Source organism: Agromyces kandeliae (genome assembly GCF_009674665.1).
Lineage (GTDB): Bacteria > Actinomycetota > Actinomycetes > Actinomycetales > Microbacteriaceae > Agromyces > Agromyces kandeliae.
In genome coordinates this window covers 281380-338140 of record NZ_WKJD01000016.1, presented here as the reverse complement: position 1 = coordinate 338140, position 56761 = coordinate 281380, and the positions used below count along the sequence as shown (strand labels likewise).

Genomic DNA, 56761 nt, shown 5'->3' with positions numbered 1-56761 from the left:
TGGCGGCCGACGCCCACGACCTCGTCAGAGTCGTGACGAGACCACTGGGTGGCACGGGTGGCGACCCCCCACGCGGTCAGCGTCCCGCCGTGGATGCGAGCGGAGTACCCCGACTCGAATCGGTACTCGCCGGGATCGGCGGCGCCCAGGAGGTCGTGGAGGATCGAACGGGCGGCGTGCGCCCCCTGCGCCGCCGCGTCGTCCCAGTGGTCGACTCGCACGGCCGTGCCGTGGGACAGGATCGACGCGACGCCGCCCGCGGCGTAGACCCCGCGGAGTCCGGTCCTCAGCCGGGCATCGACGGTGAGGTCGCCGGTCCGCGCCCCGACCGACGGTCGACGGGCGAGCGTTCCGTGCGCGACGATCGCCACGTCGGCCTCGACGGTCTCGCCGTCGGCGAGCTCGACGACGACGATGTCGGATCGCGTCGTGGCGCGGGCGACGTCTCGGCCGGTCCGGATCCGGATTCGATCGCGATGCCGGCGGAGCAGGTCCGATGCGACCGTCGGGCCGAGCTGGTCGCGCAGGGGGAGGGGTGACCGGGCGAGCAGGGTCACGTCGACTCCGGAGTCGGCGAGCAGCGACGCGGTCTCGGATCCGATCAGGCCGGCGCCGAGCACGGCGACGCGACCGCCGCTCGAGGGCAGCAGGCTGCGGATCCGCTCCGCATCCTCGATCGAGTGCAGTGGCAGGATCCGCTCCGCCCCGGCGTCCCCGTCCGGGCTGAACGAGTGTCGCCGCGGCGCGCTGCCGGTCGCGATCACGACCGCGGTGGGTGCGACGCGATCGCCCGAACGGAGGTGAACCATGCCGTCGGCCTGCACGGCCGCCACCTCGTCCTCCAGGAGCTCGGTGCCGGCCGGGATCGGTCGCCCGAGCTGCTCGGGGCCGAGCAGGCCGATCAGCACGCCCTTGTTGACCAGCGTCCGGTTGGTCGGGCCGGTCGGGTCGACGATCGTCACCGGCCCCGGCCAGCCCGATCGCACGAGCGTGTCTGCTGCGGACCAGCCGGCGGCGCCGGCTCCGACGATCAGCGCGTGTTCTGACGACATGACGACCTCCCGGTGCGGAATACCCCAGTGGGGTATATGGTTGTCGATCATACCGCATACCCCACCCCCCTATTGAAAGGATGAGGCGATGACCATATTCGAGTACCAGGTGACCGGGATGACCTGCGGACACTGCGAACTCTCCATCCGCGAGGAGGTCTCCGAGATCGCAGGCGTGACGAGCGTCGACGTGTCCGCCGTGACCGGCCGTCTCGTCGTGGGCTCCGACGCAGACCTCGACGACCAGGCCGTGCTCGACGCCGTGCAGGAGGCCGGCTATGTCGCGCAGCGGCGGTGAGCTGAGCCCCGCGCTCCGGCTCGGGCTCTTCGGAGCCGGTCTCGCCGGCGTCTTCGGCCTCGCCGTCGCCGTCGGTCCGGTCGTCGTGCCCTCGGGCACCGTCAGCGCATGGGCGCAGCGGGCCGAGCATGACGGACCCCACGGGTCGGCCGAAGACGAGGCGTCCGAGTCGGACTCGCACCCGGGTCCCGACGAGGTGCCCGGGCTCTCCCTCGACGCCGACGGCTACCGCCTCGACGGCCTGCATGCACCGGGCGAGACGGGCGACCCCGGCGAACTCGGCTTCCGGATCCTCGATGTCCACGACGACCCGGTGACGGACTTCGACCTCACCCATGAGCGGCCCCTGCACCTGATCGTGGTGCGCTCCGACGGCGCGCAGTTCCGTCACGTGCATCCCGAACTGGGCGCGGACGGCGTCTGGAGCATCCCGTGGGACTGGGACGCCGCGGGAGGGTATCGACTCTTCGCCGACTTCCGGCCCGCCGGGCACGACCGCACGCTCACCCTCACCACGACTACGACCGTCAACGGGCCCCTGACGGCCACGGATGCGCCGGCGGCCGGCGAGCGGGTCGTGCAGGCCGGGCCCTACACCGTCGAGCTCTCGAGGGATCCCGTTGCGGGCACCGAGGCCGAACTCGAGTTCACGGTCCGACAGGACGGCAGACCCGTCACTGCGATCGAGCCGTACCTCGGCGCAGCGGGGCACCTCGTCATGCTCCGCGTCGGCGACCTCGGGTACCTCCACGCGCACCCCCTCGACGAGGCCGACACCGTCGGCACGACCGACCTCGGACCGGTCATCCGGTTCGCAGCCACCCCGCCGACGGCGGGTGACTACCTGGTCTACGTCGACTTCCGGGTCGCCGGGCAGGTGCACACCGCAGCATTCACCGTGGTCGCGACACCCGGCGAGGCGGAGGCGGAACCCCACGCCGAGAGCGGCGACCACGCCGAGAGCGGTGACCACGCCGAGAGCGGCGACCACGCCGCAGGCCATTGAGCAGGACCGAGGAGGAAGGAACTCCGATGAACGAGAGCGCCCTGAAGACACCGCCGCCGACCGAGGTCGTCGAACTGGACATCGGCGGGATGACCTGCGCGTCATGTGCGATGCGGATCGAGCGGAAGCTGAACAAGCTCGACGGCGTGACGGCCACCGTCAACTACGCCACCGAGAAGGCCCGCGTCGAGGTTCCGCACGGGCTCACCACCGACGCCGTGATCGCGGAGATCCGGAAGACCGGCTACACCGCCGAGGCCCCGGCCCCGCCGACGGCGGAGGCCTCGGGCGAGCTGGGCGCGGGTGATGCCGGGGACGGCGAGCTGCGGACGCTCCGGCATCGGCTGATCGGCTCGGTCGTACTGTCCGTTCCGGTCATCCTCATGGCGATGATCCCGGTGCTCCAGTTCCCGTTCTGGCAGTGGCTCTCGCTCGCGCTCGCCGCGCCGGTCATCGTCTGGGCCGCGTGGCCGTTCCATCGGGCCGCGCTGGTGAACCTGCGCCACGGCGCCGCGACGATGGACACGCTCGTGTCGGTCGGGACATCCGCCGCGTTGCTCTGGTCGGTCTACGCGCTGTTCCTCGGCACCGCGGGCACGCCCGGCATGACCCATCCGTTCGAACTGACCGTGGCTCCCACCGACGGCGCCGCGAACATCTACCTCGAGGTGGCCGCGGGCGTGACCATGTTCGTCCTGGCCGGTCGCTACTTCGAGAAGCGATCGAAGCGCACAGCCGGCGCCGCGCTGCGCGCCCTGCTCCAGCTCGGCGCGAAGGATGTCGCCGTGCCGAGGGACCGCCGCGAGGAGCGCATCCCGATCGAGCAGCTCAGCGTCGGCGACGAGTTCGTCGTGCGCCCGGGCGAGAAGATCGCGACCGACGGCGTGGTCGTCGAGGGCCGCAGTGCGATCGACCAGTCGATGCTCACCGGAGAGTCGGTTCCGGTCGAGGTGACCGTCGGCGACCCGGTCGTCGGCGCGACCGTCAACGCCGGGGGCAGGCTCGTCGTGCGTGCGACGCGCGTCGGCGCCGACACCCAGCTCGCGCAGATGGCGAAGCTCGTCGAGGACGCCCAGTCCGGGAAGGCGCAGGTCCAGCGCTTGGCCGACCGGATCTCCGGGGTCTTCGTCCCGATCGTGCTCGCCCTCACCGCCGGCACGCTCGGCGTCTGGCTGGGAGCGGGGTTCCCCGTCGCCGCCGCATTCACCGCGGCCGTCGCCGTGCTGATCATCGCCTGCCCCTGCGCGCTGGGCCTCGCCACCCCGACGGCGCTGCTCGTCGGCACGGGCCGCGGTGCGCAGCTCGGCATCCTGATCAAGGGACCCGAGGTCCTCGAGTCGACGCGGAAGGTCGACACCGTGGTGCTCGACAAGACCGGAACCGTGACGACCGGTCGGATGACGCTGCTCGCCGTGCACGCGGCGGCAGGGGAGACCGAGGCCGAGGTGCTCCGCATCGCCGGGGCCCTCGAGGATGCGTCGGAGCACCCGATCGCGCAGGCGATCGCCGCAGGTGCCACCGCCCGGATCGGGGAGCTCGGCAGCGTGGAGTCGTTCGAGAACCACGAGGGTCGGGGCGTCCACGGCATCGTCGACGGCCACCTGGCCGTCGTCGGCAGGGAATCGCTGCTCGACGAGTGGGCGATCGAGGTCCCCGAGGACCTGCGTGCGGCGAAGCTGGATGCCGAGTCCGCCGGGCAGACGGCCGTGCTGGCCGGGTGGGACGGCGCCGCGCGCGGCGTGCTCGTCGTCGCCGACCGCGTGAAGGACACCAGCCGAGAGGCGATCGCGGCCCTTCGCCGCCTGGGCCTCACGCCGGTGCTGCTCACCGGCGACAACGCCACGGTCGCACGGCACGTCGCCGACGAGGTCGGCATCGACGAGGTCATCGCCGATGTCCTCCCGGCCGAGAAGGTCGGCGTCGTCCGAGACCTGCAGGCGTCGGGAAAGGTCGTCGCGATGGTCGGGGACGGCGTGAACGATGCCGCGGCGCTCGCGCGGGCCGACCTCGGCCTGGCGATGGGCACCGGCACCGACGCGGCCATCGAGGCCGCCGACATCACGCTCGTCCGCGGCGACCTCCGAGCGGTGGGCGACGCCATCCGGTTGTCGCGCCGGACCCTCGGGACGATCAAGACGAACCTCTTCTGGGCGTTCGCCTACAACGTGGCCGCGATCCCGCTGGCCTCGCTCGGCCTGCTGAACCCGATGCTCGCCGGCGCCGCGATGGCGTTCTCCAGCGTCTTCGTCGTCAGCAACAGCCTCCGCCTGCGGACCTTCCGCTCGCGGACCACCGGCGCCTCGCGCGCCACCACCACCGCGACCGCACCGGCGCGGGAAATCGAGACCGCGTGATCCACGCGACCTGAAAGGACACCATCCATGAGCGCACACTGCTGCAGCACCGGCAACGCCACCGGCCACGCCTCGAAGCCCGACGAGGCGACCGACCTGCTGCGAGGCCCCGACGACCTGGCCGAGTGCCCGGTCATGCCCGGGAGCATGGTCGTGAAGGCCGACGCGGAGCGGGCCGGCCTCTTCCGCGACCACGACGGACAGCGGTACTGGTTCTGCTGCGCCGCCTGCGGGCCGCTCTTCGACGCGGACCCGGAGCGGTACGCGATGGCCTGAACCGAGGCCCGACGGAGCCGGCCGCGCGCCGGCTCCGTCGGGCGTTCGGCGAGCGTCGACCCCGTCGCGGCGAGCGGGCGGCGGATGCTCCGCTCGCGCGCCGCACTCGCCTTGGGCGCGTGCCGAAGGTCCCGAGTCGACGCGCGATGCACGGACGAGGTTCTGGGCCATCGAGGGGTTCGGGACGGTGATCCTGTCGCATCTCGACGGTCGGGCACGCGCCGGGACGGAGACGTAGCGGAGCCCGCCGACCGCCTGCCGCGGTCTCGGACATCGACTCCCGCTGGAGTGGGCAGGTCACCGGGGGACACGGCCACCGTAGCGGACGGTGGAGTCCGGTACCAGTAGGGTGTGGCGCAAACGCACGTGACGAGCACTCGGGGGAACGCATGGACGTGGATATCTCTTCAGGACCCGCCTTCGCGATGGGCACGGTGACGCTGCCACCGGGCGGGTCGGTGCGGGTCGAGGCGGGGGCCATGGCGATGACCCGCGGAGACATCACGATCGAGACGTCGACACGGGGCGGCTTCATGAAGGGGCTGCGGCGGAGCCTCGGCGGTGAGAGCTTCTTCGTCAACGACTTCCACTCCGGCAGCGGCGGTCAGGTCGGCGTGGCCGCCACCCTGCCCGGCGACATGACGAAGGTCGCGTTGGACGGCGGGACCGCGCTGCTCGTCCAGTCGGGTTCCTGGAGCGCCTCGGATCCCTCGATCGACGTGGACTCGAAGTGGGGCGGCGGCAAGTCGTTCTTCAGCGGCGAGGGGTTGATCCTGCTCCGCTGCACGGGGACGGGTGACCTGCTGCTCTCGACGTACGGGGCGATCGTCCCTGCGGAACTCGCCGCAGGCGAGACGATGACGCTCGACACCGGACATGTGGTCGCGTTCGACGAGACGGTCCAGTACGCGGTGCGCAAGGCGGGCAGCTGGAAGTCGACGATCCTCGGCGGCGAGGGCCTCGTCACCGACTTCACCGGCCCGGGCCGGGTATGGCTGCAGACGCGCTCGAGCTTCGACCTGATCGAGTGGATCAAGCGGGTCAACCCGCAGCGCTCCTCCGGTTCGTAGGAACCGGGCACACCTGCTCCGGCTCGGGCAGGGGAGCCGACAGCTCTCCTACCCGCCGTGGGCGCGTGCCGAAGGTCCCGAGCCGCCTCCGGATGTGCGGACTATCTTCTGAGCCATCTGAGGGTTCGGGACGGTGAACATGTCGTATCTCGTGCGGCCGCCGGTCGCGGAACTCCACCTCCACCTCGAGGGAACGCTGGAGCCCGCATTCATCATCGAGACGGCCTCGAAGCACGGCATCGAGTTGCCGTGGCGGTCGCTCGAGCACCTCGAGGCGCAGTACGACTTCACCGACCTCCAGTCGTTCCTCGACCTCCTCTACGTGAACCTCGAGGTCCTGCGCGACGAGGACGACTTCGCAGAGGTCACCCGTCGCTACCTCGTTCGAGCAGCGGCAGCAGGGGTGCGGCACGCGGAGATCTTCTTCGACGTCCAAGCGCACACCCGACGCGGGATCCCGGCCGAGACCGTCGTCCGCGGCATCCGGAGCGCACTGGACCGCAGCGTTGCCGACCACGGGATGACGACGAAGCTCATCATGTCGTTCTGGCGCGACCTTCCGGCGGAGGACGCGATGGGCGCGCTCACCCATGTACTCGGTGCCGGCCTGCCGATCGATGGCATCGGCTTGGACTCCGCGGAGGTCGGCTACCCGCCGTCACTGTTCGTCGAGGTCTACCGGATGGCTCGCGACGCGGGGTTGCATGTTGTGGCGCACGCTGGTGAGGAGGGCCCGGCCGAGTACGTCTGGGAGGCCCTCGACCTGCTGCACGTCGAACGCGTCGACCACGGCATCCGGAGTCTCGAGGATCCCGAGCTCGTCGAGCGACTGGTGCGCGAGCGCGTTCCACTCACCGTCTGCCCGCTGTCGAACGTCCGACTGCGCACGGTCGAGACGATGGCGGAGCATCCGCTGCCTCGGATGCTCGAACTCGGCCTGCTCGTGAGCCTGAACTCCGACGACCCGGCCTACTTCGGCGGCTACCTCGATGCGAACTTCGACGCTGTCGTCGCGGAGTTCGGCCTGGACGCCCGAGCGGTCGAGCAGCTGGCGAGGAACTCGATCGACTCCGCGTTTCTGGAGCCGGACGAGCGCGCTCGGCTCCATGGCGAGATCGATACGTGGAAGCGCGATCGATCCGATTGAGACGTGGCAGGCGCCCGGGTGGCGGCGGATCGTCTGACTCGCCCGGATACGCGAAGACCCCCGGGTGAACCGGGGGTCTTCGCGGGCGGCTCCGACCGGCATCGATCCGGTTTCGCCGCCGCCCCGTCGACACGGCGCCGTGGCGCGCCCCGAGCCGGCGACGCGACGCTGGCTCATCTCCCGGGGTCGGGCGTGTCAGGGCTCCACCGTCAGCACATGTCGAGCCAGTTCGGGCAGCGGGTTCCCTCCGCCGGCAGCGTTGGGACCCGGCGTGGTGTTCCAGTTCTCGGCGCTCTGGCTGGCGATGACGTGCGGTCCCACTTCGCCGTCCCACCAGCCGAAGAACGGCCCGCCGGACTGGCCGGGGATCACGTCGTTCTCATGCATGATGCGGAAAGAGTCGCGACCCCCGGTCGACTCGGTGACGGTGCTGTCCATCACGCCGGGTCCGTGGTAGATCGGCCGGTCGCCGCCCGAATCACGCGGATAGCCGACATGGGCCCAGTACGCGCCGCCGTCCCAGTCGGTGGAGTAGCCGCGAGTCCCCATCCACCCGGTGAGGTCACCGAGCGGCTGATCGAGCACGCAGACCACGTAGTCGAAGGCCGCCTCCTGGGACTGGATCCGGTCGGACGCATCCGCCTGCAGCCACCAGTAGATCCGCGTCGCATAGGCGAAGCCGAAGGGTTCGCTCGTGTCGAAGACCATGGGGCTGAACTTCACCCAGCCTGCAGTGTTGTTCGGACCCCAATCGATGACGTGGCTGGCTGTCATCATGTGACGGCGCCCGATCATCACGCCGGACCCGCTCCCGCCGGGCGTGTCGACCCGTCCGCAGCAGCTCCAGGGATAGGAGGTGTCGGAGAACTCGAAGCGGGTGTCGGGCTGGAACACGGTGGTGGGATCGCCGCTGTCATCCTCCTCGCCGATCGGCCGCCGCGCCCAGCGTCGTCGGTACAGGTCTTCGGGAAGCTCGTCGGGCCGCGGGTGTACTGCCAGGTGGGGTGGCCGGAATGCGGGCAGATCCACTTCGCCTTCCGGGCGTTCGAGCACTTCGCCCGCGTCGATCTCCTCGATCCTGGGAGGGAAGGCATGCCGGCCCACCTGACCGACCTCGGCGATCACATCGACCGAACGATCCCGACTCTCCAGCCGGTACTCCACGGCGTCGACCAGGTCGAAGCTCGCGATGCGAAGGCTGGCGCGCTCAGCCAGCGGCTCGGCCTCCCGTCGCTCGACGCGGTCCCGCCACGAGTCGAATTCAAGTGGAGCGTCCATGGCTCAGCCTCTCGTCAGCGATGACGCGCTCTCCATTCCGAACCACCGGGCTCATCTCAGCGTCCGCTGTCGTGACGTCCGGCTCGACGAGAGACGCCCTTCCTGTGTACTCGCACCCTGCGGAACCGAGTAGTCCTCACTTATGTGGACGTCCAACGCCGAGCGGTTCGGCGTCGGAGATGTGCGCCGCCGCGGTCGGCCCCACCCCGCCCCGCGTGCCCCCGGAGTCGTCGTCGGCCTCGAGGTCGGCCTGCGTGGGGCTTCGGCCTCGGGCGCGTGCTGCAGGTTCACGGGCACCGATCTCGGGCAGGGGACGTTGGATCCGGGGGCGCGCGGGTGCGGCGACACGTCGCCGATCAGCTCGCCGTTGCGCATGTCCGCGAGCGAGTTCGCGATGGCGGGCAGGGGGCGAAGCCTGGGCACGGATCGCGTCCTCCGCCCCCTACCCGGAAACGCGAAGACCCCGGCTTCCCGGGGGTTTTCTGCTGTGGCTCCGACCGGCATCGATCCGGTGACCTTTCGATTTTCAGTCCGCCCCGCAGGCCCGGGATCACGCAGATCCTGTATTCGCGGCCAATCGATACGCGGCAGAGACGGCCAACGTGATCAGAGTGATGTCATCGCTGAGTCGCCCGATTGTGGGCAGGATGTGGGCACGTGTCCGGCGTCGGCGGAGTTCCGCATTTCTGCGGATGCCGCGAGCGCGACGACCACCTAGCGTGACGAGCGTTCCGTGCACCGAGATGGAGTCCGCAGCACCGATGAGCCCTTGGCACGCCCACATGATCTCCGCCGCCGACCACCTCACCGACGCCCCGCTCTTCCGGCGCGAGTTCGTGCTCGATCCCGGGCACGGCGATGTCGTGAGCGCGATGCTGCGTGCGACGGCGCTCGGAGTCGTGGAGGCGTGGGTGAACGGCCTGCCGGCGTCGGAGGACGTGCTGACCCCGGGATGGACCAGCTACGAGTGGCGCCTCCGCTATGCGGAGTGGGACGTCACCGCCCTGATCGAGCCGACCACCGTGATTGGGCTCGCGGTCGGGAACGGCTGGTACCGAGGCAAGCTCGGCTGGACCGGCGGATCGCGCTACTACGGCCACGAGCTGGGTGCGTTCGCCGAGCTCCGGATCCGCTTCGCGGACGGCCACGTGCAGACGGTCGGCACAGACGAGTCCTGGAGCGCCGGTCCGTCGGCGACGACGGCCGACGACCTGTACGACGGCCAGGAGATCGACGCCCGTCGCCGGTCGGACGCGTGGCTTCGTCCGGGGTTCTCCGGCCCGGCGTGGGGCGCCGTGCATCGCACCGACTTCGATCACTCTGTGCTCGAACCGTACATCGGCCCGCCCGTGCGGCGGCAGCAGTCGGTCGCCCCGGTCGAGGTCTGGGAGTCGGCCCGCGGATCCGTCATGGTGGACTTCGGCCAGAACCTCGTGGGCTGGGTCCGCGTCGACGTCCACGGCGAGGCCGGCGACGTGGTGACCCTGCGGCACGCGGAAGTGCTCGAGGACGGCGAGCTGGGGACGCGCCCGCTGCGGACCGCGCGCGCGACCGACCGGTACGTACTCTCCGGCGGACCGGACGTCTTCGAACCCACGTTCACCTTCCACGGCTTCCGGTTCGTCGAGGTTGACGGATGGCCGGGCGGGGCCGCGTCGCTGCGCGACCGCGGCGGGCTGGAGGCCATCGTCGTGAGCTCCGAGCTGCGCCGGATCGGGCGGTTCGGCTGTTCCGACCCGGTGCTCGAGCGCCTGCACGAGAACGCGGTCTGGGGCATGCGGGGCAACTTCCTCGACGTCCCCACCGACTGTCCGCAGCGCGACGAGCGCATGGGCTGGACCGGAGACATCGCGGTCTTCGCGCCGAGCGCGGTCTATCTCGCCGACGCGGGCGACTTCCTCCGGGACTGGCTCAGGGACCTCGCGCTCGAGCAGGCCGGGCACGATGGTCGTGTTCCGTTCGTCGTCCCGGACGTCATCAAGTACCTGAACCACGGCTCGTCGCTGTTGAAGGACGAGACGACCGCGATCTGGAGCGACGCCGCGGTGTGGGTGCCATGGGCGGTGTGGACCGCCTATGCGGATCTGGCGGTGCTCGAGGAGCAGTGGCCCTCGATCGCGTCGCACATTCGGACGGTTCGGGATCTGCTCTCGCCGAACGGCCTCTGGGACACCGGCTTCCAGTTCGGCGACTGGCTCGACCCCGACGCGCCGCCCACGGCCCCCTGGCAGGCGAAGGCGGACCCCGCCGTGGTGGCCACGGCCTGCGCGTTCCGCACGGCGACGCTCGCTGCCCGGATCGCCGAGGTGCTCGGCCGCGACGTCGAGGCCGCGGAGTTCGCCGCGATGGCGGGCTCGCTGCGAGCGGCGTTCTCCGAGCACTACGTCGACGGCGACCGCATCCGCAGCGACTGTCCCACCGTCTACGCGCTCGCCATCGCCTTCGATCTTCTCGACGACGAGCAGCGCGACGCCGCCGGGCGGCGGCTGGCCGAACTCGTCCGTGAGGGCGGGTACCGGATCTCCACGGGGTTCGCCGGCACGCCGTACGTCCTCGACGCCCTCACGCGGACCGGTCACCTCGCCGACGCCTACCGGCTGCTGATGCAGCGCGAGTGCCCGTCGTGGCTGTACCCCGTCACGATGGGGGCCACGACGATCTGGGAGCGCTGGGACTCGATGCTTCCGGACGGCCGGATCAACCCGGGCGAGATGACGAGCTTCAACCACTACGCGCTCGGCGCGGTCGTGGATTGGATGCACCGGACGATCGGCGGCCTGGCACCCCTCGAGCCCGGATACCGTCGTGCACTGGTGGCGCCGCAGCCGGGTGGCGGGCTCAGTTGGGCGCAGACGAGCCTCGACACGCCGTCCGGAACGATCGCGGTGGGCTGGCGCATCGAGGCGGGGCAGCTGGCCGTCGACGTCGACGTGCCCGATTCGGTCGAGGCCGTGCTCCGGCTCCCGGGACGCGACGACGAGGTGCTGGCGTCGGGCCGGCACCGACGGTCGGTTCCCGCCTCGGCGGCGACAGCAGGGTGATCCTCCCCCACGTCGTGACGCGGGGGAGGATCGTGGGGTCAGCGGACGGGGATCGCCAGTCCGGCTGCCCCGGGGGCGGAGAACTCGATGGCGGCACCCGAGCGGCGCACCTCGTCGAGGCCGAGGCGGGCACGGCGGACCCGGCTGCGGGCGAGTGCCACGGTCGTCGCCTCGAGGTGACTGCCCGACGGGTAGACGTCGGGGGAGTTGCGCAGCCCGAACTTGACGTACATCGGCGCCGCGGCCATCACGAGGTCGGCGATCTCGTGGTGGCGCACGAATCCGCCGATGTTGTCGGGCGCCTCGACGTACACGTCGAGCGGGAGCGAGGTGGCCTGTCGCAGGCGGGCGATCTGGTTGAGGGTCAGATCGGTCGGGACGTTGATCGTCGAGGCGCCGAGGCGCTCGGCGACGAGCGCGGCGGCCGGGTTCGCGATCGGCAGCATCACCGAGGTCTTCGCCTGCATGTCGGCCGGAAGCAGCCCCTGCACCTTCAGTTCGTGGAAGACCGCGAGCACGCCGAGGTCGGCGACGAGCACGCTTCGGACGCCGAGCTCCGCCGCACGGCGGATCTGACCCACGGCGGCAGCGAGCTGCTCGGGCCCGCGAGCCGCGGGGGAGACCGCTCCGCCGGCCGAAGCCAGGGCCATCGCGGAGGCGTCCCAGCCGGCGCCCGGACGGGCGAAGAGCGAGACCTCGACGCCGACGGCGGCCGCCGTCTCGACCATTCGGCGGATCTCGCGGTCGGTGAGCATCCCGACGCCCGATCCCTGCGAGACACGGGTCACCGGGACGTCGAGTCGCTCCGCCTCCTCGAGGACGGCATCGAGGCACTCGGGACCCTCGACGCTCGGAATCTCGACTCGGGCCGGGGCTCCGTCGGGGAAGGCGAGTGCGGACCGCTGGGGCGCGGACCACGGGTCGTGCTCGATCGTCGCGAGCAGCGCCGACGGCGGCGACTGGGTCGTGGGGGTCATGCTGGATCCTCTCTGGTGGTGCGACGGCGTTCCCCGGTCGCGTAGGAGTCGGCGTCGGCGCCGACCGATGCGACGATCTCCGCGGCGACGGCGGCGTCCTCGAGCGTCGAGGCCGGTTCGGCCTCGCCGCGGAGCACGTCTCGGAATGCGCGCGCCTGATGCGTGTAGGTCTCCTCGTAGAGCGGGATCCCGAACGTGAACGGGCCGCCGCGGTCGACGGTAGTCGTGCTGCGCCAGGAGTACGAGGCGGTGCCCTCGGTGCCGAGCGCCTTCACGGCGAAGGTCCCGGGCTCCGGTCCGAGGTCGTCGACCGCGAACGTGCCGTAGAGCATCGCGAGCGCGCCGTCGTCGTACTCCCACACCATCCACGCCTGGTCGTCGGTCTCGAGTCGCGCCCAGTGCGCTGCCGAGACGCCGCCGTGGACGCGATCGGGGCGGCCGAGTGCCGCGAGCGTGAGGTAGGCGTGGTGCACCATGACCTCGTGCAGCACTCCGTCGTAGTGGCTCGCGAGCTCCTCCTCGTGCCGGATCGCGTAGGAGATGTGGAGCGACCTGACGCGTCCGAGGGTGCCGTCCCTGGCCTGGCGGACGAGGCGGGAGCACTCGGGCTGGTGCAGGTAGTTGTGGCCGGGCACGATCACGACCCCGGCGCCGGCGGCGGCCCGGGCCAGCGCGCGGATCTCGTCGGGGCTTTCGGCGACTGGCTTCTCCACGAAAACGTGCAGGCCGGCGGCGATCGCCCGGTGGGCCAGCGGGAGGTGGCTCGCCGTCGGCGAGGCGATGAAGACGGCGTCGACGTCGTTCGCGCCGAAGAGCTCGTCGACGGTGCGGACGGTCGCCCCGTGCGCGCGCGCCAAGTCGTCCGAACGTCCGGATCGCGATTCGGCGACCGCGGTCAGGCTGAGCCCGGGAACAGCAGCGATGGCATCGGCGTGGAGTCGGCCCGCCGCGCCGGCGCCGATCAGGCCGATCCGGATGGAGGTCGGCGCGCTCAGCACAGCAGCACCGGCCGTACCCACGAGCCCGTCGCGCCGTTGATCTTCAGTGGGAGGCAGACGAGCATGCCCTCGGTGACGCCGTCGCGCGCCGCCTCGTCGAGGGCGAGGTTCTCGATCAGGTGCACGCCCCGGTCCACGAGCATCGCGCGGTGGGTGGTGCGGCGTTCGTCCGGGAACGGCAGGGGCTCGGTCCCGGTCGTGTCCGTGCCGAGCACGGCCATGCCCTGCTCGTGGAGCCAGATCGCGGCATCCGGACCGACACCCGGCTGGCCCGCCTGATACGCGACGGGGTCGGCGAGGTACTCGCGCGACTTGCCGGTCCGGACGCAGACGACATCGCCCGAGCGGATGGTCAGTCCTCCGGCGTCGAGGGTGCGCCGCAGGTCGTCGACGGTCACCTCGTAGCCGTCGGGCAGGGCGTCCATGCCGAGGACTCCGGCGACATCGAGTAGGAGACCGCGACCGATGATCGGGGGCACCGTCTCCATTCCGTGGCTCGAGAAACCACGGTCGCGACGCACCTCGGACACCGAGGCGCCGCCGAAGATCCGGCCCTCCGCCGACACGTGCGCCAGGCCGTCGATGTGGGTGCTCACGTGCAACGCGCCGGTGATGGTCTCCGCGGCGAACTCGTGCGCGTGCCCATCGCGGGCGCACTCCTCGGGCGTGGTCCGCCAGGTGAATGAGAACGGAGTGAACGCGCCCGGCGCACCCTGCGGCACACGTTCGCTGAGTTCCTGACCGAGGTCGTAGACCCGGCCACGGTGCACGAGACGGGCCGCCCCGAGGACGTGATCCGGGGTCAGGCGGGACAGTGCGCCGAGGTTCGTCGTCGAATCGCCGGGCAACGGGATCTCCTTTCGATGTGCCGCAGACGCCGGTTCGGCGCCCGCGTCGGCCCTCACTCCGCTGCGGAGTCCCGAAGGCTGGGAAGCAGGTGCGAGAGGCGTTGCTCGGCACGGCGGATGTGCTTGTCGCAGAGGAAGACGAACAGCTCGCCGTCCCGCTCGCGCAGCGCATCGACGAGTGCGTGGTGCTCGGCCTGCGCCTCGTCGAAGTCGATCACGCCGACGCCCGTGTAGAGGCGGCTGACGTGCATGTGGAAGTGCAGGCTCTGCCATGCCGTGAGCAGGAACTCGTTGCCGGAGAGCCGCATGAACTCGCGGTGCAGGAGCCCGTCGAGTCGGCTGTACTCGGAGTACTGCTGGTACGAGCTGTCGTGCTCGATGGTGCCCATGCGGTCTACGAGTTCGCCCAGCCGATCGACGTCGGCCCGGTCGAGGTCGCGCACCCACCGGTTCGGCTGGTCGTCGGTTCCTCGAGCCGCCGCCATCTCGATCGCGTGCCGGGCCGAGAAGAGTCGGTGGAATGCCGAGGTGTCGAGCAGGGGGGCGACCCGGTAGCCGCGGTTCGCGTCCGCCTGCGCGAGCCCCACCGCCGCGATGCGGTTCAGCGCCTCGCGCACCGGCGTGATACTCATGTCGAGCTCGCCGGCTATGGCGTCGATGCGCAGGAAGTCGCCCGGTCGGACGTCCTGCGCGAAGATCCGCTCGGCGATGAAGTCGAACGCTTCGTCCACGCGGGACGGTCGGGAGGGGCGGCCCGTGGTGAGGGTGCTCATGAGACTGATCATGCATCTTCTTGGGTGAAATTACAACGATTAGGCCGAAATTGGCTATTGACTACGTCAGATCATGCATGATATTCCTTCTAGTACCCCGACTCCCCCTCACCAGGAGGCTCAACGATGAAGCACTTCTCCGGGCTGTCGTCCGCACTGGCCGTCTCAGCGACGGTGCTGCTGCTGGCCGGATGCGCGACCGCCGCGAACAGCTCTGCCGAACCCCCCGCAGCGGGCGGTTCCGGTGACCGGTACACCCAGGACGACGTCACGACCGCCACCGGCATCCACGACGTGACCTCCGTGTTCTCGGTCCCGAAGTCCCTGCCCGAGGACCTCAACCTGGCGTACATCAACCCATCGCTCGGAACGCCGTTCTTCAAGTCGATGAGCGACGGGTACAAGGCCGCCGCCGAGTTCTACGGCGTCGACATCCACGAGGCAGACCTCGGCAACTTCAACTTCGCCGACGCGGTCAACAAGTACGACACGATCTCCGTCTTCCAGCCCGAGGTGGTCGGGATCCTGACGCCGTCCGGTGCCGGACTCGTCGACCGCACGCGCGCCGACGGGGTGAAGCTCCTCGCGAGCGGCATCCCCATCGAGGGTGCCGATGGCTTCATCGGCACCCCGGAGCGCGAGACCGGCATGCTCGCCGGGTCCGTCCTCGCCGAAGGCGTCGCGCCGCTCGTCGACGACGAGTGGGCCGACCAGGAGGTCGTCTTCGTCGGCCTCGGCCAGGCCGCGATCCCCACCACGATGGAACGGGTCGAGAGCGGACTCGAGGGCTTCGAGGCCGGCGGCGTCGAGCCCGACTCCGCGGAATTCCCCGACCTCGGCAAGTCCGCGACCGTGGCCGACGGCGTGCGGGTCATGGCCGACTTCCTCACCGCGCACCCCGAGCAGGCGATCGCCGTCGTCGCGATGAACGACCAGGCCGGCGTCGGCGCCTTGCAGGCCGTCCAGGCCGCCGGTCGTCAGGACGACGTCCGCATCGTCACGATCGGCGCCGACGAGGTGGGTCGCGCGGCGTTCAAGAGCGACGACGGCATCATCCTGGGCGAGGTCGACCTGAACCCGTGGGGCGCCGGATGGCGCTGGGTGGAGGCCGCCCTCGCGCTTGCGCTCGACGAGGAATTCGTGATCCCGGCGCCCGAACGCGTCATCACTCGCGACAACGTCGACGAGCTCTACCCGGAGGACTGAGATGACCGCCACCATCGTCGCCCAGCCCGGCACCCCGCCGGCCTCGCCGCCGCCGAAGCCGAAGGCCGACCCGGTCGACCGGATCCTCGATGTCGGGATCTACATCGCCCTCGCCGCCCTCGTCCTCGTGTTCAGCGTCGCGTCGCCGTACTTCCTCACGGTCGGCAACCTGCTGAACATCGGACAGGCGGTGGCGCAGACCGGGATCCTGGCCGCGGGCGTCACGATCGCCCTCATCGCGGGCCAACTCGACATCTCGTTCGGGTCGGTCATCGCGATCACCGCGGTGCTGATCGCCGTTCTGACCAGTGCCGGCGTGCCGGTCGCGGTCGCCGTGCTGGCTGCGGTGGTGGCGGGTCTCCTCGTCGGCGTGCTGAACGGTGTGCTGATCGTGCACCTCAACATCTCCAGCATCATCAGCACCCTCGCCGTCGGCACGGCGGTCACGGGAGGGGCCTACCTGGTCGCGAGCGGCCAGGTCGTCCCCCTCCCGGACCCGACCGTGTTCAGTTGGGTCAACGCCCGGATCCTCGGCCTGCCCGTGCCGATGCTCATCGCCATCGCCGTCTACGTCGCCGGCTGGATCCTCCTGTCGAAGACCAAGCTCGGCGCCCACATCTACGCCGTGGGCGGCAACAGCTCGGCGGCGCTCCGTGCGGGCATCCCGGTCAAGCGCATCTACTTCACGGTGCTGCTGATCAGCTCGGGCCTCGCCGTGCTCGCCGGGGTGATCGTGCTCGGCCGGACCGGCGCGGGCGACCCGAGCTACGGTGCCGCCGACATGTTCACGGTCCTCGGGGCCGTGCTGCTGAGCGGCATCGGCCTCGGCGGAGGCACGGGCTCCGTGCAGCGCACCCTCATCGGTGTCCTGATCATCGGCGTGCTCGCCAACGGCCTCGTGCTCCTCGGCGTGCAGTCCTACTACCAGCAGCTCCTGAACGGCGCCGTGCTCGTGCTCGCCGTCGTCATGGAGGCGATCCGACGGAAGAGGCGTTCACGATGACCACCGACCAGGCACCCGCCCTCGAGTCGCTCCTCTCGGTGCGCGGCATCTCGAAGGCCTTCGGGCACATCCAGGCGCTCACCGACGTGAGCCTCGACATCGCCCCGGGCGAGGTGCTCGCACTGCTCGGCGACAATGGCGCCGGCAAGTCCACGCTGATCAAGATCCTCAGCGGCCTCTACGCCACCGACTCGGGCGAGATCCGGATGCGCGGCGTCCCGCAGCGCTTCCAGTCGCCCGCCGACGCGAAGGCGGCCGGCATCGCGACGGTGTACCAGGACCTCGCGCTCGTGGACACGAGGGACGTCGCGGCGAACCTCTTCCTCGGGCGCGAGTACACCCGGGGCCCGTTCATCGACGTCAAGCGCAACGTGGCCGAGAGTCGACGGGTGCTCGAGCAGTTGAAGCTCGGCCACCTTCCAGCCAGCGGGGTTCCGGTCGGCGTGATGTCGGGCGGCCAGCGCCAGGCCGTCGCCGTGGCGCGCACCGTGGTCTCGGGCGCCGAGCTCATCATCATGGACGAGCCCACCGCGGCCCTCGGCGTGAGCGAGTCGGCGAAGGTGATGGCGCTCGCGCACGAGCTCCGCGACAGCGGATGCGCCGTCATCATCATCAGCCACAACCTGCAGCAGGTGTGGGACTTCGCGGACCGCTTCGCCGTGCTCCACCTCGGACGCCTCGCCGGCGTGCGACGGAGGAGCGAGAGCACCGTCGAGGAGATCGTGCAGCTCATCGTCTACGGGGCGGCCGGCGCATGATCGCCGACGAACTCGAGACCGCGTCGACGCCGGTCTCGACCGACCCCGCCAGCCGCATCGAGCGGATCGAGACGTACGTGCTGCGTCCGCCGCTGCGACGCCCGCTCTCCGACTCGATCTACGACCGCACGCACTGGGTGGTCCCAGTGGTCGAGATCACGACCGCCGACGGACTCGTCGGCACCGGCTACTCGGGTCTCTGGACGGGCGACGACCTCGTGCTGCGGGCGATCCACGAGTACCTCGCCCCCCGGCTCCAGGGCGCGGACGCCGCCATGATCGGCGCGATCTGGCAGGACGCGTACTGGTCGCCCCTGCACTGGGTCGGCCGCGCCGGGGTCGCGCACATGGCGCAGTCGATGGTCGACATCGCACTGTGGGACCTGGCGGCGCAGCGTGCCGGCATGCCGCTCTGGCAGCTGCTGGGCGGGCGCCATGCGGAGCTCGAGACCTACAACACCGACGGGGGCTGGCTGAACTTCACCGTCGAGGAGCTCATCGACGACATGCAGGGCATGGTCGAGGCCGGCTGGTCGAAGGTGAAGATGAAGGTCGGCGGACCCTCGTTGCGCGCAGATCTCGCGCGGGTCACGGCCGTCCGCGAGGCCCTCCCCGCCCACGTCGAGCTCATGGTCGACGTGAACCAGCGGTGGGACCGGGTGACCGCGCTGCGCGCCCTCCGCCCGCTCGCGGACCTCGGGATCGGCTGGCTCGAGGAGCCGCTCCACCCCGACGACGTGCAGGGCCACGCCCGGCTCGCGCGCGACGGCGCCCTGCCGATCGCGCTGGGCGAGAGCGTCTACTCGGCCGAGAGCTTCGCGACGTTCCTCGACGCCGACGCGGTCGACGTGGTCCAGGTCGACGTGACCCGCGTCGCCGGGATCACCGAGTGGCTCCGCGTGGCCCACGCCGCCCAGGAGGCGTCGCGTTGGGTCGTCCCGCACGCCGGCGACATGATGCAGGTCCACCAGCACCTGGTCGCGGGCGTGGGATCGGCGCGCGAGGCGATGATCGAGTACCTCCCGTGGGGCCTCGAGCTGTTCGCCGAGCGCATCGACGTGCACCGGGGCACGCTCCGGCTCCCGACCACACCGGGCGCGTCCACGCGCATCGACCCCGAGGCGCGAGCGCGATTCGAGGACCGCGCCGCGACCGGCCGACGGTACGAGGGAGTCGCACTGCCATGACCGAACCGATCCGCCTCGGCGACGCGCACGTCGCACTGGCGTTCGACGGCGCCACGGGCGCCCTGCTCACCCTCGAGGACCCGATCGCGCGGACCTCGCTCGTCGCCGAGCCGAGGCTCGCGGAGAACTGGCGGCTGCTCGTGCCGATGCCCGACCTCCGGCATCACTACGTGCGCGGCAGCGGGCAGCGGCTCTCATCCGTCGACGTCGGCGCCGACGAGGTCCGATTGACGTGGCGCGGCGTCCGAAGCGAGGTCGCCGGCGACCTCCACATCGACGTCACCCAGCGCTGGCGGCTGGCAGGCGGCGGGGTCGACGTCGTCACCACCGTCCGCAACGGCAGCCCGTTCCAGGTCGAGGAGGTCGTGTCCCCGGCCCTCGGCGGGCTCGGCCGGCCCGGCGAGCACGAGTGGCGGCTGCACCATCCCGGACCCCTGGGTGCGGGGGACGAGTTCGAGGTCTTCTCCCAGTTCCCCGGGACCTACCTCGGCCCCCGCAACCCGGTCTGGGTGCTGCCATACCACACGAAGTCCGGCATGCCGTGGGTCGACCTGTACTCGGAGGAGGACCGGCGCGGCCTCTACGTCGGCATCCACGATCCGGATGGCGCCCACGCCGTGTTCCAGCTCCAGCTCTTCCCCGGGCCCGTGTACCGGGGCGACCTCCAGGTCTGGCCCGATCCCGAGGTGCTCGGCGACGACACGCCGCTCGGGCTCATGGCGGCGTGGTCGTCGTTCCCCTTCCTGGAGACGGGCGGCGAGTGGAGTTCGGCCCCGGTCGCCCTCCGCTTCCACCAGGGCACGTGGTGGCAGGGCGCGCGCATCTTCCGGCGGTGGTGGGACGAGCACTTCGAGGTGTCGCCGCGCAGCTGGCTCGCGGAGGAGGACGCCTGGCAGTCCACGATCATCAGCTACCCCGACGGCGAGATCGGCTTCCGCTACTCCGACCTGCCACGCCTCGCCGAGGAAGCCAGGAGCGCGGGCATCAACGTCATCCAGATCTGCGGATGGCACCGGGGCGGCCTCGACCGCAACTATCCCGACTACTCGTCCGATCCGCGGCTCGGCACCAGCGAGGAGTTCACCGCGGCGCTACGCGCCTGCGAGGAGCTCGGCGTCAAGGTGCTCGTCTTCGGCAACCTGCAGGTCGCGAACATCGAGACGGATGCCTGGGGCGAACTGCGCCGATACGCGATCACCGACCCGCACGGCAACCACTACGACACCGTCGGATGGGACTACAACACCACGACCGGCGTCGAGCAGCTCTCCGGGTACCGGATGGCGTGGATGAACCCCGCGCACGACGCGTTCCGGGCCCGGTGGATGGACCAGATGCGCGGGATCCTCGACCGGCACGCGGCCGGCATCCAGCTCGACAAGGTGCTCGGCGGCGGGTTCTTCGGGATGGACTACAACCCGGACGCCCCCGGCACGATCGCCACCACGCTCGGCACCGGCCTGCAGGCGGCGATGGCGGAGCTGCTCGCCGAGGGGCGCCGCGAGCGCGACGACTTCTGCCTCGCCGCGGAGTCGCACTGGGACCGGACGCCGCGGTTCGCCAACGCCTCGTACGCCAGGTACTTCTCGGCGACGCACTTCCCCACGTTCGCGGCGGCGTTCCCCGAGCACCGGCAGACGTGCGCCGTCACCGGGCCGCACGACTACGGGCTCGTGAACAACTCGTTGCGGTTCGGGCACATCATCTCGCTCGAACCCGCCTGGATGCACGGGTCCGCCACCGACGTCCCGCTGACGTCGGACTATGTCAGGCGCGCCCTCGAGTTCCGTCGCGGTCTCCGCGGCTGGATCTGGGAGAGCTCGCTCGTCGACCCATGGGACTGGGCCGTCGACGGGCCGGACGTCCTCGCCTCGGCCCACCGCTCCTGGGACGGCCGAGGCGAGGCGCTCGTGCTGAACCACTTCGAGCTCGAGCCGCGCACGGTGCGGATCGGGCGCCGTGCCGACCGGGGCGAGGCCCTGACTGTGCACCGGATGGGACGTGCACCGGTGCCGCTGGACGGCGGCGAACTCACGATCGGCCGCGACGAGGTCGTGGTGGTCACCGCCGCGTCGAGTGCGGCGGCCGACGCGGTGGCAGCGACGGGAACGACGGCATGACCGAGCTGACCGCACCCCTGCTGCGGCCCAGGTTCGGCGTCGAGGACACCGGCCCGGACGAGCTCGCCGCCGCCACCGGACGCGCCGCGCTCGCCGCGACCGCCGTCGCCGACGCGGGCGCGGAGGTCCGCCGGGACTGGCTCGAGCGCATCGCCGACCGGATCGAGGAGGCGCGCGCGGACCTCCGGCGGATCGCGTCCATCGAGACGAGGCTCCCCGAGCAGCGGCTCGACGTCGAGCTGGATCGCACGATCCGCCAACTCCGCTTCCTCGGTGCCGAGGGCGTGCGTGCGGCGGGCGACGAGTTCCTGGAGGAGGGCTTCCGTCGACGGACCCGTCCGATCGGGCCGGTCGCGGTCTACGCCGCGGGGAACTTCCCGTTCGCCTTCTCCGTGGCCGGCACCGACACGGCGTCGGCGCTCGCGGCCGGATGCCCGATCGTGCTCAAGGCCCACCCGGGCCATCCGGTCACCTCGGCGACGACGGCGGAGCTGATCGGCGACGCGCTGACGGAGGCCGGCGCGCCGGAGGGGACGTTCGCGATGGTCCGGGGTTTCGACGCCGGCGTGCGCCTGGTCGTCGACCCGGCCATCCGCGCCGGGGCGTTCACGGGTTCGCAGGTGGGCGGCCGTGCCCTGTTCGATGCCGCTGCCGCCCGGCCGGATCCGATCCCCTTCTACGCCGAGCTCGGGAGCATCAACCCGGTCGTCATCACCCGCGCTGCGCTCCGGGCGCGACGGAATGAGATCGTGAGCGGGTTCATCGACTCCTTCCTGCTCGGCATGGGCCAGTTGTGCACGAAGCCCGGCGTGGTCTTCCTTCCGGAAGGGCACGGGCTCGAGCCCGACCTCCGCGCCGCGCTCCGGGGTCGCGCGTCGCGCCCGATGCTCAGCCCCTCGATCGCCGAGCGCTTCGCGGAACGGCTCGGCACGGCCGCCGCGGTGACCGAGCTCGTCAGCGAGCCCGGCAGTGCCGGCACAGTCCTCCAGACCGACCTTGCGACGTTCCGCGCCACGCCCGCGCTCGCGGACGAGATCTTCGGTCCAGCGTCGCTGCTCGTGACGGTCGCCGACGACGAGGAGACGGTGGACGCGCTGGCGTCCGTCGACGGCGCCCTGACCGCGACGATCCACGCGGAGCCGGAGGATGGCCCGCTCGCGCGGCGCCTCGTCGCGACGGCCGCCCGACTCGCCGGCCGCATCGTGTGGAACGGCTGGCCGACGGGCGTGCAGGTCATCCGGTCGATGCAGCACGGCGGGCCGTGGCCCGCCAGCACGTCGCCCCTGCACACGTCGGTCGGGGCCTTCGCCGTCGACCGCTTCCGGGTGCCCATGGTGTTTCAGGGCGTGCCCGACGAACTGGTGCCGGTGGGATGAACCTCCGCGCCGACCCCGACCTCGATGCGATCGTCACGCTCATCGAGCGCCACGGCACGGATCGCCTGCCGTTCCTGTGGCGTTCGGAATCGGGGTGGTGGTTCGTCGAGGTCGTGCCGTCGACGGGCACGCAGGGCCTGCCGGGCGTGCGGATCCGGGCCCATCCGACGGAGCTCCCCAACGGCCTCACCCCGGCCGAACTCGACGTGCTCACCCAGCTCATCGCGCGCGACTCCGATGCCGAGATCGCCCGCGCGCTCACTCTGAGCGTGCGGACCGTCCACTCGCACGTCGCCCATCTGCGGCGCAAGCTCGGGCTCGGCCGGGCACAGGCGGCGGCGCGCGCGCTCGTGCGCGGCTGGTACCGCCCGCAGGGCCCCGGCGCCGCCGCGATGGATGCGATCCTCGCGCTGCGCACCTGACCGGCCCCCTCAACCCCCATCACCACCTGACAGGAAGTACCCCCATGCAGACGACGCTCACGCACGTCGGAACCGCCACGGTGATCATCGAGTTCGGCGGCATCCGCTTCATCACCGACCCCGTCCTCGACCCGCCCACGGAGTACGCGCTCGGCCCGGTCACCCTCCGGTCGACCGAGGGCCCCGCGCTCACGGTCGACGAGTTGCCCGACATCGACGTGGTGCTGCTCAGCCACGACGAGCACGTCGACAACCTCGATGCGACGGGTCGGACGCTCCTGCCCGGGCGCCCCACGGTCACCACGGCCGCGGCCGCGGCGCGCCTCGGAGCCGAGGCCGTCGGCCTGGCGCCCTGGGAGCGCACCGAGCTCGTGGTGCGCGGACGCACCGTTACGATCACTGCGACGCCCGCCGACCACGGCGAGAGCGGCGCCGACGTGATCGGGTTCGTCATCGAGTCGCCGGACGAGGACCAGGCGCTCTACGTGAGCGGCGACACCGTCTACGACGCGTCGCTCGACGTGATCGGCCAACGCTTCCCGATCGGGGTCGCGGTGCTGCATCTGGGCGCCGCCAGGATCGAGGCGCTGGGCGACCGGCTCATCACCATGGATGGCGCGCAGGCCGCGCGGTTCTCCGGGTTCCTCGCAGCCGACGTCGTGGTGCCGATCCACTTCACCTCCTGGGAGCACTTCACCGAGGGTGAGCGCGAGATCGCCGCCGCCTTCGCCGCCGAGGGCCTCGACGACCGCCTGCGCTGGCTGACGCCAGGTAAGCCCGAGCACATCGACGTCGGGGCGCGCGAACCGCTCTCGGCGGAGCCCTACGCGTCGAAGCGCCGCGTGCGGTCGCACGACCGCGAGATGGCGGTGATCGACGAGGGCGAGGGGCCCGCGTTCGTGTTCGTGCACGGCGACATCATGTCGTCGTACCTCTGGCGGAACGTGATGCCGCATGTCTGCACGCTCGGCAGGGTGGTCGCGGTCGACCTGATCGGTGCCGGCGACTCCGACAAGCTGCCGGACTCGGGGCCCGGGCGCTACTCGTTCGCGGAGCACGCGCGGTATCTCGACGGGCTCCTCGAGGCGCTCGACCTCGGCGACGAGATCGTGCTCGTCGGCCACGACTGGGGGTCGAACCTCGCGATCGACTGGGCGATGCGCAACGCCTCGCGCGTGCGGGGCATCGTGTTCGGCGAGGCGATCCTGCCGCCGTTCGAATGGACCGACTGGCCGGCGCCGATCCTGCCCGAGTTCCAGTTCCTGCTCACCCCGGAGGGGGAGCGCGCCGTGCTCGACGAGAACCGTTTCCTGAACAACGTCCAGCGGGCGGTGATCCGCCCGATCTCCGAGGCCGAGCTCGCGGAGATCGAGCGCCCGTACGCCGAGCCCGGCGAGGGGCGGCGTCCCACGCTCGAGTGGCCGCGCTCGGTTCCGCTCGGCAACGCCGACACCCCGACGCGCGTGGCACTGGAGGCGCAGGCCGAGTGGATGAGGTCGTCACCCGTGCCCAAGCTGCACTACCGCGGCATCCCGGGCGCGCTCTGCAACGGGCGTCGCGCCGACACGATCGCCGGGTTCGCGGCGCTCACCGAGGTCGGTGTCACGGGCACCCACTGGACCCCGGAGGACGACCCGCACCGCATCGGCCGCGCGATCGTCGACTGGGCGACCCGGGAGCTCCGATGAGCACCGCGAAGTGGTCGCCGCCGGGGTCCGCGCCGCACGGCGAGGACCACCATCGCATCCTCGAGGTCGTCGACGAGTACGTGGCCGGATTCGAGCAGGCGGACCCCGAACGCCTGCAACGCGTGATGCACCCGCAGTGCCGGCTCACCGCGTCGTTCGACGGGCGACTGGTCGTGCACACGCGCGACGAGTTCATCGCGGCGGTCTCCGGCCGGCGGTCGACGGTCGCGGGCACCGCGCCGGGCGAGGGCGCCGCACGCGTCCTCCTGGCGTCGGTGGGCACGCCGACGACCGCGATCGTCCGTGTCCAGGACGCCGATGCCGACACGACGTACGTCGACGAGCTCCAGCTGGTGCGACTCGACGCGGGATGGACGATCATCGCGAAGTCCTGGCACCCGGAGCCGCGACGATGACCACGATGACGTTCCCGGCCCTCCTCGAGGACGTGGTCGACCGGTCCGGCACCGGCCGGCCCGTGCCGGATCCTGCGACCGGTCGCGTGTTCGCCGTCGCCCCCGACCACGGGCCTGACGCGGTCGCTCCGGCGGTCGCGGCGGCACGCCGGGCGCAAGAGGGCTGGGCGGCGGCGACGTCGGATGAGCGCGCGGCGACGCTGCATGCGGCGGCCGACGCCGTCGAGCGGCGTGCGGACGAGCTGGCTGCGATCCTCGCGCTCGAGCAGGGCAAGCCGCTCGACGGTCCCAACGCCCGGTTCGAGGTCGCGGCGAGCGTGGATTGGGTCCGCGCGACCGCCGACCTTCCCGAGCCGGACGGCACTCGCGACGTGCCCGGCGATCTCGCCACGGTCGCCCACCGACCCGTCGGGGTCGTCGCGGCGATCACGCCGTGGAACTGGCCGATGATGATCGCGACCTGGCAGATCGCCCCGGCGCTGCGCATGGGCAACGCGGTGATCGCCAAACCGTCGGAGTACACGACGCTCTCCGGGCTCGCGCTCTGCGCGGTCATGAACGAGGCGCTGCCCCCGGGCGTCCTGCACGCGGTAGTCGGTGACGGTGCGGTCGGCGCCCGCCTCGTCGCCGACCCGGGCGTCGGGAAGGTGATGTTCACGGGCTCGACGGCGACCGGACGCAGGATCGTGGAGGCATCCGCTGCCAACCTCGCGCGGCTCACGCTCGAGCTGGGCGGCAACGACCCCGCCATCGTGCTGCCGGATGCGGATCCGCGAGCGATCGCCGCCGACCTGTTCTGGGGTGCGTTCACGAACAGCGGCCAGACCTGCGCCGCCGTCAAGCGCGTGTACGCGCACGATGCCGTGCACGACGACCTCGTCGAGGCCCTCGCCGAACTCGCCCGCACCACCCCGATGGGGCCCGCATCCGATCCGTCGAGCCTGCTCGGGCCGCTGCAGAACCGCCGCCAATGGGAGATCGTGGACCGGCTCGTGGAATCGGCGAAGTCGGGCGGCGCGCGCGTCGCCGCCGGCGGGAACCCCGACCGCACAGCACCGGGCAACTTCTACCCGGCGACGATCGTCTCCGATCTCGGCGACGACGCGCCGCTCGTGCACGAGGAGCAGTTCGGGCCGGCGCTGCCCGTGGTCCGGTTCCACGACATCGAGGAGGCCGTGGCGTCGGCGAACGCATTCGAAACCGGTCTCGGCGCATCGGTCTGGTCGGGCGACCCCGAGCGCGCGCGGTCCGTCGCCGCCCGGATCGACGCGGGTACGGTATGGATCAACGCCCATGGCGGGCTGCACCCCGCAGTGCCGTTCGGCGGCGTGAAGCAGTCGGGCTATGGAACGGAGTTCGGAGTCGATGGGTTGAGGGCCGTCTCGGTGGCGCAGGTCATCCGATGCTGAGTCGGCGAAAGTCCGGCCCGAAGCGGCGGGTTGGAGGAATCGCCAGTGATCGCGTCCGCGCATCGCGAGACCACGATGAGAGCAGCGGTGGTCGGGACGATCCTCGCTGACGACCCGATCTCGGTCCGAGAGGTACCGCTGGAACCCGTCGGATGGCTCACGTTTCGGTGCCGGTCGGCCGCTCTCAATCGCCCAGAATGAGGAGCCCGGCAGGCTTGGGGTTCTCTGCGTTGGCTTCGATCGGCATCGATCTGGGGACCGTTCGATTGACGGGCCGATCCAACCCAGTCTGTGGTTCATCGCCTCGATCACGTGAGGCGGCGATGCGTTGTGGGCAGTGGGCACGAATGCGACCGCCCCAGCCTTACCCGGAAACGCGAAAACCCCCGGCGGACCGGGGGTTTTCTTCTGTGGCTCCGACCGGCATCGATCCGGTGACCTTTCGATTTTCAGTCGAACGCTCTACCAACTGAGCTACAGAGCCTCGGGGTGTCGAAACACCTCGATGATAAGGAGAAAGCCCCTTCTCTCGAAAGGGAAAGGGCCTGTCGCCTGAGCGACCCTGACGGGACTTGAACCCGCGACCTCCGCCGTGACAGGGCGGCACGCTAACCAACTGCGCCACAGGGCCTCGTAAAGAAGCTGTTCAATTGTAAACCCATCGTCTGGGTGACCCCAACGGGATTCGAACCCGTGCTGCCGCCGTGAAAGGGCGGTGTCCTAGGCCGCTAAACGATGGGGCCGGAAGGTCGTGCCCGGGGGCTCGACCGCCGAGAAGAAAGCATACGCATACCTCGGCCAGAATCCAAAACGGGGCGGGCAAGACGCGCCACGCGCGGCGGAAATGCCCGATCCGCGGTCGTTCCGAACCTAGTGTGGCAAGGCCACTGCCCGCAGGTCAGGCATGCGAGCGCGTGCCCCACGGCCCGCGCGGAGGGGGAACATGTCGCGAATCGCAGGACGCCGAGTCACCCGGGGGTCGCGCATGCGCGCCCTCGCGGGCTCGCTCGTCATCGCGCTCGCGGCGACCGCCGGGGTGGTGGCGAACCCGATCGCCGCAACGGCAGCCGACTACCCCACGTGGGAGGAGGTGCAGAAGGCCAAGGCGAACACGCAGGCCGCGGCGCAGGCCGTCGACGAGATCATCGGCCTGATCGCCGACCTCGAGGCGAACGTCGAGGCGGCGCGCGCCGAGGCGCAGCGCCGGACGGACGAGCTCATCGTGGCGCAGCAGGAGTACGACGACGCCGTGCGGCGCGCCGACGAGATCCAGGCGCAGGCCGACGAGGCGAAGGCCGAGGCTGAGGAGGCCGAGCGGAACGCCGGCCAGCTCGCGGCGCAGCTGTACCGCACGGGCGGATCCGACCTCGGCATGAACCTGATGTTCGACGCGGGCGACGCGGCCCGCACCGACGAGCTGCTCGCCAAGCTCGGATCGATGGAGAAGCTCGTCGAGCGCACGGCCGGCATCTACGAGCAGGCCGAGGAGGCGGGCAACACCGCCCAGTCCCTGGCCGACCAAGCCGAGGTGGCGCGCGCCGAGCGCGAGAAGCTGCGCGTCGCCGCCGAGCAGGCGCTCGCGGCCGCGCAGGCGGCGCAGGCCGCGGCCGAGCGGGCGCTGGCCGAGTCCGAGGAGAAGAAGATCGAGCTCGACCAGCAGCTCAAGTTCCTGAAGGACAAGGAGGCCAAGACGGCCGCGGCCTACCAGGAGGGCGAGCGCAAGCGCAAGGAAGAGGAGGAGCGCCGGCGACGCGCGGCAGCAGCGGCAGCAGCGGCAGCCGCCGCAGCGGCGGCAGCGGCGGCGGCAGCGGCGGCGGCAGCCGGCGGCGGGGGCGGCGGCGGCGGAGGCGGAGGCGGAGGCGGCGGCCAGACGGTGTCCTCCGGCTGGTCCAAGCCCGCCTACGGCTGGATCTCCGGCAACTACGGCCCGCGCCAGGTGATCTGCAGCGGCGGCTACTGCTCGAACTCGTTCCACTACGCCACCGACCTCGCGACGGGATGCTCCGCACCGATCTACGCGGCGAACTCCGGCACCGTCGTCTATGCCGGATGGTCGGGCAGCTACGGCAACTTCATCAAGATCGACCACGGCGGCGGCATCTCGACCGGCTACGCCCACATCCGCCCAGGCGGCCTGTTCGTGGGGTACGGGCAGCGGGTGAACTCGGGGCAGGTCATCGCATCGAGCGGCACCACGGGTGCGTCGACCGGCTGCCACCTGCACTTCGAGGTCTACAGCGGCTGGAGCCGCATCGACCCGGTCCCGTTCCTGGCCGCGCGCGGCATCTACCTCGGCTGACTCCCGGCGCACCGGGCGGAGACGCGACGAGGGGGCGAGCCGTCGGGCTCGCCCCCTCGGTGCGGGCAGGCGGATGCCGCGGCATCCGCTCGGGCTCAGTGACCCGGGTACGCCTCGATGGCCTTCGCGATCAGGCCCTCGGCGTCGGCGGCGTTCGCCCAGCCCTCGGTCTTGACCCACTTGCCCGGCTCGAGGTCCTTGTAGTGCTCGAAGAAGTGCTCGATCTCCTTGCGGGTGTACTCCGGCACGTCGTCGACGTCCTGGATGTGGTCCCAGCGCGGGTCGCCCGCGGGCACCGCGATGACCTTGGCGTCGCCGCCGCCGTCGTCGGTCATGTGGAAGACGCCCACCGGGCGCACCTTCACGCCGACGCCCGGGAAGAGCGGGTACTGCGTGAGCACGAGCACGTCGAGCGGGTCGCCGTCGTCGCCGAGCGTGTTCTCGAAGAAGCCGTAGTCGGTCGGGTACACGAAGTTCGTGTAGAGCACGCGGTCGAGGAAGACCCGGCCGGTCTCGTGGTCGACCTCGTACTTGTTGCGGCTCCCCTTGGGGATCTCGATGACGGCGGCGTACTCGCCCATGTGGTTCTCCTCGTTTCGGATGGTGGAGTCTCGAAGGTCTCGCGGGCCGTGACGGCTCCGGTGCCGCCGCGCGCCCGATGGGCGCCGCTGACGACGGAATAAGGTTACGTGATGCCCTTGGAGCGCCGTCCCCGCCTGACGCCGCCGATCGCCGACGTGCGACGCGCGGTGCGGTCCGTGCTCGGGCCGCGCGACGACGGCCCGCTCGCGCTCGTCGCGCTCTCGGGGGGTCCCGATTCGCTCGCGCTCGCCGCGGCCGCGGCGTTCGAGGGGCCGAGGGGCGGATGGCGCGTCGGCGCGATCGTCGTCGACCACGGCCTGCAGCCGGGGTCGGCCGAGCAGGCGGATGCCGCGGCATCCGTCGCGCGCGACCTCGGACTGGGCCCCGTGCTCGTCGAGCGGGTCGACGCGGGCGCCGCACCGGGTGGCGCCGGTCCCGAGGGAGCCGCGCGCGCCGCGCGGTACGCCGCGCTCGAGGCGGCCGCACGCACGACCGGCGCCGAGGTCGTGCTGCTCGGCCATACGCTCGACGACCAGGCCGAGACGGTCCTCCTCGGCCTCGCCCGCGGATCGGGGTCGGCGAGCCTCGGCGGCATGGCCGTCCGTTCGGGGCGGTACGCCCGGCCGCTGCTCGGCATCCGGCGGGCCACGACGCGGCAGGCGTGCCTCGACGCGGGCCTCGCGCCGTGGGACGACCCGCACAACGTCGATTCCGCGTACGCGCGCGTGCGCGTGCGCCAACAGGTGCTCCCCGTGCTCGAGGCCGAGCTCGGCCCCGGCGTCGCCGAGGCGCTCGCCCGCACCGCCGAGCAGCTCCGCGAGGACGAGCAGGCGTTCGCCGACCAGATCGACGAGTTCATCGAGGAGATCTGCGAACCCGCCGAGGCCGGCATCGCGATGTCGGCGGCGGCGCTCGCCGCGAACCCCGCGGCGCTCCGGCAGCGCATCATCCGGCACGTGGTCGACAGCGAGTTCGGGGTGTCGCTGAGCCGCGCCCAGACGCTCGAGGTCGCCCGGCTGGTCACGGACTGGCACGGGCAGGGGCCGATCGACCTGCCCCGGGGCATCCGCGCCACCCGCGCCGGCGGGCACGTCGTGCTCTCGACGACCGGCTCGACCGCGGTGCTGCCGCACGACCACCAGCGCCCGGCGTAGGCTCGTGGCATCCGTTCGCCCAGACGCACGCAGGAGGAGCTCGGGATGGATTCGCGCGAGATCGAGGCCGACCTGACGGAAGTGCTCGTGACCGAGCAGCAGATCCGCGACAAGCTCGCGGAGCTCGCCCGTCGCATCGAGGCGGACTACGAGGGTCGCGACCTCCTGCTCGTCGGCGTCCTCAAGGGCGCGGTCATGGTCATGGCCGACCTCGCACGCGAGCTGAAGCCGCACGTGAACATGGACTGGATGGCGGTCTCCTCCTACGGCGCGGGCACGACCTCCTCCGGCGTCGTGAAGATCCTGAAGGACCTCGACTCCGATCTGTCCGGCCGCGACGTGCTCATCGTCGAGGACATCATCGACTCCGGCCTCACGCTCAGCTGGCTGACCGGCAACCTCGCCTCGCGCGGTGCCGCCTCGATCGAGATCTGCGCGCTGCTGCGCAAGCCGGATGCCGCGAAGGTCGAGATCGACGTCAAGTACCTCGGGTTCGACATCCCGAACCAGTTCGTCGTCGGCTACGGGCTCGACTTCGCCGAGCGCTACCGCAACCTGCGGGACGTCGCGATCCTCGCCCCGCACGTCTACAGCTGAGCGTCGTGCGCCCGGAGGCCTGAGGTCGTCCCATGGGTGAGCGCGGGCAGCGCACCAGGCTGCGGAACGCCGGTGCCGCGTTCGCGAGCAACTGGCGGAACCCCGACCTGCGCCGCGCCCAGCTCAGCTTCCTCGGCGCGTGGACGGCGGAGTGGGCCTTCACGGTCGCGCTCGGGATCGTGGCCTACCGCGACGGCGGGGCCGCGGCGGTCGGGCTGGTGGGACTGCTCCGCATGGTCCCCTCCGCACTGCTCGCGCCGCTGCTGTCGCCCATCGCGGACCGCGGACGCCGCGAACGCGTCCTCGTCCTGGTGTCGGTCGTGCGCGGCCTCGCGACCGCGGCAGCGGCGGTCGTCGTCGCGGTGGCCGGTCCGGCCGCGGTGATCTACGTGCTCGCCGTGGTCTCGACGATCGCGGCGACCCTCTACCGGCCGGCGCACTCCGCGCTGCTGCCCTCGCTGTGCCGGACCGGCTACGAGCTCGCGAGCGCCAACATGGTCCGCGGGCTGCTCGACTCGGCCGCCACCCTGGTCGGCCCGCTGCTCGTGGCGGTGCTGCTCCAGTTCACCGGGGTCGACGTCGTCTTCGCCGTGGCGGCCGCCGCGTCGTTCGCGGCCGCCGCGCTGCTCCTCGGGTTGCGGTACGACGCCCCGCCGCGCCCGTCGGCGCCCGACCGGCCGAACATCGGCCGTGAGGCGGTCGAGGGGCTGCGCGCGGTCGCGCGCGATCGGGACCTCGTCCTGATCCTCGGCCTCGCCGCAGCCCAGTCCCTCACGCGCGGGGCGCTCACCGTGCTCTCCGTCGTGGTCGCGATCGAGCTCGTCGGCACCGGCGAGCCCGGTGTCGGCGCGCTCATGACCTCGGTCGGGGTCGGCGCGGTGCTCGGCTCGCTCGGAGCCTCGCTGCTCATCGGCACGGGTCGCCTCGGCGCCTGGTTCGCCGTCGGCGTGGCCCTCTGGGGCCTCCCGATCGCGCTCGTCGGCGTCTTCCCCGAGCAGGCGGTCGCCCTGGTGCTGCTCTCGTTCGTCGGCGTCGGCAATGCCCTCATCGACATCACCGGCTTCACGCTCATCGGCCGGACCGCGCCCGACGAGGTGCTCGCGCGCGTGTTCGGCGTGCTCGAGAGCACGGTCGCGATCTTCGTCGGCATCGGCGGCGTCGTCGCGTCGGCGCTGATCGGATGGTTCGGCATCCAACCCGCGCTCATTGCGATCGGGCTCCTCTGCCCGGTGCTCGCGGTGGCCTCATGGTGGCGACTTCGCAGGCTCGACCGCGTCGTGGCGGCCCTCGACCGCGAGATCGGGTTGCTGCGCCGCGTCGACATGCTGTGCATGCTGCCCCTGCCGGCCGTCGAGCGGCTCGCGCGAGGGCTCGAACCCGTGTCCGTGGCATCGGGGGCCGTCGTGTTCGCGCAGGGCGACGTCGGCGACCGCTACTACGTCATCGAGTCCGGCGAGGTCGACGTGGTCCACGACGGGCGCGTCGTGGCCGACCTCGGTCCGGGGGAGGGCTTCGGTGAGATCGCGCTCCTCCGGCCGACCGGGCGGATGGCGACCGTGGTCGCCCGGACCGACCTCCGGCTCCAGGCCCTGACGTCCGACCGGTTCCTGCCGGTGGTGCTCGGGTACACGCCGAGCGCGGTCGAGGCGACGGCGACCGTCGACGGGATCATGGCGCAGTACGAGCCGGGGGAGACGCCGGAGGAGGCCTCGGGGGAGACGCCGGAGGAGGCCTCGGGGGAGCCGGACTGAGCGCCGGCCCGCGGCGACGGGGGCTGAGCGGTGACCGCTGGGCGCTGACCGCTTTCAGCGAACAGGCAGCAGGTGCCCAGTGGCCAGAGGGTAGCCTGCTAGCACCATGAACATGAAGAAGCTCCTGCGCGGGCCGATCCTCTACATCGTGCTGGCCATCATCGCGGTGTGGATCGGGTCGACCCTGATCACCCAGTCGGGTTTCCGCGAGGTCTCGACGCAGCAGGGGCTCGAGCTCCTGAACGACGGCAAGGTCTCGGCGGTGAAGATCGTCGACGTCGAGAACCGGGTCGACCTCACGCTCGCCGAGGCCGAGGACGACCTCGGCACGCAGGTGCAGTTCTACTACGTCACGCCGCGCGGCGACGACGTCATCGCGGCGGTCGACGCGGCGAACCCGGCCGACGGCTTCGACGACGAGGTGCCGCAGCCGAACTGGTTCCTCTCGATGCTCGGCATCCTGCTGCCGCTCGTGCTCATCGGGCTCTTCTTCTGGATCATCCTCTCCGGCATGCAGGGCGGCGGCAACCGCGTCATGCAGTTCGGCAAGTCGAAGGCGAAGCTCGTCTCGAAGGAGAGCCCGAAGGTCACCTTCGACGACGTCGCCGGCGCCGAGGAGGCCATCGAGGAGCTCCACGAGATCAAGGAGTTCCTGAAGGAGCCGGCCAAGTTCCAGGCCGTCGGCGCCCGGATCCCGAAGGGCGTGCTGCTCTACGGCCCGCCCGGCACCGGCAAGACGCTCCTCGCCCGCGCGGTCGCGGGTGAGGCGGGCGTGCCGTTCTACTCGATCTCGGGTTCGGATTTCGTCGAGATGTTCGTCGGCGTGGGCGCGAGCCGGGTGCGCGACCTGTTCGACCAGGCGAAGCAGAACGCGCCGGCCATCATCTTCGTCGACGAGATCGACGCGGTCGGCCGCCACCGCGGTGCCGGCCTCGGCGGCGGGCACGACGAGCGCGAGCAGACGCTCAACCAGCTGCTCGTCGAGATGGACGGCTTCGACCCGAAGACCAACGTCATCCTGATCGCGGCGACCAACCGCCCCGACATCCTGGACCCCGCGCTGCTGCGCCCGGGCCGCTTCGACCGGCAGATCGGCGTCGACGCGCCCGACCTCAAGGGCCGCCAGAAGATCCTCGAGGTGCACTCGAAGGGCAAGCCGCTCGCGAACGGCGTCGACCTCGAGGTCCTCGCCCGCAAGACCCCCGGCTTCACCGGAGCCGACCTCGCCAACGTCCTCAACGAGGCGGCGCTGCTCACCGCCCGCTCGAACGCGCAGCTGATCGACAACCGCGCGCTCGACGAGGCCGTCGACCGCGTCATCGCCGGTCCCCAGCGCCGCACGCGCGTGATGAAGGACAAGGAGAAGCTCATCACCGCGTACCACGAGGGCGGCCACGCGCTCGCCGCCGCGGCGATGAACCACACCGACCCGGTGACCAAGATCACGATCCTGCCGCGCGGTCGCGCACTCGGCTACACGATGGTGCTGCCGCTGGAGGACAAGTACTCCGTCACCCGGAACGAACTGCTCGATCAGCTCGCCTACGCCATGGGCGGCCGCGTCGCCGAGGAGATCGTGTTCCACGACCCCTCGACCGGTGCGTCGAACGACATCGAGAAGGCCACCGCGACGGCCCGGAAGATGGTGACCGAGTACGGCATGTCGGCCAACGTCGGCGCCGTGAAGCTCGGCCAGTCGCAGGGCGAGGTGTTCCTGGGCCGCGACATGGGCCACCAGCGCGACTACTCCGAGGAGATCGCCGAGACGGTCGACCTCGAGGTGCGCGCGCTCATCGAGCAGGCGCACGACGAGGCCTGGCAGGTGCTGAACGACAACCGCGACGTCCTCGATCGGCTCGCGGCAGAGCTGCTCGAGCACGAGACCCTCGACCACCACCAGATCGCCGAGATCTTCAAGGACGTCCGGAAGCTCCCCGAGCGCCCGCTCTGGCTCTCGAGCGACAAGCGACCGGTCTCCGACCGCCCGCCGATCCCCTTCCCGAGCCGCAAGGCGCCGATCGACCAGGGCGCCGTCGACGGCGGCGTCGACTCCGGCACGCCCGTCGAGGAGGCGAAGGCGTCGCGCACGCCGAGCACGAAGCCGCGTCCCGCCACGGCGTGAGCCGCGGCACCGAGGAGGGCGCAGAGGAGGGTGCCATGACGGGGGTCGACGCCGACCGCATCGAGCGCGCCGTGCGCGAGCTGCTCCTCGCCATCGGCGAGGACCCTGACCGGCCGGGCCTCGAGCGCACCCCCCAGCGCGTCGCCGAGGCCTACGCCGACTTCTTCAGCGGCGTGGGCGCCGACCCGCTCGCGCACCTCGCCGAGACGGTCGCGTCGGGCGACACCGCCGCGGGCGTGCCCGCGACCTCCGACGCCGTGGTGCTCCGCGACCTCGCCTTCCGGTCGGTGTGCGAGCATCACCTCCTGCCCTTCATCGGCACCGCGCACGTCGCCTACCTCCCGGGCGAGCGGCTCGTCGGGCTCGGCCGCATCCCCGCGGTGATCGACACGATCGCGAGCCGCCCGCAGCTGCAGGAGCGCATCGCCGAGGAGGTCGCCGACGCGCTGGTCGCCGGGCTCGACCCGCGGGGCGTGCTCGTGGTGATCGACGCCGTGCACGGGTGCGTCACGGCGCGCGGAGCGCGGCAGGAGCGCAGCTCGACGGTCACGATCGCCAGTCGCGGCGAGCTCGCCGAGCCCGCGGCGCGGGCCGAGATCATCGCCCTCATCGGATCGGGCCGCGGTGCCTGAGACGCCGCCCGAGGCGGCGGCCCGGGGGGCGGCGATGCCGGGGCCGGCGCCGTTCGCGCCGCTCATCATGGGCGTCGTCAACGTCACGCCCGACTCCTTCAGCGACGGCGGCCGCTGGTTCGACGCGGATGCCGCGATCGAGCACGCGCTCCAGCTGGTGGCCGAGGGCGCGGACGTGCTCGACGTCGGCGGCGAGTCGACGCGCCCCGGGGCGGCGCGCGTCGATCCCGACGAGGAGCTGCGGCGGGTCATCCCGGTCATCCGCGACCTCGCGGGTCGCGGGCTCCGCGTGAGCGTGGACACGATGCGCGCCTCGACGGCTCGAGCCGCGGTCGCGGCAGGCGCCGAGATCATCAACGACGTCTCCGCCGGCCTCGCAGACGAGGCCATGGCGCGGATCGCCGCCGACTCCGGGGCGACCTACGTCGCGATGCACTGGCGCGGGCACTCCGACCGGATGGACGACCTCGCCGAGTACGACGACGTCGCGCGCGACGTGCGCGACGAGCTCGCCCGCCGGGTGGACGAGCTCGTCGCGGCGGGAGTCCCGACCGAGCGGCTCATCCTCGACCCGGGACTCGGCTTCTCCAAGCGCGCCGGGCAGAACTGGGAGCTGCTGGCCAAGCTCGACGTGCTCGCGGAGCTCGGCCTCCCGATCCTCGTCGGCGCCTCGCGAAAGCGGTTCCTCGGCGCACTGCTGCCCGAGGGCGCACCGGTCGAGGACCGCGACCTGCCGACGGCCGTCGTCAGCGTGCTCTCCGCGCAGGCCGGGGCGTGGGGCGTCCGCGTGCACGACGTCGCGGGGACGCGCGTCGCCCTCGACGTCGCCCGCGCATGGCAGAGTGGACGACGTGGCCAGCACTCGTGATCGGATCGCCGTCACCGGCATCCGCGTGCGCGCGCACCACGGCGTGTTCGACTTCGAACGCGAGCAGGGACAGGAGTTCGTGATCGACGTGTCCGTCGCCGTCGACCTCGCCGCCGCGGCATCCGGCGACGACCTCGCGCGCACCGTGCACTACGGCGACCTCGCGGTCGCCGTCGCCCGTGCGGTCGAACGCGACCCCGTCGACCTCATCGAGACGGTCGCCGAGCGCGTGGCCGCGGTCGCCCTGGGCTTCGACGCCGTCGAGGAGGCGACCGTCACGGTGCACAAGCCGCAGGCCCCCATCGAGGTGCCCTTCGACGACGTCGCCGTCACCATCGTGCGGAGCCGCGCGTGACCCGGGCCGTGATCGCGTACGGGGCCAACCTCGGCGACCGCGAGGCGACCCTGGCGTCGGCGATGCGCGCCATCGCCGAGGCCGACGGTGTCGAGCTCGTCGCCGTCTCACCGGTGTACGAGAGCGCGGCCGTCCGCCTCGACGGCGTCGATCCCGACGCCCCGCGGTACCTCAACGGCGTGATCGTCGTCGAGACCCGGCTCGGGCCGCACGCCCTCCTCGACCTGCTCCAGCGCGTCGAGGCCGAGCACGGGCGCACCCGCGAGACGCGGTGGGGCGATCGCACGCTCGACCTCGACCTCATCGACGTCCGCGGCGTCCGCCTCGCCGACGAGCGGCTCGAACTGCCCCACCCCCGCGCGTGGGAGCGGGCCTTCGTCCTGCAGCCGTGGCTCGACGTCGAGCCCGACGCCGAGATCGCCGGTCGCGGGGCGGTCGCGGCACTCCGGGCCGAGGCGACCGACGAGGTGGTCCGACGGTGAGTCGCACGCATGCCTCGACCCTCGTCGCGTTCGCGGTGGTCGGCCTCGCGGTCGGGTACCTCGGCGAGCTCGCGCTCGTCGCGGCAGGGGCGACCGCGCTCGTTCCGCCGATCTCGCTCGCCGTCACGCTCGTCGGCGTCGGTGCGATCGTCGTGCTCGTGGCGTGGCCGATCCGGCAGGCCGTGCGCGGCGATCGCACCCGACGGGTCGACCCGTTCCGCGCTGCCCGCATCGCCGTGCTCGCCAAGGCGAGCAGCGTCACCGGCGCGCTCGTGCTCGGCGTCGGCATCGGCATCACGGTCTTCCTGCTCACGCGAAGCGTCCTCCCGCCCGCCGGGACGACCTGGATGGCCGTCGCCACCGCGATCGGCGCCGCGCTGCTGCTGACCGGCGGACTCGTCGCCGAGCACTTCTGCACGCTTCCGCCCGACGACCCCGAAGAGGAGGGTTCGGCGCATGCCTGACCCCGAGCACGCCGCATCCGACGCGCCCGCATCCGACGCACCCGCGACCGACGACACCCGCGCCCACGTCGACGACGACTGGCGCCGCGTCTCGCCGAAGCACGTCGTGGTCGAGGTCGTCGGGTCCGTCATCGGGGCCGGCATCACGGTCGCCGTGCTCCTCGTCGTCGGGTCGTGGTTCGACCTGCCGTGGGCGACCTGGGCGGGCATCGCGGTCGGCGTGATCGCGCTCGTCTCCATCGCGTTCGAGCCGCGACGGGTCCGCTCGATCGGGTACCGGCGCCGGGCCGACGACCTCGTCTTCCGGCGGGGCATCATGTTCCAGCGCCAGGTGGCGGTGCCGTACGGCCGCATGCAGCTCGTCGACATCACGCGCGGGCCCGTGTCGCGGGCCCTCGGGCTCGCCGACCTGAAGTTCGTCACCGCCGCGGCGTCGACCGCCGTGACGCTGCCGGGGCTCCCCCTCGACGACGCCGAGCGACTCCGCGACGAACTCGTCGCGCTCGCCGAGACCCGCAGGGCGGGCCTGTGACCGAGCCCGCGATCCGCACGCCGATCGGCCCGCTCGCCGACGGCGAGTGGCATCGGCTCCATCCGGCGAGCCCGCTGCTGCGGGGCGGCCTCGTGCTCATCGCCGTGCTCGGGTTCGTGCTCGCGAACCTGCGGGAGCGCATCGTCGAGGTCTTCGTGCTGTTCTTCGCACCGGGTGCCGAGGCGCCCGGCGGGACGCCGGACTTCGGCGGCGACTGGGCGGAGGACCCGGTGACCGGGATCGTCGCGCACGGGCTCCTCGGGTGGGCCCTGCTCGGCCTCCTCGTCGTCGTCGCGCTCGTCGTCCTCGCGTTCTGGTTCGCCTGGCGGATGCACACGTTCCGGGTCACCGGCGAGGCGCTCGAGGTGCGCAGCGGCATCCTGTTCCGTTCGCATCGCAGCGCGCGGCTCGACCGCATCCAGGGCATCAACATCGCGCGCCCGGTCTTCGCCCGGCTCTTCGGCGCGGCCAAGCTCGACGTCTCGGTCGCCGGCCAGTCGGGCAACGTCGACCTGTCCTACCTCGGCTCGGCGCAGGCCGATCGCCTTCGCGGCGACCTGCTGCGCCTGGCGTCGGGCGCCCGACGGCAGGAGTCCGGCGCCACGGGCGACGCCGACGCGGCCGATGGGGCGGGGGCGGATGACGCGGGCGTCGCGCCGCCCGCATCCGGCGCGCCGTCCGTGGTCGATCGCGCCGGCGCGGTGGTCGGGCGTCGCGTCGACGAGTTCCTCTCGCCCGAGCTCGACCCCGATCTCGCCCCGCCCGAATCGGTGGTGCGGCTCCCGCTGCCTCGCGTGATCGCGTCGGCGCTGCTCGGCGGCTCGATGATCTGGTTCGTCGCGATCATCGTGATCATCGTCGTGGCGCTCACGACCGGCACGCTGTGGATGCTGTTCACCTTCGTCCCCGCCGCGATCGGCGTCGTGAGCTACCTGTGGTCGCGGATCACCGGCTCGCTCCGATACTCGATCGCCGGCACGCGCGACGGCGTCCGCATCGGGTCGGGGCTGCTCTCGACCGCCAACCAGACCATCCCGCCCGGCCGGGTGCACGCGATCGAGGCGTCGCAGTGGCTGCTGTGGCGTGCGTTCGGCTGGTGGACGGTGCGCGTGAACGTCGCGGGCCAGTCGGTCGCGCAGGCGGGCGACGCCGCCCGGCGCACGCTCGTGCTGCCCGTCGGCACCGCCGCCGACGTCCGTCGCGTGATCGGCCTGCTCGCACCCGACGCGCTCGACGACCTCGCCCCGCTGCTCGACGCCGGCCTCGCGGGCACGGGGCCCGCGACGGGCTTCACCTCGGCACCGCGCCGAGCGGCGTGGATCCGGCCGTTCTCGTGGCGTCGGATCGGCATCGCGGTCGAGGGCGGCACGGCGGTGCTCCGCAGCGGTTGGCTGCTCCGCCGGCTCGCGTTCGTGCCGCTCGCGCGCATGCAGTCGGTCGCGGTCGCGGCAGGGCCGGTGCGACGAGGGCTCCGACTGGAGTCGCTGCGCATCCACACGGTGGCCGGACCCGTCGCGCCCGAGGTCCCCGCACTCGACCGCGCCGACGCGGCCGCCGCGTTCACCGCCATCGCGGCCGAGGCGGTCGACCGCGCACTCCGCGACCGCAGCGACCGGTGGGGGGCCGAGCATGCGTCCTGACCAGCGGGCCGGGCGCCTCGGCGTCGGCACGATCGGGGCGGGGCGCGTCGGCGCGGTCCTCGCCTCCGCACTCGGCGGCGCCGGCCATGCGCTCACGGGCATCGCCGCGGTGTCCGACGCGAGTCGCGAGCGCGCCGCCGCGATGCTGCCGGACGTGCCGATCCTCGCCCTGCCCGATATCGTCGAGCGGAGCGAACTGGTCCTGCTCGCCGTTCCGGCCGACGAGCTCGGCTCGCTCGTCGAGGGACTCGCGACCGCGGGAGCCTGGCGCCCGGGTCAGCTCGTCGTGCACACCGCGGCGGCGCACGGCGTCGGCGTGCTCGAACCGGCGATGCGGGCCGGCGCGATCCCGCTCGCCATCCACCCGGCCATGTCGTTCACCGGGACCAGCCTCGACCTGGGCCGCCTCGCCGGCACGTGGTTCGCCGTCACCGCGCCCGCGCCGGTCCTGCCGATCGCCCAGGCGCTCGTCGTCGAGATGGGGGGCGAGCCGTTCGTCGTCGGGGAGTCCGACCGGCCGGCGTACGCCGAGGCGATCGACACCGCGGTCTCGTTCTCCACGGCGATCGTCGACCAGGCCACGGGCATCCTCGAGGGCATCGGGATGCCGCGGGCCGGCGCCGTCCTCGCACCGCTCGTCCGCAGCTCCGTCGAGAACGCGCTCGCCCGACACGACCCGGGGCCGCTGATCGACGGGGCGGCTACGATCGACGGGGCCGATGACGATCGGCCGTCGGGAGGTGGCGCGTGACGGGCGACGACGAGCGGGCCCGCCGCTTCGGCGGCGCGGCCACGGGGGCCGGCGCCGTGGCGACCGACCCCGGAAGCGGACCGGTGCGACCGGAGGTGCACGGCACGATCGCCGGCATCCGCGACGCGATCGCCGGGCTGCGGGACGCCCGGCGCACGGTCGCCCTCGTCCCGACCATGGGCGCGCTCCACGACGGCCACCTCGCACTCGTGCGGCGTGCGCGCGAGCTCGCCGACGCGGTCGTCGTGTCGATCTTCGTGAACCCCCTGCAGTTCGGCGCGGGCGAGGACCTCGACCGCTATCCGCGGACGCTCGACGCCGACGTCGCCGCGCTCGCGCACGAGGGCGTCGACCTGGTGTTCGCCCCGACGGCGGGCGAGATGTACCCGGAGGGCGCCGTCGAGACGAGCGTCGTGGCCGGTCACGTGGGCACGCTCTACGAGGGCGCCTCGCGCCCCGGGCACTTCGACGGCATGCTGACCGTCGTCGCGAAGCTCTTCCACATCGTGCAGCCCGACACCGCCGTGTTCGGCCAGAAGGACGCGCAGCAGGCCTTCCTCGTCCGCCGGATGGTGGCCGACCTCAACGCGCCCCTCGCGATCGAGATCGTCCCGACGGTCCGCGAGTCCGACGGCCTCGCGCTGTCGAGCCGCAACCGCTACCTCGACGCCGACGGACGCCGCGCGGCGCTCGCCCTGTCCGAGTCGCTCGCGGCCGCCGAGGCCGCCGCGGCGGAGGGCCTCGACGAGGTCCTCGCCGAGGCGGCCGCCGCGTTCGGCGACCACGAGGCCATCGAGCTCGACTACCTCGTGGTCGTCGACCCGGCCACGTTCCTGCCCGTCGACGAGGCGGCGACCGGCGAGGCGACCGTGCTCGTCGCCGCCCGCGTGGGCGGAACGCGGCTGATCGACAACGCCGGCATCGTGCTCGGCTGAGCCGAGGCATCCGGCTGCCCTTCAGGTCGGCGCGTCGCAGCGGGATACGCTGGTGGATGGCATCCCCTCGGATGCGCACCCCACGAACCCGCCCCGACACCGGAGACGCCAATGGCCGACGAGACCACGCACGAGCCGACCGCCGAGGAGATCTCGGAGCAGAAGGCCGTGCGGCTGGCCAAGCGCGAGCGGCTCATCGCCGACGCCGCCGACCTCGGCGACGGCGCGTACCCGGTCTCGGTGCCCGTCACGACGACCATCCCCGAGGTGCGTGCGCGCTTCGTCGGGCTCGGCGTCGACGAGCGGAGCGGTGAGGCGGTCGGCGTGTCCGGCCGCGTCGTGCACCTCCGCAACACCGGCAAGCTGTGCTTCGCGGCGCTGCAGTCGGGCGACGGCAGCCGCATCCAGGCGATGGTGTCGCTCGGCGAGGTCGGTGAGGAGGCGCTCGCGGCGTGGAAGGAGCTCGTCGACCTCGGCGACCACGTCTTCGTGGCTGGCGAGGTCATCACGAGCCGTCGCGGCGAGCTGTCGATCATGGCGACGGAGTGGCGGATGGCGGCCAAGGCCATCAACCCGCTGCCGAACCTGCACAACGAGCTCTCGGAGGAGACGCGCGTCCGCAGCCGCTACCTCGACCTCATCGCGCGCGAGCAGGCGCGCCGCAACGTCCTCGACCGTGCCGCGGTCAACGCGAGCCTCCGCTCGACCTTCACGAGCCTGGGCTTCGTCGAGGTCGAGACGCCCATGCTTCAGGTGATGCACGGCGGTGCCTCGGCCCGGCCGTTCGTCACCCACTCGAACGCGTTCGACACCGAGCTGTTCCTGCGCATCGCGCCCGAGCTCTACCTCAAGCGCGCCGTCGTGGGCGGCATCGAGCGCGTGTTCGAGATCAACCGGAACTTCCGCAACGAGGGCGCCGACTCCACGCACAGCCCCGAGTTCGCGATGCTCGAGGCCTATCAGGCGTACGGCGACTACAACTCCATCGCCGACCTCACGCAGAAGCTCATCCAGGACGCCGCGTACGCGGTCGCCGGCTCGCACGTGGTGACCTGGGCCGACGGCACCGAGTACGACCTCGGCGGCGAGTGGGATCGCCTCTCGATGTACGACTCGCTCTCCGCGGCGGTCGGCGAGGAGATCACCCCCGAGACGCCGATGTCGCGGCTGAAGGAGCTCGCCGACGCCGTCGAGATCGAGGTCGACCACCCGCTGCCCGGCAAGTACGTCGAGGAGCTCTGGGAGCACCACGTGAAGTCGGGCCTCACGCGGCCGACGTTCGTCATGGACTTCCCGCTCGACACGTCGCCCCTCGTCCGGCAGCACCGGTCCATCCCCGGCGTCGTCGAGAAGTGGGACCTCTACGTGCGCGGCTTCGAGCTCGCGACGGGCTACTCCGAACTCGTCGATCCGGTCGTGCAGCGCGAGCGGTTCGTCGAGCAGGCGCGCCTCGCTGCCGGAGGCGACCCCGAGGCGATGCGCCTCGACGAGGAGTTCCTGCGCGCGCTCGAGTTCGGGATGCCGCCGACGGGCGGCATGGGCATGGGCATCGATCGCCTGCTCATGGCGGTCACCGGCCTCGGCATCCGCGAGACGATCCTGTTCCCCCTGGTCAAGTGAGAAGGATGCCGCGATGAACGACTACCTCCCCAAGAAGGACCTCGAGCCGGACCGCGATCCGCGGCAGCCGTCGTTCGCGCGGATCGCGATCTGGGTGATCGTCGCCGCCGTGGGCGTGTACCTGCTCGGATCGGGCATCTGGGGCATCATCACCTCCGGTTGAGGATTCCGCGGGTATTCTGGAACGGTTATGGACGACTTCTGGCTGAACGCGCTCTGGTCGCTCGCGCCGACCGTGCTGATCGGACTCATCTTCTGGTTCGTGATGCGCTCCCTGCTGCGCGCCGACCGCACCGAGCGCGACGCCTACGCGAAGATCGAGGCCGAGGAGCGCGCGAAGCGCGCCGCGCAGCAGCACCGAGCCGCGTAGCCCAGGCATGACGGCGTCGCAGGTCACGGCGATCATCGCCCTGCTGGTCCTCGTCGTCGACGTCGTCGTCCGCATCATCGCGATCATCGTGGTGCCGCGGAACCGCCGTCCCACGGCCGGCATGGCATGGCTGCTCGCGATCTTCTTCATCCCCTACCTCGGGGTGCTGTTCTTCCTCCTGATCGGCAACCCGAAGCTGCCGAAGGCACGGCGCGCGAAGCAGGCCGAGGTCGATCGCTTCATCCGCGAGAGCACCCACGGCGTCGAGCAGGCCAGTGACGACAGCGAGTGGCCCGACTGGTTCGAGGGCGTCGTGCAGCTCAATCGCAACCTCGGTGCGATGCCGCTCATCGGCCACAACAGCGCACGGCTCATCGGCGACTACGAGGCATCGCTCGACGCGATGGCCGATGCGATCTCGCGTGCGACCCGGTACGTGCACGTCGAGTTCTACATCTTCTCGTACGACGGCACGACCGCCCGCTTCTTCGACGCGCTGGGTGACGCGGTGGCGCGCGGCGTCGAGGTGCGAGTGCTCCTCGATCACATCGCGTCGCGTCGGTCGAAGGGGTATCGGCGGACGCTCCGGCGGCTGACGCGCATGGGGGTCGAGTGGCGGCTGATGCTCCCGGTGCTGCCGTTCCGCGGCAAGTACCAGCGGCCCGACCTCAGGAACCACCGCAAGATCCTCGTGGTCGACGGCGAGGTCGCGTACATGGGCTCGCAGAACATCATCGATCGCAGCTACAACAAGCGCGGGAACATCCGTCGCGGCCTGAAGTGGCAAGAGCTCGTCGCCGAGGTCGAGGGGCCGATCGTCTCGGGCCTCGACGCGATCTTCGCGACCGACTGGTACCTCGAGACCGGCGAGGCGCCCTCGCGCGAGGAGCTGATCCCGTTCGCCCAGCCCCCCGCCGAGCAGAACCTGGACTGCCAGGTCGTGCCGAGCGGTCCGGGGTACCCGAACGAGAACAACCTCAAGCTCTTCCTCGCGCTGCTCTACGCCGCCCGCGAGAAGATCATCATCACGAGCCCCTACTTCGTGCCCGACGAGGCGATGCTCCGGGCCATCAGCGGTGCCACGCAGCGCGGCGTGCACGTCGAGCTCTTCGTGTCGGAGATCGGCGACCAGGCGTTGGTGTACCACGCGCAGCGCTCGTACTACGAGGCGCTGCTCCGCGCGGGCGTCCGGATCTACATGTACCGCGCGCCGTTCATCCTGCACGCGAAGCACTTCACGATCGACGACGACGTGGCGGTGATCGGCTCGAGCAACATGGACATCCGGTCGTTCGAGCTCAACATGGAGGTGTCATTGCTCGTGCGCGGCGCTTCGTTCGTCCGCGAGATGCGCGCGGTCGAGGACGGCTATCGCCGCGACAGCCGCGAGCTGACGCTCGAGGAATGGATGCGGCAGCCGCTGCGGTCGACGGTGCTCGACAACCTCGCGCGGCTCACCTCCGCGCTCCAGTGACTGCGGAAACGCGCACGATTCTTCATACGAACGCAACGAATCGCTCTGGAATCCCTATGCGTTCGCATGCAAGGCTGGCTGGTACCGCTTTCCAGCGCACGATTCCACCGGGGAATCGTGCGTGGTTCGTCCGCGCCGGCGAGATCCGCCGGATGCGCGCGGCGAGCCGGTCCCGATCCGAGTCCGCAACCCTACGGAGCACCATGTCGATGCAACGCACCCTTGCGGGCGCGGGCGTCACGGCCGTCCTGGCCGCGACGCTCGTCGCCGGTTCCACCCCAGCGGTCGCCCTGGAGGGCGACCCTGCCGTCCCGATCGTCACCCCCGTCTCGCCGCTCGTCGCCCCGCCGTCGAGCTACCCCTTCCAGCCCGAACTCGCCACGGTGGCCGACGACCCGTCCGACGCGTCGATCAACCGGGGCGTCATCCCCTACGACGAGATCGCACCGCTGCTCAACGGCCTCACCGCCGTGAGCGACCGCATCTCGGTGCAGGTCGTCGGCCGGTCCGCGCTCGGGCGCGACATCCACCTGGTCACCCTGACCGCCCCCGAGAACGCGGGCGAGACGAAGCGCCAGGCCACCTTCCGCGACATGATCAAGCACAACCCGGCGGCGGCGGCGAGGAACGCGTCGCTGATGGCGAACTACAAGGTGCCGATCTGGTTCAACGCGAACATCCACGGCAACGAGTGGGAGGGGACCGACGCGGTCCTCGAGTACATCGAGCACCTCGCGACGGCGCCGTACGACGAGGTGAAGGACGTCCTCGAGCGCAACCGGCTGTACTTCACGGTCACGAACAACCCCGACGGGCGCGCGCTCGGCCAGCGGGCGACCGCCGACGGGTTCGACGCCAACCGCGACATGATCACGGGCGCGACCAGCGAGGCCCGGATCATCCGCGACCTGTCGGGCGTCCTCCAGCCGACGTTCTACATCGACCTGCACGGGTACACGAGCGTGCTCCAGGTCGAGCCCTGCGGTCCGCCGCACGGCGAGAACTACGAGTACGACCTGTTCCTCCCGCACGCGTACGCCGCCGCGCTCGAGATCGAGCAGGCCGTCACGGCGGCCGACATCCCCGGCAACACCTACCTCGACCTCGACACCAACCGCGTGACGACGGAGAACACCGGGAACATCCGCATCCCGTATCGCGACATCCGCGCGGGCTGGGACGACTGGCCCCCGATCTTCACGCCGCAGTACGTGGCCTACCAGGGCGCCATCACCAACACGGTGGAGCTCCCGCTCGGGCGCGTGAACCCGCCGACCGACCCGCGGAACCCCGCGAACTCGGCCGTCAACATCGAGGTGGCGGGCGTCGTCATCGACACCTCCGTCGACTACGTGATCGAGAACGCCGACGCGCTGCTGTCGAACCAGATCGAGATCTTCCGCCGGGGCGTCGCGGGCGAGCCGCTCGTCGAGATCCCCGCCGACGTCGACCCGGCCGAGGTGGCCGAGCCGAGCCAGTGGGCCGAGATCTGGGACGAGACGGATGTCTACACCGCCGAGTTCCCGCGGGCCTACGTCATCCCGGCCGGCGCCGGGCAGCGTTCGGCGACGGATGCCGCGAACCTCGTCGACCAGCTCATCGCGAACGGCGTCGAGGTGCAGCGTGCGTCCGCGGCCTTCGCCGCGGGCGGTGCGACCTACGAGGCGGGCTCGTACGTGGTCGACATGCACCAGCCGCTCCGCGGCATGGCCAACGTGCTGCTCGCGGACGGCTCGGACATCTCCGACCGGGTGCCCGACATGTACGACATCTCCGCCTGGAGCCTCGCCCTGCTGTGGGGCGCGGACGTCGACGCCGTCGGGTCGACCGGCGACCCGGCCATCACGGCCAAGCTGAAGGGCGTCGCCGAGGCGGCGCCGACGGGGTCGGTGCCCGCCGAGGGCGGCTACCTCGAGCTGGCCACGTCGGGTGTCGCCGAGTACCAGGCGGTCAACGCGCTGCTCGCGTCGGGCGTGCCCGTCTCGGTGTTCGCGGACGGCACGGTGATCCTGGGGCCGGATGCCGCGAGCCACGCGGCCGCGGTGGAGGTCGCCGACCTCTACGGCGTCGCGTTCACCGCGTCGGACGGCTCGCGGCTCGCGTCGGAGGAGAGCAGCGGCCTCGACGACCTCACGGTCGCCTACTCGGGCGGCGGCGAGGAGCTGCAGACGCTTCGGAAGCTCGGGTTCGACGACCCGGTCGCGATCTCGTCCGCGACGCTGACGAACGGCTCGGCGACCCTCGACGGCGTCGACGTGGTCTGGATCGGGGGGACGCTGAACTTCTCGTCGTCGCAGGCCGCCGGTCGCGCGGTGATGGCGGAGTACCTGGCCGCCGGCGGCGGCGTGGTCGGCGAGGGCACGGCGATCGCGAGCTTCGCGAACGCGTTCGGCCTCGTCTCGTCCACCGCGACGTCGGGCACGGGCGGGTCGAACGGCATCGTCTCGGTCGAGCCGGCGGCGGACGGGCTCCTCGGCACGTTCCCGCAGGACACCGCGTTCGTCTACCCGGCGGTCTGGTACACGAACCTCGGCGCGAACGCCGTCGTCGAGCAGACCTATGCCGCGGACCCGTTCATCTCGGGGCACTGGCGAGACTCGGCGGGCCGTTCGACGGAGGATGCCGCGGGCCGGGCCTCGGCGGTCTCGGCGGAGACCGAGGCCGGGAACCGGGTGCTGATGTTCGGCACGTCGATGAACTTCCGGACCCACCCGGTCGGGCAGTTCGGCCAGATCGCGCGCGGGCTCTTCTGGGCCGGCAGCGAGGGGGCGGAGGTTCCCGCCCCGTAGTCGACGGATGGCACGGCACGGCGCCGGTCGGGATGCGTTCCCGGCCGGCGCCGTCGTGTGCCGGCGGCATCACTCGCCGGAACGAAGCGATCGATGTGGTTTTCTGTGGGAATTTCTGCGAACGGGTTGCATTACGTGAGCAATGCGAGATAAACTCACACGAACGCAGACGATCGAAGATCCGGCAAGGAGGCCGTATGTACGCGATGGAGCGACACGAGCACATCCTCGACGCACTCGCACGCACCGGGCGCGTCTCGGTGGCAGGGCTCGCCGACGAACTCGACGTCACCGCAGAGACCATCCGTCGCGACCTCGACGCGCTCGAGCGGGCAGGCCAGCTGCGTCGCGTGCACGGCGGTGCCGTGAGCGCCGGCCGCGCGAGCCTGACCGAGACCACGGTCCTCGAGCGCACCGGGCAGCACTCCGAATCCAAGCGCGCGATCGCGCACGAGGCCATGGCGCTCGTGCCGCCCACCTTCACGGGCTCGATCCTCCTCGACGCCGGCACCACGACCGGTGCACTCGCCGAGGCGCTGGCCGAGTGGCAGCCCGCCCCGAACACTCCGCCGCTCACGGTCTACACGAACTCCGTTCCGATCGCCGCGCTCCTCCACGGCAGCCGCGACCTGGTCGTCCGCATCATCGGGGGCACGATCCGCGGCATCACGAGCGCCGCCGTCGGGCCCTCCGCGATGGCGCAGCTCGCCGAGATCCGCCCCGACATCGCCTTCATCGGCACGAACGGGGTGAGCGCCGACTTCGGGCTCTCGACGCCCGACGAGCTCGAGGCGCAGGTGAAGCAGGCCATGGTCGACCGGGCACGGCTCGCCGTGGTCCTCGTCGACTCGTCCAAGCACGACGACGAGGCGCTGCAGCGCTTCGCCGCGCTCGACGAGGTCGATGTCCTCATCACCGACGCGCCGCCCGGCCCGGCGCTCGCGGTCGCGCTCGACGAGGCCGAGGTGGAGGTGCGGGTCGCATGATCGTCACGCTGACCGTCAACCCGTCGCTCGACCGGACGGTCGAGCTCGACCGGGAACTCGCGCGCGGCGAGGTCCAGCGCGTCGCTCGCAGCGTCGAGGAGCCCGGCGGCAAGGGCGTCAACGTCACCCGCGCGCTCGTCGCCGCCGGCGCCGACTCGGTCGCGGTGCTCCCCGGTCGCGCCGACGACCCGCTCGTCGTGGCGCTCGCCGCCGTCGGCCTGCCCGTCGCAACGGTCCCGATCGCCGCGCGACTCCGCTCCAACATCGCGATCACGGAACCCGACGGCGTCACCACCAAGCTCAACGAGCCGGGTCCCGCGCTCGACGACGACGAGCAGCGCGCCCTCATCCGCCTCACGGTCGAGCGGTCGACGGATGCCTCGTGGCTCGTGCTCGCCGGCTCCCTCCCGCCGTCGCTGCCCGACGACTTCTACGTCCGCGTGGCGCGCGAGGTGCGGGCCGCCGGGGTCGGAGCGCGCATCGCGGTCGACACGTCGGGCGCACCGCTCGCCGCACTCGTCGACTCGGGGGAGGAGATCGACCTCATCAAGCCGAACGGCGAGGAGCTCGCCGAGCTCACCGGCGAGACCGACTCCGACGCGCTCGAGGCAGACCCCGAGCGGGTGGCCGAGCTCGCCGCGCGGCTCGCGCCGCGCGGCATCCACTCGGCCCTCGTCACGCTCGGCGCCCGAGGCGCCGTCCACATCGGGGCGGGGGGCGCCTGGTTCGCCCCCGCGCCCCGCATCGACGCACGCAGCACGGTCGGCGCGGGCGACAGCTCGCTCGCCGGCTTCCTGCTCGCAGTGACCGAAGGGGCGACGCCCGACCGGGCGCTCGCCCAGGCGGTCGCACACGGGGCGGCCGCCGCGTCGCTCCCCGGGTCGGCGGTCCCCACCAGGGCCGATGCCGACGCCACCGCCATCACCGCCATCCGAATCCGGGGCGCCGTCGCCCCGGCCGTCCACTAGGAGGAACCGATGTCCACCGTCATCGACCAGCGGCTCGTCACCCTCGACGAGCCGATCGGCGCCGACAAGGCCGCCGTCATCAGGGCGCTCGCCGACGCCGTCGTCGCAGCCGGCCGCGCCACCGACGCCGAAGCGCTCTTCACGGATGCGTGGGCGCGGGAGGAGAAGGACTCCACCGGGGTCCCGGGCGGCATCGCCATCCCGCACGCGAAGTCCGACGCCGTGACCGTCCCCACGCTCGCTGCGGCGCGCCTTCCCGAGGGGGTCGACTTCGGTTCCTTCGACGGGCCGGCCGACCTCGTGTTCCTCATCGCGGTGCCGACCGCTTCGACGCAGGACCACCTCGCGGTGCTCTCGACGCTCGCGCGCTCGCTCATCGACGAGGACTTCGTCGCCGCGCTGCGCTCCGCTCCCGACGTGCCGGCGTTCGTCGCGCTCGTCGAGGGCGCGCTCGAGCCGAAGGAGGAACCGGCCGCCGCTCCGGCCGCCGCCGCGCCGGCGTCCACCGCCCCGGACCACGCGCCGGTGCTGATCGCGGTGACCGCATGCCCGACCGGCATCGCGCACACCTACATGGCCGCCGACGCGCTCGCCGCAGCGGCGAAGAAGGCCGGCGTCGAGATGCACGTCGAGACCCAGGGCTCCTCCGGCTCGACGCCGCTCGCTCCCGACGTCATCGCACGGGCCGACGCCGTGGTGTTCGCCGTCGACGTCGACGTCCGCGACAAGAGCCGGTTCGCCGGCAAGCCGGTCGTCCAGGGCCCGGTGAAGCGCGGCATCGACCACCCCGCCGAGATGATCGACGAGGCCGTCGCCGCGATCGGCGACCCGTCGGCGCCGCGGGTCACCGGCGACGCGGCCGCGACCACCACCGCGGCGGCCGCGAACGAGCACTTCGGCCAGAAGGTCAAGCGGGTCCTCCTCACCGGCGTCAGCTACATGATCCCGTTCGTCGCCGGCGGCGGCCTGCTCATCGCGCTCGGCTTCCTCTTCGGCGGCTACGACATCACCGCGACGGCGGGCGAGATCGTCACGACGAACAGCCTGTTCAACCTCCCCGAGGGCGGATTCCTCCTCTACCTGGGGGCGGTGTTCTTCCAGATCGGCGCGATCTCGATGGGCTTCCTGGTCCCCGCGCTGGCCGGATACATCGCCTACGCGATCGCCGATCGACCCGGCATCGCGCCCGGGTTCGTGGCGGGATCCGTCGCGGGCCTCATGGGCGCGGGCTTCATCGGCGGCCTCGTCGGCGGCCTGCTCGCCGGCTGGGTGGCGCTCATGTTCGCGCGCCTCGACGTTCCGCGCTGGCTCCGGGGCCTCATGCCGGTCGTGATCATCCCGCTCGTCGCCTCGATCGTGGCGTCCGGGCTCATGATCGTGGTCCTGGGCGGACCGATCGCGGCGCTGTCCACCGCGCTGAACGACTGGCTCGCCGGTCTCTCGGGTGCTGCTGCGGTCGTGCTCGGCCTGATCCTCGGCGCCATGATGGGCTTCGACCTCGGCGGCCCCGTCAACAAGGTCGCCTACTCGTTCGCCGTCGCCGGGCTCGGGGCCGCGACCCTCGAGAACCAGGCTCCGCTCATGGTGATGGCCGCGGTCATGGCGGCCGGCATGGTCCCGCCGCTCGCGATGGCGCTCGCCACGGTGCTCGACCGCAAGCTGTTCACGCCGGTCGAGCGCGAGAACGGCAAGGCGGCCTGGCTGCTGGGTGCCGCGTTCATCTCCGAGGGCGCGATCCCGTTCGCCGCGGCCGACCTGTTCCGCGTCATCCCCGCGATGATCCTCGGCGGCGCCGTCGCCGGTGCGATCTGCATGGGCATGGGCGTCACCTCGCAGGCCCCGCACGGCGGAATCTTCGTGTTCTTCGCGATCGGCAACCTGCTCTGGTTCGTGCTCGCGATCGTGGCCGGTTCGGTCGTCGGCGCCCTCGTGGTGATCGCCCTCAAGCGCTGGGCCCACCGACGCACGATCCGCGAGGAGGTCGCGGAGGGAGAGCCCTCGATCGTCGCGGCCTGACCGCCGACCGAGCCCCGACGGCCGGTGCCCCGCTCCCGGGCACCGGCCGTCGGCGTGCGCGGGGTGCGGCTCAGCGCCGCGGCTTCAACCGCACGGTCGGCAGCTCGGGCGCCGGGAGCGGGTCGCCGTCGTAGCCGCCGACGGTCCCGAACGGGCCGTCGGGGTCGTTGCGCGCGATCACGTCGGACTGCCAGCGGCGGCGGAACTCGACGATCTCGTCGTGGGAGCGGCCGATGAAGTTCCACCACATCACGAGCTCCTCGTCGAAGGGCACGCCGCCGAGCAGCACGATGCGGACCGGGTCGGAATCGGCGCGAACCCGCACGCGCTCGTGACCGCGCTCGAGGTGCGCGAGCTGCGCCCACGGCACCTCGGCGGCCGTGCCGTCCCCGGACGCCTCGACGAACGCGGGCCCGGCGTCGACCAGGATGCCGTGCTCGAACGTCGGATCGAGCGGAAGGTCGACCGAGCCGCCCGCCGGGAGGTCGACCTGCGCGCCGAGGAGCGGGGAGAAGACCGTGACCGTCGCGGCCGCGGCATCCGTCGTCTCGCCGTCGCCCGCGAGCTCGCCGACGAAGACGCGCACCGTCGCGTCGCCGATCCGGAACGGCGTCGTGTCGGCGTGCTCGAAGAACGGCGCGACCGATCGCGCGCCCTCGGGGAGCGCGACCCAGAGCTGGACGCCGTGCAGGCGCGTCGTGCCGGCGGTGGAGACCTCGGAGTGCGAGATGCCGCGTCCTGCGGTCATCAGGTTGACGCCGCCGGGCCGCACCAGTTCGCGGCTCCCCGTCGAGTCGCGGTGCTCGATCTCGCCCTCGAACAGCCAGCTCACGGTCTGGAGACCCGTGTGCGGGTGCGGCGGCACGACCATGCCGCCCGTCTCCGCGACGTCGTCGGGACCGTAGTGGTCGGCGAAGCACCAGGCGCCGATGGTCGTGCGACCTCGCTGCGGGAGCGTGCGGCGGACCGGCATCGCGCGGGGGCCGCCGAGCGGCACCTCGCGATACTCGTACACGTCGACCCCCGGGCCGGTGGTCGCGTCGGGCGGGCAGAGCAGTTCGACGGGATCGCGCTCGAGGTTGCTCATTCCCGCATCCTACGCGCGGGTGCCGACCCTCCGCGGGGCCGGCCGCGACGGCCACGGCGCCCACCTCCGACGCGCCGACGGTAGGGCCGGAGGTCCCGTCCGGCGGGGGCGACCGCGTGGCAGCATGGCGCCATGACTTCGCTCACCGGACCTCGTCGTCTCCTCCTCGCCGGGCTCGCGATCGCCTCGGCGCTCGTGCTCACGGGCTGCAACCCGGGATCCGGCGCGGTCGAGGACTTCTCCGGCCTCCCCGTCGCGGAGGAGGAGGCCGCGGGCGAGGCCGGCGGCGAGGAGACGGACCTCGGCGGGTCCACCGAGGAGGAGACCGACGAGGAGGACGTGGTCGAGGCCGAGCCGACCGGCGACGAGCCCTACGTGCAGTACCTCGACGACGGCGGCAAGCTGGCGATCACGATCTGGGGCTCGTCGACCTGCCCCGTCGTGCCGACCGAGCTGAAGGTCGTCGCCGAGGCGGGCGAGGGCAACGCGGTCGAGGCGGTGCTGCCCGAACCCGAGACCCGGCCGTGCACGGCCGACTTCGTGCCCCACACCACGGTCTTCTGGACCCCCGTGTACACCACGACGACCGAGCCGCTCGAGGTGACCGTCGGCGACCAGGTCGTCACCGTGCCGATCAAGTAGTCGCCGGACCCTCGGGTCGACCGGCGTCAGCCGTGCCCGAGCGTGAGGTCGACGAACAGTTCGCTCGCCACCCGCTCGAGGTCGTCGCGCACGTCGGCGGGGTCGCCGCCCGGCGGCACCCGCACCACGAGGTGCGCCTCGAACAGCCGGCCGCCGGCCATCGGCGCGTCGCGCTGGCCGGTCGTGATCGTCTCGATGCTGAGCCCGTGCCGGGCCAGCACCGCCGAGATGTCGCGCACGATGCCCGGGTGGTCGTTGCCGATCAGGTCGATGCGCAGCGGCGTCCAGACGGCGGATGCCCCGGCCTCGGCCGTCTGCTCGACGCCCGGGTGCGCCGAGACCTCCATCAGCCCGTCGAGGCCGTCGAGCGCGGCGCGGAGCGCCGCCTCCTGCTCGGCGGGCACGTCGACCACGACGATGCCGGCGAACTGGCCGGCGAGCTCGGCCATCTGGCTCTGCTCCCAGTTGCCGCCGTGGTCGCCGATGACGTCGGCGAGCGCCCCGACGAGTCCGGCGCGGTCGTCTCCGATGACGGTCAGCACGAGTCTGGGCATGCGTGCATCAAACCACGTGGCGGCGGGTGCGGTCGACCCCGTGGCATCCGCACCGGGGCCCGCGCGAGGCATCCGCTCGCCCCGCCGCGACGAACCACGTCGTGAGCGTGCGCCCATGGCGAACAGCGGCCCACCGCGGAGCAACGGTCGTTACCGTTGAACGTAACGACGCCCCTACCCGGCGTCGGCGAGGAGTTGAGATGTTCGAGAGATTCACGGACCGAGCCCGTCGTGTCGTCGTCCTGGCCCAGGAAGAGGCCAAGATGCTGAATCACAACTACATCGGCACCGAGCACATCCTGCTCGGCCTCATCCACGAGGGTGAGGGCGTGGCCGCGAAGGCGCTCGAGTCGCTGGGGATCTCCCTCGATGCCGTCCGCGAGCAGGTGCAGGACATCATCGGGCAGGGCCAGCAGCAGCCGACCGGGCACATCCCGTTCACCCCGCGCGCCAAGAAGGTGCTCGAGCTCTCGCTCCGCGAGGCGCTCCAGCTCGGCCACAACTACATCGGCACCGAGCACATCCTGCTCGGCCTCATCCGCGAGGGCGAGGGCGTCGCCGCCCAGGTGCTCGTGAAGCTCGGGGCCGACCTCAACCGCGTGCGCCAGCAGGTCATCCAGCTCCTCTCCGGCTACCAGGGCAAGGAGCAGGTCCAGGTCGGCGCGAACGAGCAGCAGCAGCCCCAGGGCGGCTCGCAGATCCTCGACCAGTTCGGCCGCAACCTCACGCAGGCCGCGCGCGACTCCAAGCTCGACCCGGTCATCGGCCGCGAGAAGGAGATCGAGCGGGTCATGCAGATCCTCTCGCGTCGCTCCAAGAACAACCCCGTGCTCATCGGCGAGCCCGGCGTCGGCAAGACGGCCGTCGTCGAGGGCCTCGCGCAGGCGATCGTCAAGGGCGAGGTGCCCGAGACGCTGAAGGACAAGCAGCTCTACTCGCTCGACCTCGGCTCGCTCATCGCCGGCTCGCGCTACCGCGGCGACTTCGAGGAACGCCTGAAGAAGGTCACCAAGGAGATCCGCACGCGCGGCGACATCATCGTCTTCATCGACGAGATCCACACCCTCGTCGGTGCGGGCGCCGCCGAGGGCGCGATCGACGCCGCGTCGATCCTCAAGCCGCTGCTCGCCCGCGGCGAGCTGCAGACCATCGGCGCCACCACGCTCGACGAGTACCGCAAGCACTTCGAGAAGGATGCCGCGCTCGAGCGCCGCTTCCAGCCGATCCAGGTCGCCGAGCCGTCGCTCCCGCACGCGATCAACATCCTGAAGGGGCTGCGGGACCGCTACGAGGCGCACCACAAGGTGTCCATCACCGACGGCGCGATCGTCGCGGCTGCGAACCTCGCCGACCGCTACATCAGCGACCGCTTCCTCCCGGACAAGGCGATCGACCTGATCGACGAGGCCGGAGCGCGCCTCCGCCTGTCGATCCTGTCCTCGCCGCCCGAGCTGCGCGAGTTCGACGAGAAGATCGCCGTCGTGCGCTCCGCCAAGGAGACCGCGATCGAGGAGCAGGACTTCGAGAAGGCCGCGTCGCTGCGCGACGAGGAGAAGAACCTGCTCGGCGAGCGCCTCCGCCTCGAGAAGCAGTGGAAGTCGGGCGAGGTCAAGACGACCGCCGTCGTCGACGAGGGCCTGATCGCCGAGGTGCTCGCACAGGCGACCGGCATCCCGGTGTTCAAGCTCACCGAGGAGGAGTCCTCGCGACTCGTCTTCATGGAGAAGGCGCTGCACGAGCGCGTCATCGGCCAGGAGGAGGCGATCTCCGCCCTGTCGAAGACGATCCGCCGCACCCGCGCCGGCCTCAAGGACCCGAAGCGCCCGTCGGGCTCGTTCATCTTCGCCGGCCCGACCGGCGTCGGGAAGACCGAGCTCGCGAAGGCGCTCGCCGAGTTCCTGTTCGACGACGAGTCGGCGATGATCTCGCTCGACATGTCGGAGTACGGCGAGAAGCACACGGTCTCGCGCCTGTTCGGCGCCCCTCCCGGCTTCGTCGGCTTCGAGGAGGGCGGCCAGCTCACCGAGAAGGTGCGCCGCAAGCCGTTCTCGGTCGTCCTGTTCGACGAGATCGAGAAGGCCCACCCCGACATCTTCAACTCGCTCCTGCAGATCCTGGAGGAGGGTCGCCTCACCGACGGCCAGGGCCGGGTGGTCGACTTCAAGAACACCGTCATCATCATGACGACGAACCTCGGCACGAAGGACATCTCGGGCGGCCCCGTCGGCTTCCAGGTCGAGGGCGACACCCGCACGGGCTACGACCTCATGCGCGCGAAGGTGAACGAGGAGCTGAAGAAGCACTTCAAGCCGGAGTTCCTGAACCGCGTCGACGAGATCATCGTGTTCCCGCAGCTCAGCAAGGAGGAGCTGCTGCAGATCGTCGACC

General features: G+C 71.7%; 50 protein-coding genes and 3 tRNA genes (2 of these 53 running past the window's edge). 41 read left to right on the top strand and 12 right to left on the bottom strand.

The window, feature by feature from the left end:
- Positions 1–1052, bottom strand: the 5' portion of a protein-coding gene (locus tag GJR97_RS11800; RefSeq protein WP_195760685.1) for an FAD-dependent oxidoreductase. It extends 118 nt beyond the left edge of the window; 1052 of the gene's 1170 nt are visible here — the first part of the coding sequence; the start codon lies at positions 1050–1052; the stop codon falls past the left edge of the window.
- 88 nt (positions 1053–1140) lie between these two features.
- Between GJR97_RS11800 and GJR97_RS11795 the strand changes: the two genes are divergently transcribed.
- The 6 genes from GJR97_RS11795 to GJR97_RS11770 all read left to right on the top strand — a co-directional run bounded on the left by GJR97_RS11795 (position 1141) and on the right by GJR97_RS11770 (position 7203).
- Entirely contained in the window at positions 1141–1350 is a 210-nt protein-coding gene (locus GJR97_RS11795) for a heavy-metal-associated domain-containing protein (RefSeq protein ID WP_154346624.1), read from the top strand.
- Entirely contained in the window at positions 1331–2356 is a 1026-nt protein-coding gene (locus GJR97_RS11790; protein WP_154346622.1) for a heavy-metal-associated domain-containing protein, read from the top strand. Before GJR97_RS11795 ends, GJR97_RS11790 begins: the two co-directional genes overlap by 20 nt.
- Before the next feature lie 26 nt (positions 2357–2382).
- A complete protein-coding gene (locus GJR97_RS11785) occupies positions 2383–4710 on the top strand; it encodes a heavy metal translocating P-type ATPase (RefSeq protein WP_154346620.1) in 2328 nt (775 codons plus the stop codon).
- A gap of 27 nt (positions 4711–4737) precedes the next feature.
- Entirely contained in the window at positions 4738–4986 is a 249-nt protein-coding gene (locus GJR97_RS11780) for a YHS domain-containing protein (protein WP_154346618.1), read from the top strand.
- Positions 4987–5375: 389 nt separating this feature from the next.
- Positions 5376–6056, top strand: coding sequence for a TIGR00266 family protein (locus GJR97_RS11775; protein ID WP_154346616.1), 681 nt, complete (start codon positions 5376–5378; stop codon positions 6054–6056).
- A 139-nt stretch (positions 6057–6195) separates the two neighbouring features.
- Positions 6196–7203 carry an adenosine deaminase gene (locus GJR97_RS11770; RefSeq protein ID WP_154346972.1) on the top strand — a complete coding sequence of 336 codons (1008 nt, stop codon included), beginning with the start codon at positions 6196–6198 and terminating at the stop codon, positions 7201–7203.
- Between the two features lie 195 nt (positions 7204–7398).
- Here GJR97_RS11770 and GJR97_RS11765 read toward each other — a convergent pair whose 3' ends face one another.
- The gene (locus GJR97_RS11765; protein WP_154346614.1) at positions 7399–8481 is read right to left on the bottom strand and encodes a trypsin-like serine peptidase; all 1083 of its coding nucleotides are present in this window, start codon (positions 8479–8481) and stop codon (positions 7399–7401) included.
- Between the two features lie 761 nt (positions 8482–9242).
- Here GJR97_RS11765 and GJR97_RS11760 point away from each other — a divergent pair.
- Positions 9243–11522 (top strand): alpha-L-rhamnosidase, encoded by a 2280-nt coding sequence (locus tag GJR97_RS11760; protein ID WP_154346613.1) that lies wholly within the window; start codon positions 9243–9245, stop codon positions 11520–11522.
- Positions 11523–11560: 38 nt separating this feature from the next.
- Here the strand turns inward: GJR97_RS11760 and GJR97_RS11755 are convergent, their stop codons facing one another.
- Genes GJR97_RS11755 through GJR97_RS11740 form a run of 4 tightly spaced genes read right to left on the bottom strand, consistent with a single transcriptional unit; the run spans position 11561 to position 15118 of the window.
- Positions 11561–12499: a U32 family peptidase gene (locus GJR97_RS11755; protein WP_154346611.1), complete on the bottom strand. Its 939-nt coding sequence runs from the start codon at positions 12497–12499 to the stop codon at positions 11561–11563.
- Positions 12496–13497 (bottom strand): Gfo/Idh/MocA family protein, encoded by a 1002-nt coding sequence (locus GJR97_RS17900; protein ID WP_195760684.1) that lies wholly within the window; start codon positions 13495–13497, stop codon positions 12496–12498. The genes GJR97_RS11755 and GJR97_RS17900 overlap by 4 nt, the downstream gene beginning before the upstream one ends.
- The gene (locus tag GJR97_RS11745; protein WP_195760683.1) at positions 13491–14345 is read right to left on the bottom strand and encodes a cyclase family protein; all 855 of its coding nucleotides are present in this window, start codon (positions 14343–14345) and stop codon (positions 13491–13493) included. Before GJR97_RS11745 ends, GJR97_RS17900 begins: the two co-directional genes overlap by 7 nt.
- A 53-nt stretch (positions 14346–14398) precedes the next feature.
- Positions 14399–15118: a GntR family transcriptional regulator gene (locus GJR97_RS11740; RefSeq protein ID WP_195760682.1), complete on the bottom strand. Its 720-nt coding sequence runs from the start codon at positions 15116–15118 to the stop codon at positions 14399–14401.
- A gap of 126 nt (positions 15119–15244) precedes the next feature.
- Here GJR97_RS11740 and GJR97_RS11735 point away from each other — a divergent pair, with 126 nt between their 5' ends.
- From GJR97_RS11735 to GJR97_RS11695, 10 genes are read left to right on the top strand one after another with little or no spacing between them, the layout of a single operon-like run.
- Positions 15245–16324, top strand: a complete 1080-nt coding sequence (locus tag GJR97_RS11735) for a sugar ABC transporter substrate-binding protein (protein ID WP_154346606.1) — start codon at positions 15245–15247, stop codon at positions 16322–16324.
- Between the two features lies 1 nt (position 16325).
- Entirely contained in the window at positions 16326–17327 is a 1002-nt protein-coding gene (locus tag GJR97_RS11730; RefSeq protein ID WP_154346604.1) for an ABC transporter permease, read from the top strand.
- Positions 17324–18085 (top strand): ATP-binding cassette domain-containing protein, encoded by a 762-nt coding sequence (locus GJR97_RS11725; protein WP_154346603.1) that lies wholly within the window; start codon positions 17324–17326, stop codon positions 18083–18085. Before GJR97_RS11730 ends, GJR97_RS11725 begins: the two co-directional genes overlap by 4 nt.
- On the top strand, positions 18082–19272 hold the full coding sequence (locus GJR97_RS11720; RefSeq protein ID WP_154346602.1) for a mandelate racemase/muconate lactonizing enzyme family protein: 1191 nt from the start codon (positions 18082–18084) through the stop codon (positions 19270–19272). The genes GJR97_RS11725 and GJR97_RS11720 overlap by 4 nt, the downstream gene beginning before the upstream one ends.
- The gene (locus GJR97_RS17895; RefSeq protein ID WP_195760681.1) at positions 19269–21392 is read left to right on the top strand and encodes a DUF6259 domain-containing protein; all 2124 of its coding nucleotides are present in this window, start codon (positions 19269–19271) and stop codon (positions 21390–21392) included. The genes GJR97_RS11720 and GJR97_RS17895 overlap by 4 nt, the downstream gene beginning before the upstream one ends.
- Positions 21389–22768, top strand: a complete 1380-nt coding sequence (locus GJR97_RS17890) for an aldehyde dehydrogenase family protein (protein ID WP_195760680.1) — start codon at positions 21389–21391, stop codon at positions 22766–22768. The genes GJR97_RS17895 and GJR97_RS17890 overlap by 4 nt, the downstream gene beginning before the upstream one ends.
- Positions 22765–23190 carry a response regulator transcription factor gene (locus GJR97_RS11710; RefSeq protein ID WP_154346601.1) on the top strand — a complete coding sequence of 142 codons (426 nt, stop codon included), beginning with the start codon at positions 22765–22767 and terminating at the stop codon, positions 23188–23190. Before GJR97_RS17890 ends, GJR97_RS11710 begins: the two co-directional genes overlap by 4 nt.
- Before the next feature lie 44 nt (positions 23191–23234).
- A complete protein-coding gene (locus GJR97_RS11705; RefSeq protein WP_154346600.1) occupies positions 23235–24878 on the top strand; it encodes a haloalkane dehalogenase in 1644 nt (547 codons plus the stop codon).
- Positions 24875–25294 (top strand): nuclear transport factor 2 family protein, encoded by a 420-nt coding sequence (locus GJR97_RS11700; RefSeq protein ID WP_154346599.1) that lies wholly within the window; start codon positions 24875–24877, stop codon positions 25292–25294. Before GJR97_RS11705 ends, GJR97_RS11700 begins: the two co-directional genes overlap by 4 nt.
- Positions 25291–26703 carry an aldehyde dehydrogenase family protein gene (locus tag GJR97_RS11695; protein ID WP_229276228.1) on the top strand — a complete coding sequence of 471 codons (1413 nt, stop codon included), beginning with the start codon at positions 25291–25293 and terminating at the stop codon, positions 26701–26703. The genes GJR97_RS11700 and GJR97_RS11695 overlap by 4 nt, the downstream gene beginning before the upstream one ends.
- A gap of 411 nt (positions 26704–27114) precedes the next feature.
- Here GJR97_RS11695 and GJR97_RS11690 read toward each other — a convergent pair.
- The 3 genes from GJR97_RS11690 to GJR97_RS11680 form a co-directional block, all read right to left on the bottom strand.
- Positions 27115–27187: transfer RNA gene (locus GJR97_RS11690), tRNA-Phe, on the bottom strand.
- 73 nt (positions 27188–27260) lie between these two features.
- Positions 27261–27334 (bottom strand) — tRNA-Asp (locus GJR97_RS11685).
- Between the two features lie 39 nt (positions 27335–27373).
- A tRNA-Glu gene (locus tag GJR97_RS11680) sits at positions 27374–27446 on the bottom strand.
- Between the two features lie 200 nt (positions 27447–27646).
- Between GJR97_RS11680 and GJR97_RS11675 the strand changes: the two genes are divergently transcribed.
- Entirely contained in the window at positions 27647–29002 is a 1356-nt protein-coding gene (locus GJR97_RS11675; RefSeq protein WP_229276227.1) for a M23 family metallopeptidase, read from the top strand.
- Between the two features lie 95 nt (positions 29003–29097).
- Here the strand turns inward: GJR97_RS11675 and ppa are convergent, their stop codons facing one another.
- On the bottom strand, positions 29098–29604 hold the full coding sequence (gene ppa / locus GJR97_RS18800; protein WP_324613462.1) for an inorganic diphosphatase: 507 nt from the start codon (positions 29602–29604) through the stop codon (positions 29098–29100).
- A gap of 90 nt (positions 29605–29694) precedes the next feature.
- Between ppa and tilS the strand changes: the two genes are divergently transcribed.
- From tilS to GJR97_RS11565, 21 genes are all read left to right on the top strand, one after another.
- A complete protein-coding gene (tilS, locus tag GJR97_RS18795) occupies positions 29695–30738 on the top strand; it encodes a tRNA lysidine(34) synthetase TilS (RefSeq protein ID WP_154346596.1) in 1044 nt (347 codons plus the stop codon).
- Between the two features lie 45 nt (positions 30739–30783).
- A complete protein-coding gene (gene hpt / locus GJR97_RS11660) occupies positions 30784–31335 on the top strand; it encodes a hypoxanthine phosphoribosyltransferase (RefSeq protein ID WP_154346595.1) in 552 nt (183 codons plus the stop codon).
- A gap of 32 nt (positions 31336–31367) precedes the next feature.
- Positions 31368–33086 carry an MFS transporter gene (locus GJR97_RS11655; protein WP_154346594.1) on the top strand — a complete coding sequence of 573 codons (1719 nt, stop codon included), beginning with the start codon at positions 31368–31370 and terminating at the stop codon, positions 33084–33086.
- A gap of 106 nt (positions 33087–33192) precedes the next feature.
- Complete coding sequence (gene ftsH, locus GJR97_RS11650) at positions 33193–35208, top strand: ATP-dependent zinc metalloprotease FtsH (RefSeq protein ID WP_154346593.1); 2016 nt, start codon at positions 33193–33195, stop codon at positions 35206–35208.
- A 35-nt stretch (positions 35209–35243) separates the two neighbouring features.
- On the top strand, positions 35244–35840 hold the full coding sequence (gene folE, locus GJR97_RS11645; protein WP_154346592.1) for a GTP cyclohydrolase I: 597 nt from the start codon (positions 35244–35246) through the stop codon (positions 35838–35840).
- A 34-nt stretch (positions 35841–35874) separates the two neighbouring features.
- The gene (gene folP / locus GJR97_RS11640) at positions 35875–36708 is read left to right on the top strand and encodes a dihydropteroate synthase (protein WP_229276265.1); all 834 of its coding nucleotides are present in this window, start codon (positions 35875–35877) and stop codon (positions 36706–36708) included.
- A complete protein-coding gene (gene folB / locus GJR97_RS11635; RefSeq protein WP_324613439.1) occupies positions 36692–37063 on the top strand; it encodes a dihydroneopterin aldolase in 372 nt (123 codons plus the stop codon). The genes folP and folB overlap by 17 nt, the downstream gene beginning before the upstream one ends.
- Positions 37060–37545 (top strand): 2-amino-4-hydroxy-6-hydroxymethyldihydropteridine diphosphokinase, encoded by a 486-nt coding sequence (gene folK / locus GJR97_RS11630; RefSeq protein ID WP_324613438.1) that lies wholly within the window; start codon positions 37060–37062, stop codon positions 37543–37545. The genes folB and folK overlap by 4 nt, the downstream gene beginning before the upstream one ends.
- Positions 37542–38009: a DUF3180 domain-containing protein gene (locus GJR97_RS11625; protein WP_324613437.1), complete on the top strand. Its 468-nt coding sequence runs from the start codon at positions 37542–37544 to the stop codon at positions 38007–38009. Before folK ends, GJR97_RS11625 begins: the two co-directional genes overlap by 4 nt.
- On the top strand, positions 38002–38541 hold the full coding sequence (locus GJR97_RS11620; RefSeq protein WP_154346591.1) for a PH domain-containing protein: 540 nt from the start codon (positions 38002–38004) through the stop codon (positions 38539–38541). Before GJR97_RS11625 ends, GJR97_RS11620 begins: the two co-directional genes overlap by 8 nt.
- Positions 38538–40181 carry a PH domain-containing protein gene (locus GJR97_RS11615; protein ID WP_154346590.1) on the top strand — a complete coding sequence of 548 codons (1644 nt, stop codon included), beginning with the start codon at positions 38538–38540 and terminating at the stop codon, positions 40179–40181. The genes GJR97_RS11620 and GJR97_RS11615 overlap by 4 nt, the downstream gene beginning before the upstream one ends.
- Entirely contained in the window at positions 40171–40932 is a 762-nt protein-coding gene (locus GJR97_RS11610; protein ID WP_154346589.1) for a Rossmann-like and DUF2520 domain-containing protein, read from the top strand. The genes GJR97_RS11615 and GJR97_RS11610 overlap by 11 nt, the downstream gene beginning before the upstream one ends.
- Positions 40933–41015: 83 nt before the next feature.
- Positions 41016–41867, top strand: a complete 852-nt coding sequence (gene panC, locus GJR97_RS11605) for a pantoate--beta-alanine ligase (RefSeq protein WP_324613461.1) — start codon at positions 41016–41018, stop codon at positions 41865–41867.
- Positions 41868–41978: 111 nt separating this feature from the next.
- Positions 41979–43487, top strand: coding sequence for a lysine--tRNA ligase (gene lysS / locus GJR97_RS11600; RefSeq protein WP_154346588.1), 1509 nt, complete (start codon positions 41979–41981; stop codon positions 43485–43487).
- 13 nt (positions 43488–43500) lie between these two features.
- Positions 43501–43650: a hypothetical protein gene (locus GJR97_RS11595; protein WP_154346587.1), complete on the top strand. Its 150-nt coding sequence runs from the start codon at positions 43501–43503 to the stop codon at positions 43648–43650.
- Positions 43651–43677: 27 nt separating this feature from the next.
- Positions 43678–43857 (top strand): hypothetical protein, encoded by a 180-nt coding sequence (locus GJR97_RS11590; RefSeq protein ID WP_154346586.1) that lies wholly within the window; start codon positions 43678–43680, stop codon positions 43855–43857.
- 7 nt (positions 43858–43864) lie between these two features.
- Positions 43865–45331: a cardiolipin synthase gene (gene cls / locus GJR97_RS11585; RefSeq protein ID WP_154346585.1), complete on the top strand. Its 1467-nt coding sequence runs from the start codon at positions 43865–43867 to the stop codon at positions 45329–45331.
- Between the two features lie 209 nt (positions 45332–45540).
- Entirely contained in the window at positions 45541–48120 is a 2580-nt protein-coding gene (locus GJR97_RS11580; protein ID WP_195760679.1) for a M14 family zinc carboxypeptidase, read from the top strand.
- Between the two features lie 197 nt (positions 48121–48317).
- Positions 48318–49106: a DeoR/GlpR family DNA-binding transcription regulator gene (locus tag GJR97_RS11575; RefSeq protein WP_154346583.1), complete on the top strand. Its 789-nt coding sequence runs from the start codon at positions 48318–48320 to the stop codon at positions 49104–49106.
- Complete coding sequence (locus GJR97_RS11570; RefSeq protein WP_154346582.1) at positions 49103–50074, top strand: 1-phosphofructokinase family hexose kinase; 972 nt, start codon at positions 49103–49105, stop codon at positions 50072–50074. Before GJR97_RS11575 ends, GJR97_RS11570 begins: the two co-directional genes overlap by 4 nt.
- A 9-nt stretch (positions 50075–50083) precedes the next feature.
- Positions 50084–52090, top strand: coding sequence for a PTS fructose transporter subunit IIABC (locus GJR97_RS11565; protein WP_154346581.1), 2007 nt, complete (start codon positions 50084–50086; stop codon positions 52088–52090).
- A gap of 70 nt (positions 52091–52160) precedes the next feature.
- Here the strand turns inward: GJR97_RS11565 and GJR97_RS11560 are convergent, their stop codons facing one another.
- Positions 52161–53177: a pirin family protein gene (locus tag GJR97_RS11560; protein ID WP_154346580.1), complete on the bottom strand. Its 1017-nt coding sequence runs from the start codon at positions 53175–53177 to the stop codon at positions 52161–52163.
- A gap of 132 nt (positions 53178–53309) precedes the next feature.
- Between GJR97_RS11560 and GJR97_RS11555 the strand changes: the two genes are divergently transcribed.
- Positions 53310–53819, top strand: coding sequence for a hypothetical protein (locus GJR97_RS11555; RefSeq protein ID WP_154346579.1), 510 nt, complete (start codon positions 53310–53312; stop codon positions 53817–53819).
- Between the two features lie 26 nt (positions 53820–53845).
- Here the strand turns inward: GJR97_RS11555 and GJR97_RS11550 are convergent, their stop codons facing one another.
- Complete coding sequence (locus tag GJR97_RS11550) at positions 53846–54373, bottom strand: glycine cleavage system protein R (RefSeq protein ID WP_154346578.1); 528 nt, start codon at positions 54371–54373, stop codon at positions 53846–53848.
- 200 nt (positions 54374–54573) lie between these two features.
- Between GJR97_RS11550 and GJR97_RS11545 the strand changes: the two genes are divergently transcribed.
- A protein-coding gene (locus tag GJR97_RS11545; RefSeq protein ID WP_129234413.1) for an ATP-dependent Clp protease ATP-binding subunit crosses the window boundary here: on the top strand, positions 54574–56761 show its 5' portion. Its footprint extends 335 nt past the window's final position; 2188 of the gene's 2523 nt are visible here — the first part of the coding sequence; it begins with the start codon at positions 54574–54576; the stop codon falls past the right edge of the window.

What these genes read in the sequence shown, in the direction of transcription:
- cls (WP_154346585.1), top strand. Translation starts at nt 43,865, where the DNA reads ATGACGGCGTCGCAGGTCACGGCGATCATCGCCCTGCTGGTCCTCGTC.
- GJR97_RS11795 (WP_154346624.1), top strand. Translation starts at nt 1,141, where the DNA reads ATGACCATATTCGAGTACCAGGTGACCGGGATGACCTGCGGACACTGC.
- GJR97_RS11705 (WP_154346600.1), top strand. Translation starts at nt 23,235, where the DNA reads ATGCAGACGACGCTCACGCACGTCGGAACCGCCACGGTGATCATCGAG.
- GJR97_RS11555 (WP_154346579.1), top strand. Translation starts at nt 53,310, where the DNA reads ATGACTTCGCTCACCGGACCTCGTCGTCTCCTCCTCGCCGGGCTCGCG.
- GJR97_RS11785 (WP_154346620.1), top strand. Translation starts at nt 2,383, where the DNA reads ATGAACGAGAGCGCCCTGAAGACACCGCCGCCGACCGAGGTCGTCGAA.
- GJR97_RS11730 (WP_154346604.1), top strand. Translation starts at nt 16,326, where the DNA reads ATGACCGCCACCATCGTCGCCCAGCCCGGCACCCCGCCGGCCTCGCCG.
- GJR97_RS11725 (WP_154346603.1), top strand. Translation starts at nt 17,324, where the DNA reads ATGACCACCGACCAGGCACCCGCCCTCGAGTCGCTCCTCTCGGTGCGC.
- GJR97_RS11580 (WP_195760679.1), top strand. Translation starts at nt 45,541, where the DNA reads ATGCAACGCACCCTTGCGGGCGCGGGCGTCACGGCCGTCCTGGCCGCG.
- ftsH (WP_154346593.1), top strand. Translation starts at nt 33,193, where the DNA reads ATGAACATGAAGAAGCTCCTGCGCGGGCCGATCCTCTACATCGTGCTG.
- GJR97_RS11775 (WP_154346616.1), top strand. Translation starts at nt 5,376, where the DNA reads ATGGACGTGGATATCTCTTCAGGACCCGCCTTCGCGATGGGCACGGTG.
- folE (WP_154346592.1), top strand. Translation starts at nt 35,244, where the DNA reads ATGACGGGGGTCGACGCCGACCGCATCGAGCGCGCCGTGCGCGAGCTG.
- GJR97_RS11655 (WP_154346594.1), top strand. Translation starts at nt 31,368, where the DNA reads ATGGGTGAGCGCGGGCAGCGCACCAGGCTGCGGAACGCCGGTGCCGCG.
- GJR97_RS11610 (WP_154346589.1), top strand. Translation starts at nt 40,171, where the DNA reads ATGCGTCCTGACCAGCGGGCCGGGCGCCTCGGCGTCGGCACGATCGGG.
- GJR97_RS11740 (WP_195760682.1), bottom strand. Translation starts at nt 15,118, where the DNA reads ATGAGCACCCTCACCACGGGCCGCCCCTCCCGACCGTCCCGCGTGGAC.
- GJR97_RS11720 (WP_154346602.1), top strand. Translation starts at nt 18,082, where the DNA reads ATGATCGCCGACGAACTCGAGACCGCGTCGACGCCGGTCTCGACCGAC.
- GJR97_RS11700 (WP_154346599.1), top strand. Translation starts at nt 24,875, where the DNA reads ATGAGCACCGCGAAGTGGTCGCCGCCGGGGTCCGCGCCGCACGGCGAG.
- GJR97_RS11575 (WP_154346583.1), top strand. Translation starts at nt 48,318, where the DNA reads ATGTACGCGATGGAGCGACACGAGCACATCCTCGACGCACTCGCACGC.
- folP (WP_229276265.1), top strand. Translation starts at nt 35,875, where the DNA reads ATGCCGGGGCCGGCGCCGTTCGCGCCGCTCATCATGGGCGTCGTCAAC.
- GJR97_RS11570 (WP_154346582.1), top strand. Translation starts at nt 49,103, where the DNA reads ATGATCGTCACGCTGACCGTCAACCCGTCGCTCGACCGGACGGTCGAG.
- GJR97_RS11695 (WP_229276228.1), top strand. Translation starts at nt 25,291, where the DNA reads ATGACCACGATGACGTTCCCGGCCCTCCTCGAGGACGTGGTCGACCGG.
- GJR97_RS11675 (WP_229276227.1), top strand. Translation starts at nt 27,647, where the DNA reads ATGTCGCGAATCGCAGGACGCCGAGTCACCCGGGGGTCGCGCATGCGC.
- GJR97_RS11565 (WP_154346581.1), top strand. Translation starts at nt 50,084, where the DNA reads ATGTCCACCGTCATCGACCAGCGGCTCGTCACCCTCGACGAGCCGATC.
- GJR97_RS11760 (WP_154346613.1), top strand. Translation starts at nt 9,243, where the DNA reads ATGAGCCCTTGGCACGCCCACATGATCTCCGCCGCCGACCACCTCACC.
- GJR97_RS11790 (WP_154346622.1), top strand. Translation starts at nt 1,331, where the DNA reads ATGTCGCGCAGCGGCGGTGAGCTGAGCCCCGCGCTCCGGCTCGGGCTC.
- hpt (WP_154346595.1), top strand. Translation starts at nt 30,784, where the DNA reads ATGGATTCGCGCGAGATCGAGGCCGACCTGACGGAAGTGCTCGTGACC.
- GJR97_RS11620 (WP_154346591.1), top strand. Translation starts at nt 38,002, where the DNA reads ATGCCTGACCCCGAGCACGCCGCATCCGACGCGCCCGCATCCGACGCA.
- GJR97_RS11780 (WP_154346618.1), top strand. Translation starts at nt 4,738, where the DNA reads ATGAGCGCACACTGCTGCAGCACCGGCAACGCCACCGGCCACGCCTCG.
- GJR97_RS17890 (WP_195760680.1), top strand. Translation starts at nt 21,389, where the DNA reads ATGACCGAGCTGACCGCACCCCTGCTGCGGCCCAGGTTCGGCGTCGAG.
- GJR97_RS11770 (WP_154346972.1), top strand. Translation starts at nt 6,196, where the DNA reads ATGTCGTATCTCGTGCGGCCGCCGGTCGCGGAACTCCACCTCCACCTC.
- GJR97_RS11550 (WP_154346578.1), bottom strand. Translation starts at nt 54,373, where the DNA reads ATGCCCAGACTCGTGCTGACCGTCATCGGAGACGACCGCGCCGGACTC.
- GJR97_RS11590 (WP_154346586.1), top strand. Translation starts at nt 43,678, where the DNA reads ATGGACGACTTCTGGCTGAACGCGCTCTGGTCGCTCGCGCCGACCGTG.
- GJR97_RS11595 (WP_154346587.1), top strand. Translation starts at nt 43,501, where the DNA reads ATGAACGACTACCTCCCCAAGAAGGACCTCGAGCCGGACCGCGATCCG.
- tilS (WP_154346596.1), top strand. Translation starts at nt 29,695, where the DNA reads ATGCCCTTGGAGCGCCGTCCCCGCCTGACGCCGCCGATCGCCGACGTG.
- GJR97_RS11765 (WP_154346614.1), bottom strand. Translation starts at nt 8,481, where the DNA reads ATGGACGCTCCACTTGAATTCGACTCGTGGCGGGACCGCGTCGAGCGA.
- GJR97_RS11755 (WP_154346611.1), bottom strand. Translation starts at nt 12,499, where the DNA reads ATGACCCCCACGACCCAGTCGCCGCCGTCGGCGCTGCTCGCGACGATC.
- GJR97_RS11560 (WP_154346580.1), bottom strand. Translation starts at nt 53,177, where the DNA reads ATGAGCAACCTCGAGCGCGATCCCGTCGAACTGCTCTGCCCGCCCGAC.
- GJR97_RS17895 (WP_195760681.1), top strand. Translation starts at nt 19,269, where the DNA reads ATGACCGAACCGATCCGCCTCGGCGACGCGCACGTCGCACTGGCGTTC.
- lysS (WP_154346588.1), top strand. Translation starts at nt 41,979, where the DNA reads ATGGCCGACGAGACCACGCACGAGCCGACCGCCGAGGAGATCTCGGAG.
- GJR97_RS11710 (WP_154346601.1), top strand. Translation starts at nt 22,765, where the DNA reads ATGAACCTCCGCGCCGACCCCGACCTCGATGCGATCGTCACGCTCATC.
- GJR97_RS11735 (WP_154346606.1), top strand. Translation starts at nt 15,245, where the DNA reads ATGAAGCACTTCTCCGGGCTGTCGTCCGCACTGGCCGTCTCAGCGACG.